Annotated in this window: 54 protein-coding genes and 1 pseudogene (2 of these 55 cut by a window edge); 28 read left to right on the forward strand and 27 right to left on the reverse strand. The window is 62.3% G+C overall.

Annotated features, from left to right (window positions below):
• Window positions 1-44: the start of a cytochrome d ubiquinol oxidase subunit II gene (cydB, locus tag CD58_RS24655; RefSeq protein ID WP_025215586.1), read on the reverse strand. Its footprint begins 964 nt before the window's first position; 44 of the gene's 1,008 nt are visible here — the first part of the coding sequence; its start codon is at window positions 42-44; its stop codon lies off the left edge, out of view.
• Between the two features lie 3 nt (window positions 45-47).
• Window positions 48-1,484, reverse strand: a complete 1,437-nt coding sequence (locus CD58_RS24660) for a cytochrome ubiquinol oxidase subunit I (RefSeq protein ID WP_025215587.1) — start codon at window positions 1,482-1,484, stop codon at window positions 48-50.
• A gap of 496 nt (window positions 1,485-1,980) precedes the next feature.
• Here CD58_RS24660 and CD58_RS24665 point away from each other — a divergent pair, with 496 nt between their 5' ends.
• Entirely contained in the window at window positions 1,981-3,219 is a 1,239-nt protein-coding gene (locus CD58_RS24665; protein ID WP_025215588.1) for an MFS transporter, read from the forward strand.
• Here the strand turns inward: CD58_RS24665 and CD58_RS24670 are convergent.
• From CD58_RS24670 to CD58_RS24680, 3 genes are read right to left on the reverse strand one after another with little or no spacing between them, the layout of a single operon-like run.
• Window positions 3,216-5,417, reverse strand: a complete 2,202-nt coding sequence (locus CD58_RS24670; protein WP_025215589.1) for a xanthine dehydrogenase family protein molybdopterin-binding subunit — start codon at window positions 5,415-5,417, stop codon at window positions 3,216-3,218. The genes CD58_RS24665 and CD58_RS24670 overlap by 4 nt on opposite strands.
• Window positions 5,417-6,418, reverse strand: a complete 1,002-nt coding sequence (locus CD58_RS24675) for an FAD binding domain-containing protein (protein ID WP_025215590.1) — start codon at window positions 6,416-6,418, stop codon at window positions 5,417-5,419. Before CD58_RS24675 ends, CD58_RS24670 begins: the two co-directional genes overlap by 1 nt.
• The gene (locus CD58_RS24680) at window positions 6,415-6,936 is read right to left on the reverse strand and encodes a (2Fe-2S)-binding protein (protein WP_025215591.1); all 522 of its coding nucleotides are present in this window, start codon (window positions 6,934-6,936) and stop codon (window positions 6,415-6,417) included. Before CD58_RS24680 ends, CD58_RS24675 begins: the two co-directional genes overlap by 4 nt.
• Before the next feature lie 203 nt (window positions 6,937-7,139).
• Between CD58_RS24680 and CD58_RS24685 the strand changes: the two genes are divergently transcribed.
• The gene (locus CD58_RS24685) at window positions 7,140-7,418 is read left to right on the forward strand and encodes a type II toxin-antitoxin system RelE/ParE family toxin (RefSeq protein ID WP_025215592.1); all 279 of its coding nucleotides are present in this window, start codon (window positions 7,140-7,142) and stop codon (window positions 7,416-7,418) included.
• 14 nt (window positions 7,419-7,432) lie between these two features.
• Window positions 7,433-7,720, forward strand: coding sequence for a HigA family addiction module antitoxin (locus CD58_RS24690; RefSeq protein ID WP_025215593.1), 288 nt, complete (start codon window positions 7,433-7,435; stop codon window positions 7,718-7,720).
• A 6-nt stretch (window positions 7,721-7,726) separates the two neighbouring features.
• Here CD58_RS24690 and CD58_RS24695 read toward each other — a convergent pair whose 3' ends face one another.
• Together CD58_RS24695 and CD58_RS24700 are read right to left on the reverse strand one after the other, a co-directional pair.
• Entirely contained in the window at window positions 7,727-8,293 is a 567-nt protein-coding gene (locus CD58_RS24695) for a DJ-1 family glyoxalase III (RefSeq protein WP_025215594.1), read from the reverse strand.
• A 78-nt stretch (window positions 8,294-8,371) separates the two neighbouring features.
• Window positions 8,372-8,827, reverse strand: coding sequence for a DUF4879 domain-containing protein (locus tag CD58_RS24700; RefSeq protein ID WP_025215595.1), 456 nt, complete (start codon window positions 8,825-8,827; stop codon window positions 8,372-8,374).
• A gap of 204 nt (window positions 8,828-9,031) precedes the next feature.
• Between CD58_RS24700 and CD58_RS24705 the strand changes: the two genes are divergently transcribed.
• The 4 genes from CD58_RS24705 to CD58_RS24720 all read left to right on the forward strand — a co-directional run bounded on the left by CD58_RS24705 (window position 9,032) and on the right by CD58_RS24720 (window position 12,971).
• The gene (locus CD58_RS24705) at window positions 9,032-10,327 is read left to right on the forward strand and encodes an NCS2 family permease (protein WP_025215596.1); all 1,296 of its coding nucleotides are present in this window, start codon (window positions 9,032-9,034) and stop codon (window positions 10,325-10,327) included.
• The gene (gene trmA, locus CD58_RS24710; protein ID WP_025215597.1) at window positions 10,324-11,403 is read left to right on the forward strand and encodes a tRNA (uridine(54)-C5)-methyltransferase TrmA; all 1,080 of its coding nucleotides are present in this window, start codon (window positions 10,324-10,326) and stop codon (window positions 11,401-11,403) included. Before CD58_RS24705 ends, trmA begins: the two co-directional genes overlap by 4 nt.
• 270 nt (window positions 11,404-11,673) lie before the next feature.
• Window positions 11,674-12,114, forward strand: coding sequence for a type II 3-dehydroquinate dehydratase (aroQ, locus tag CD58_RS24715; RefSeq protein WP_014340320.1), 441 nt, complete (start codon window positions 11,674-11,676; stop codon window positions 12,112-12,114).
• Window positions 12,114-12,971 carry a shikimate dehydrogenase gene (locus CD58_RS24720; RefSeq protein WP_025215598.1) on the forward strand — a complete coding sequence of 286 codons (858 nt, stop codon included), beginning with the start codon at window positions 12,114-12,116 and terminating at the stop codon, window positions 12,969-12,971. The genes aroQ and CD58_RS24720 overlap by 1 nt, the downstream gene beginning before the upstream one ends.
• A gap of 117 nt (window positions 12,972-13,088) precedes the next feature.
• Here the strand turns inward: CD58_RS24720 and CD58_RS24725 are convergent, their stop codons facing one another.
• From CD58_RS24725 to CD58_RS31150, 3 genes are all read right to left on the reverse strand, one after another.
• Window positions 13,089-13,766: a TetR/AcrR family transcriptional regulator gene (locus CD58_RS24725; RefSeq protein ID WP_025215599.1), complete on the reverse strand. Its 678-nt coding sequence runs from the start codon at window positions 13,764-13,766 to the stop codon at window positions 13,089-13,091.
• 103 nt (window positions 13,767-13,869) lie between these two features.
• On the reverse strand, window positions 13,870-15,771 hold the full coding sequence (gene quiC, locus CD58_RS24730; protein WP_025215600.1) for a 3-dehydroshikimate dehydratase QuiC: 1,902 nt from the start codon (window positions 15,769-15,771) through the stop codon (window positions 13,870-13,872).
• Window positions 15,772-15,894: 123 nt separating this feature from the next.
• A complete protein-coding gene (locus tag CD58_RS31150) occupies window positions 15,895-16,050 on the reverse strand; it encodes a hypothetical protein (protein ID WP_158482166.1) in 156 nt (51 codons plus the stop codon).
• Between the two features lie 3 nt (window positions 16,051-16,053).
• Between CD58_RS31150 and CD58_RS24735 the strand changes: the two genes are divergently transcribed.
• Entirely contained in the window at window positions 16,054-17,391 is a 1,338-nt protein-coding gene (locus tag CD58_RS24735; RefSeq protein ID WP_025215601.1) for an MFS transporter, read from the forward strand.
• A 168-nt stretch (window positions 17,392-17,559) separates the two neighbouring features.
• Here the strand turns inward: CD58_RS24735 and CD58_RS24740 are convergent, their stop codons facing one another.
• Window positions 17,560-18,438, reverse strand: a complete 879-nt coding sequence (locus CD58_RS24740; RefSeq protein ID WP_025215602.1) for a DMT family transporter — start codon at window positions 18,436-18,438, stop codon at window positions 17,560-17,562.
• 252 nt (window positions 18,439-18,690) lie between these two features.
• Between CD58_RS24740 and CD58_RS24745 the strand changes: the two genes are divergently transcribed.
• On the forward strand, window positions 18,691-19,575 hold the full coding sequence (locus CD58_RS24745) for a neutral zinc metallopeptidase (protein ID WP_025215603.1): 885 nt from the start codon (window positions 18,691-18,693) through the stop codon (window positions 19,573-19,575).
• Entirely contained in the window at window positions 19,576-20,523 is a 948-nt protein-coding gene (locus CD58_RS24750; protein ID WP_025215604.1) for a hypothetical protein, read from the forward strand.
• Window positions 20,524-20,666: 143 nt separating this feature from the next.
• On the opposite strand, the gene CD58_RS24755 is transcribed toward CD58_RS24750, so the two are convergent.
• From CD58_RS24755 to CD58_RS24765, 3 genes are all read right to left on the reverse strand, one after another.
• Window positions 20,667-21,260, reverse strand: coding sequence for an HAD family hydrolase (locus CD58_RS24755; RefSeq protein ID WP_025215605.1), 594 nt, complete (start codon window positions 21,258-21,260; stop codon window positions 20,667-20,669).
• Entirely contained in the window at window positions 21,257-22,126 is an 870-nt protein-coding gene (gene tesB / locus CD58_RS24760; protein ID WP_025215606.1) for an acyl-CoA thioesterase II, read from the reverse strand. Before tesB ends, CD58_RS24755 begins: the two co-directional genes overlap by 4 nt.
• Window positions 22,127-22,230: 104 nt before the next feature.
• Window positions 22,231-22,800 (reverse strand): GNAT family N-acetyltransferase, encoded by a 570-nt coding sequence (locus tag CD58_RS24765; RefSeq protein WP_025215607.1) that lies wholly within the window; start codon window positions 22,798-22,800, stop codon window positions 22,231-22,233.
• Between the two features lie 73 nt (window positions 22,801-22,873).
• On the opposite strand from CD58_RS24765, the gene CD58_RS24770 reads away from it, so the two are divergent.
• Together CD58_RS24770 and CD58_RS24775 are read left to right on the forward strand one after the other, a co-directional pair.
• Complete coding sequence (locus CD58_RS24770) at window positions 22,874-23,794, forward strand: histone deacetylase (protein ID WP_025215608.1); 921 nt, start codon at window positions 22,874-22,876, stop codon at window positions 23,792-23,794.
• Between the two features lie 281 nt (window positions 23,795-24,075).
• Window positions 24,076-25,317: a TIGR03862 family flavoprotein gene (locus CD58_RS24775; protein ID WP_025215609.1), complete on the forward strand. Its 1,242-nt coding sequence runs from the start codon at window positions 24,076-24,078 to the stop codon at window positions 25,315-25,317.
• Window positions 25,318-25,736: 419 nt separating this feature from the next.
• Here CD58_RS24775 and CD58_RS24780 read toward each other — a convergent pair whose 3' ends face one another.
• Entirely contained in the window at window positions 25,737-27,074 is a 1,338-nt protein-coding gene (locus CD58_RS24780) for a DEAD/DEAH box helicase (protein ID WP_025215610.1), read from the reverse strand.
• A 58-nt stretch (window positions 27,075-27,132) separates the two neighbouring features.
• Window positions 27,133-28,035 (reverse strand): drug/metabolite exporter YedA, encoded by a 903-nt coding sequence (gene yedA / locus CD58_RS24785; protein ID WP_025215611.1) that lies wholly within the window; start codon window positions 28,033-28,035, stop codon window positions 27,133-27,135.
• A 161-nt stretch (window positions 28,036-28,196) separates the two neighbouring features.
• On the opposite strand from yedA, the gene CD58_RS24790 reads away from it, so the two are divergent.
• Window positions 28,197-28,649, forward strand: coding sequence for an Lrp/AsnC family transcriptional regulator (locus CD58_RS24790; protein ID WP_025215612.1), 453 nt, complete (start codon window positions 28,197-28,199; stop codon window positions 28,647-28,649).
• Window positions 28,650-28,777: 128 nt separating this feature from the next.
• Here CD58_RS24790 and CD58_RS24795 read toward each other — a convergent pair whose 3' ends face one another.
• The 3 genes from CD58_RS24795 to CD58_RS24805 form a co-directional block, all read right to left on the reverse strand.
• Entirely contained in the window at window positions 28,778-29,389 is a 612-nt protein-coding gene (locus CD58_RS24795; RefSeq protein WP_025215613.1) for a PolC-type DNA polymerase III, read from the reverse strand.
• 22 nt (window positions 29,390-29,411) lie between these two features.
• A complete protein-coding gene (locus tag CD58_RS24800) occupies window positions 29,412-29,891 on the reverse strand; it encodes an NYN domain-containing protein (RefSeq protein WP_025215614.1) in 480 nt (159 codons plus the stop codon).
• 138 nt (window positions 29,892-30,029) lie between these two features.
• Window positions 30,030-30,797 (reverse strand): DUF2076 domain-containing protein, encoded by a 768-nt coding sequence (locus tag CD58_RS24805; RefSeq protein WP_025215615.1) that lies wholly within the window; start codon window positions 30,795-30,797, stop codon window positions 30,030-30,032.
• A 174-nt stretch (window positions 30,798-30,971) separates the two neighbouring features.
• Between CD58_RS24805 and CD58_RS24810 the strand changes: the two genes are divergently transcribed.
• Both CD58_RS24810 and CD58_RS24815 read left to right on the forward strand, forming a co-directional pair.
• Window positions 30,972-31,634, forward strand: coding sequence for a YciC family protein (locus CD58_RS24810; protein ID WP_025215616.1), 663 nt, complete (start codon window positions 30,972-30,974; stop codon window positions 31,632-31,634).
• Window positions 31,635-31,723: 89 nt separating this feature from the next.
• Window positions 31,724-32,803, forward strand: a complete 1,080-nt coding sequence (locus CD58_RS24815) for an endonuclease/exonuclease/phosphatase family protein (RefSeq protein WP_025215617.1) — start codon at window positions 31,724-31,726, stop codon at window positions 32,801-32,803.
• Window positions 32,804-32,935: 132 nt separating this feature from the next.
• Here the strand turns inward: CD58_RS24815 and hrpB are convergent, their stop codons facing one another.
• On the reverse strand, window positions 32,936-35,452 hold the full coding sequence (gene hrpB, locus CD58_RS24820) for an ATP-dependent helicase HrpB (RefSeq protein WP_025215618.1): 2,517 nt from the start codon (window positions 35,450-35,452) through the stop codon (window positions 32,936-32,938).
• Between the two features lie 95 nt (window positions 35,453-35,547).
• On the opposite strand from hrpB, the gene CD58_RS24825 reads away from it, so the two are divergent.
• Window positions 35,548-35,967, forward strand: coding sequence for a hypothetical protein (locus CD58_RS24825; RefSeq protein WP_025215619.1), 420 nt, complete (start codon window positions 35,548-35,550; stop codon window positions 35,965-35,967).
• Window positions 35,968-35,995: 28 nt separating this feature from the next.
• A complete protein-coding gene (locus CD58_RS24830) occupies window positions 35,996-36,889 on the forward strand; it encodes a cation diffusion facilitator family transporter (RefSeq protein ID WP_025215620.1) in 894 nt (297 codons plus the stop codon).
• A 135-nt stretch (window positions 36,890-37,024) separates the two neighbouring features.
• Here CD58_RS24830 and CD58_RS24835 read toward each other — a convergent pair whose 3' ends face one another.
• Window positions 37,025-38,038, reverse strand: coding sequence for a DUF6515 family protein (locus CD58_RS24835; protein WP_025215621.1), 1,014 nt, complete (start codon window positions 38,036-38,038; stop codon window positions 37,025-37,027).
• Window positions 38,039-38,453: 415 nt separating this feature from the next.
• On the opposite strand from CD58_RS24835, the gene CD58_RS24840 reads away from it, so the two are divergent.
• Window positions 38,454-38,933: an Lrp/AsnC family transcriptional regulator gene (locus CD58_RS24840; protein WP_025215622.1), complete on the forward strand. Its 480-nt coding sequence runs from the start codon at window positions 38,454-38,456 to the stop codon at window positions 38,931-38,933.
• A 482-nt stretch (window positions 38,934-39,415) separates the two neighbouring features.
• Window positions 39,416-39,625, forward strand: a complete 210-nt coding sequence (locus tag CD58_RS24845; RefSeq protein ID WP_025215623.1) for a DUF2788 domain-containing protein — start codon at window positions 39,416-39,418, stop codon at window positions 39,623-39,625.
• On the opposite strand, the gene CD58_RS24850 is transcribed toward CD58_RS24845, so the two are convergent.
• From CD58_RS24850 to CD58_RS24865, 4 genes are all read right to left on the reverse strand, one after another.
• Window positions 39,620-40,186: a pseudouridine synthase gene (locus CD58_RS24850; protein WP_162178175.1), complete on the reverse strand. Its 567-nt coding sequence runs from the start codon at window positions 40,184-40,186 to the stop codon at window positions 39,620-39,622. The genes CD58_RS24845 and CD58_RS24850 overlap by 6 nt on opposite strands.
• Window positions 40,187-40,324: 138 nt before the next feature.
• A complete protein-coding gene (gene amn / locus CD58_RS24855; RefSeq protein ID WP_162178176.1) occupies window positions 40,325-41,824 on the reverse strand; it encodes an AMP nucleosidase in 1,500 nt (499 codons plus the stop codon).
• Window positions 41,825-42,002: 178 nt separating this feature from the next.
• Window positions 42,003-43,652: an acyl-CoA dehydrogenase family protein gene (locus tag CD58_RS24860; protein ID WP_025215626.1), complete on the reverse strand. Its 1,650-nt coding sequence runs from the start codon at window positions 43,650-43,652 to the stop codon at window positions 42,003-42,005.
• Between the two features lie 72 nt (window positions 43,653-43,724).
• Window positions 43,725-46,109, reverse strand: a complete 2,385-nt coding sequence (locus CD58_RS24865; protein ID WP_025215627.1) for a hybrid sensor histidine kinase/response regulator — start codon at window positions 46,107-46,109, stop codon at window positions 43,725-43,727.
• 460 nt (window positions 46,110-46,569) lie between these two features.
• Between CD58_RS24865 and CD58_RS24870 the strand changes: the two are divergent.
• The 4 genes and pseudogenes from CD58_RS24870 (at window position 46,570) to CD58_RS24885 (ending at window position 50,093) form a co-directional block, all read left to right on the forward strand.
• Window positions 46,570-47,366, forward strand: a pseudogene (locus tag CD58_RS24870) (hydroxymethylpyrimidine/phosphomethylpyrimidine kinase).
• Window positions 47,367-47,383: 17 nt separating this feature from the next.
• Entirely contained in the window at window positions 47,384-48,010 is a 627-nt protein-coding gene (gene thiE / locus CD58_RS24875; protein ID WP_025215628.1) for a thiamine phosphate synthase, read from the forward strand.
• Between the two features lie 27 nt (window positions 48,011-48,037).
• Window positions 48,038-49,321 (forward strand): glutamate-1-semialdehyde 2,1-aminomutase, encoded by a 1,284-nt coding sequence (gene hemL / locus CD58_RS24880; RefSeq protein ID WP_025215629.1) that lies wholly within the window; start codon window positions 48,038-48,040, stop codon window positions 49,319-49,321.
• 217 nt (window positions 49,322-49,538) lie between these two features.
• The gene (locus CD58_RS24885) at window positions 49,539-50,093 is read left to right on the forward strand and encodes a tetratricopeptide repeat protein (protein WP_025215630.1); all 555 of its coding nucleotides are present in this window, start codon (window positions 49,539-49,541) and stop codon (window positions 50,091-50,093) included.
• A gap of 249 nt (window positions 50,094-50,342) precedes the next feature.
• Here the strand turns inward: CD58_RS24885 and CD58_RS24890 are convergent, their stop codons facing one another.
• Entirely contained in the window at window positions 50,343-50,672 is a 330-nt protein-coding gene (locus CD58_RS24890; protein ID WP_007894425.1) for a DUF1820 family protein, read from the reverse strand.
• Window positions 50,673-50,805: 133 nt separating this feature from the next.
• Between CD58_RS24890 and miaB the strand changes: the two genes are divergently transcribed.
• The 5 genes from miaB to lnt all read left to right on the forward strand — a co-directional run bounded on the left by miaB (window position 50,806) and on the right by lnt (window position 56,242).
• On the forward strand, window positions 50,806-52,134 hold the full coding sequence (miaB, locus tag CD58_RS24895; RefSeq protein WP_038436950.1) for a tRNA (N6-isopentenyl adenosine(37)-C2)-methylthiotransferase MiaB: 1,329 nt from the start codon (window positions 50,806-50,808) through the stop codon (window positions 52,132-52,134).
• 215 nt (window positions 52,135-52,349) lie between these two features.
• Window positions 52,350-53,360, forward strand: a complete 1,011-nt coding sequence (locus CD58_RS24900) for a PhoH family protein (protein ID WP_025215632.1) — start codon at window positions 52,350-52,352, stop codon at window positions 53,358-53,360.
• On the forward strand, window positions 53,353-53,811 hold the full coding sequence (gene ybeY / locus CD58_RS24905; RefSeq protein ID WP_025215633.1) for an rRNA maturation RNase YbeY: 459 nt from the start codon (window positions 53,353-53,355) through the stop codon (window positions 53,809-53,811). Before CD58_RS24900 ends, ybeY begins: the two co-directional genes overlap by 8 nt.
• A gap of 40 nt (window positions 53,812-53,851) precedes the next feature.
• The gene (locus tag CD58_RS24910) at window positions 53,852-54,691 is read left to right on the forward strand and encodes an HlyC/CorC family transporter (RefSeq protein ID WP_025215634.1); all 840 of its coding nucleotides are present in this window, start codon (window positions 53,852-53,854) and stop codon (window positions 54,689-54,691) included.
• Window positions 54,692-54,718: 27 nt separating this feature from the next.
• Window positions 54,719-56,242, forward strand: coding sequence for an apolipoprotein N-acyltransferase (gene lnt / locus CD58_RS24915; RefSeq protein WP_025215635.1), 1,524 nt, complete (start codon window positions 54,719-54,721; stop codon window positions 56,240-56,242).
• A 142-nt stretch (window positions 56,243-56,384) separates the two neighbouring features.
• Here the strand turns inward: lnt and CD58_RS24920 are convergent, their stop codons facing one another.
• Window positions 56,385-56,451, reverse strand: partial view of a YdcF family protein gene (locus CD58_RS24920; RefSeq protein ID WP_025215636.1) — the final stretch only. It continues 695 nt past the right edge of the window; 67 of the gene's 762 nt are visible here — the last part of the coding sequence; the start codon falls outside the window, past its right edge; its stop codon occupies window positions 56,385-56,387.

Here is a 56,451-nt window from a genome sequence, read left to right on the forward strand (position 1 = left end):
AAGATGATGACCACGGCCCAGATCAGCGGAAGATCAATACCCATGACTCAATTCCCCTTGTTCGAGCGGTCGGTTGTGTCCACGTCTTCGCCGTCATCGGCGGCCGACAATGGTCGCGCCGGCGTACGTTTCTGGCCTGGGCCTCCATCGCTCGGTTCGGCTTCGTGGGCCTCCGGCCCCTTGCGCACCAGGCGCATCATGTAGCTCAAGCCAGCCCCGAACAGCGCGAAATACACCACCACGAACAGCACCAGGGTGATACTCATCTGCGCAAAGCTGTGGCCGGACGAAGCATCGGCGGTGCGCATCAAGCCGTAGACCACCCACGGCTGGCGACCGATTTCAGTGGTGAACCAACCCGCCAGAATCGCGATCAGGCCGGACGGTCCCATCCACAGCACCATGTGCAGGAACGGTCGGGATTGGTAGATCCGATCCTTGCGCCGCAGCAGCAGGCTGCACAGGCCGGTGAAAATCATCAGCAGCCCCAGCCCGACCATGACCCGGAACGACCAGAACACGATGGTTGAATTGGGTCGATCCTCAGGTGGAAACTCCTTGAGGGCCGGCACCTGTTTGTCCAGGCTATGGGTCAGGATCAGGCTCCCCAGATATGGGATTTCCACGGCGAACTTGGTCTTCTCGGCCTGCATGTCCGGCCAGCCGAACAGAATCAGCGGGGTTGGCTCATTGCCGACGTTCTCCCAGTGACCTTCGATGGCCGCGATCTTCGCCGGCTGATGCTTGAGGGTGTTGAGTCCGTGGAAGTCGCCGATGACGGCCTGTATCGGCGCCACCAGCAACGCCATCCACATCGCCATCGACAGCATCCGGCGGATGGCCGGCGTATCGCGACCGCGCAGCAAATGCCAGGCCGCCGACGAACCAACGAAGAAGGCCGTGGCGACAAAGGCCGCCGTGGACATGTGCAGCAGGCGATAAGGGAACGAGGGGTTGAACACCACCGCCAGCCAGTCCACCGGAATCACCCGGCCATCAATGATTTCGTAGCCTTGCGGGGTCTGCATCCAGCTGTTGGAAGACAGGATCCAGAAGGTCGAGATCAGCGTACCGATCGCCACCATCACTGTGGAAAAGAAGTGCAGGCCACGGCCAACGCGATTCCAGCCAAACAGCATCACGCCCAGGAAGCCCGCCTCGAGGAAGAAAGCCGTGAGCACTTCATAGGTCAGCAGCGGCCCGGTCACCGCACCGGCGAAGTCCGAGAAGCGGCTCCAGTTGGTACCGAACTGATAGGCCATGACCAACCCGGACACCACGCCCATGCCGAAGTTGACGGCAAATATCTTCGACCAGAAGTGGTACAGGTCGCGGTAGGTGTCATCGCGGGTCTTGAGCCACAAGCCTTCGAGCACCGCCAGGTAACTCGCCAGGCCAATGGTGATGGCCGGGAACAGGATGTGGAACGAGATCGTGAATGCAAACTGGATTCGGGCGAGATCGAGCGCCTCCAAACCGAACATAAGTCTTCCTCTGTCAGGTAAAACCGGCTGCGGGCGGGGCCTGCATCACAGCCTTCCAGGGATATGGAGTGCGATGCTTTTCAAATCGTTCTTTTTTAAAACCGTCACAACGCAGGACTCTGGCCGGATGGCCGCCAAGCCATCACCCCGGTAGGTGTTGACCTGGATCAAGCAATGTTCAAAGAGTAGTCGCATTATTGCCGATGAACGGCGTGGTCTTTTGTCGCGTGACAGGTTGTCTCAGGTCGATCCATAACGTTCCAGAGTACCCAATACCCGTGGCGAGGGAGCTTGCTCCCGCTCGGTTGCGCAGCGACCGCAAAATCCTGGGGCTGCTTCGCAACCCAGCGGGAGCAAGCTCCCTCGCCACAGTTGTCCGCCATGCCCCTGGGCTACATTGAAGTAGATGTTTGGCTAACTATTTTTTCCGACAGACGTAATTTCCAGTTACAGCTCGGCGATAATCTCGTGGCCTTCCTCTCCGGACCCGTCCTAGATGCCCAGCCAAGCGCCGCTGCTGCTCCGCCACCATCGTCCCTTCATCGCCTTCTGGCTGGCCCGGATATTCACCGCCAGTGGTTTCCAGATGCTCACCGTGGCCATCGGCTGGAATCTCTATCAACTGACCGGCAATGTATTGGACCTGGGTCTTGTCGGGTTGGTGGAGTTCGCCCCGCGCGTACTGTTCATGCTCCATACCGGGCACGTGGCCGACCGCTATGACCGGCGCAAGGTCGCGGCCATCTGCCAATCATTACAGGCGATGATTGCCCTGGCGCTGGTGATCGGCAGCGCCACTGACAATGTCACGCGGGAAATGATCTTCATCCTCGCTTTCCTACTGGGCGCCGCCCGCTCCTTCGAAATGCCCACCACCCAGGCGCTGCTGCCGAGCATCGTGCCCGCCGCGCTGTTTCCCCGGGCCGTAGCCGCCGCACAGTCGGCCCAGCAGTCCGCCACCATCGTCGCCCCCGCCCTCGGCGGCTTGCTCTACGCCTTCGGCAGCGTCTGGGTTTATGGGCCGACGGTGCTGCTCTACCTCATCGCCTGTTGCCTGATGCTCAACCTGCCCGCCCGGCAGACACCGCTGAACAAAGGCAAGGCAACGCTGGATTCATTGCTGGCCGGGATTCGCTTCATTCGCAGCCGCCCGGACATTCTCGGGGCGATCTCCCTGGACCTGTTCGCCGTGCTGCTGGGCGGCGCGACGGCGCTGCTGCCGGTGTTCGCCAAAGATATTTTGCTTACCGGCCCCTGGGGCCTGGGTCTGTTGCGCTCGGCGCCAGCGGTCGGGGCCTTGCTGATGTCGCTGTGGCTGGCGCGGTTTGCCGTGGAGCGCAAGGTGGGTCGGGTGATGTTCACCGCCGTGGGGGTGTTCGGCGTCGCCACCATTGCGTTCGGCCTCTCCACCTCGTTCTGGTTTTCCTTGGCGGTGCTGGTGGTGCTGGGGGCGGCGGACATGATCAGCATGGTCATCCGCGCCTCCTTCGTGCAGTTGGAAACGCCGGATGAAATGCGCGGCCGGGTCAGCGCGGTGAACGGACTGTTCATCGGCGCTTCGAACCAGTTGGGCGAGTTCGAGTCCGGCCTCACCGCCCATTGGTTCGGCACCGTGCCGGCAGTGGTCATGGGCGGCGTCGGCACGCTGCTGGTGACCGGGGCCTGGATCAAACTGTTCCCGACCCTGGCCAACCGCGACCGAATGCACGAACCGGCGGAAGAAGCGAAAGCCTAGAGCAACTTATCGAGGGTGATGGGGAACTCCCGCACCCGTTTGCCGGTGGCATGGTAAATCGCATTGGCCACCGCCGCCGCCACACCGACGATACCGATCTCACCCACGCCCTTGGACCCAAGGGCGTTGACGATCTCGTCGTGTTCCTCGACGAAAACCACGTCAATGTCACCGATGTCGGCATTCACCGGCACGTGGTACTCGGCCAGGCTGTGGTTCATGTGGCGGCCCAACGCATGGTCGGTCAAGGTTTCTTCATGCAGGGCCATGCCAACGCCCCAGACCACGCCTCCCAGAATCTGGCTGCGCGCGGTTTTCGGGTTGATCACCCGCCCAGCGGCTATGGCGCTGACCACGCGATTGACCTTCACCGTACCCAGGTCTTCATCCACCCACACTTCGACGAACACCGCCGAATGCGTAGCGGTGGCGTAGGCCTGGCGTTTTGCGTCCGGTTCGGCGGTGACCTGGGCCTGCAACGGCGTCTCGCCGCTTTTTTGCGCCAACTCGGCCAAGGCAACGCTCGCCTCGCCCAACCGCAGCTGACCATCCATGAACACCACTTGTTCAAGGGTCGCGCCACTGAAGGCCGGGCAAGCCTGCCGGGCCACGGCCAGCAGTTTTTCCTTCAGCGCTTCACAAGCCTGCTGCACGGCGGTGCCTACGGACGAGACGGTGAACGAACCGCCCTGCAGCGGCGCGGTAGGCAATGACGAGTCGCCGAGTACGAAGGTGACGTTCTCAAGGGACACCCCGCAGGTCTCAGCCGCGATCTGGGTCATGACCGTATAAGTGCCGGTCCCGATGTCAGTGGTGGCACTGCTGACGGTCAGCTTGCCGTCCGTGTCCAACGAGGCTTTGGCGCTGGCCTTCTGTTGCATGGCTTCCCACACACCACCGGCCATGCCCCAACCCACCAATTGCCGGCCTTCACGCATGCTGCGTGGCTCCGGGTTGCGCTTGTCCCAGCCGAAACGTTGAGCCCCCTGGGCATAACATTCACGCAGTTCCTTGCTGGAATACGGCTTGCCTTCGTTCTCATTGCGTTCGGCGTAGTTGATCAACCGTAGTTGGACCGGATCGATCGCCAGGGCACAGGCCAGCTCATCCATGGCGCATTCCAGGCCGATCAACCCGAGGGCAGCGCCGGGGGCGCGCATGTCCAGCGGCGTGTAGACGTCCAGGGGCACCAGTTTGTAGGTCAATGTCACGTTGTCGCAGTGATAGAGCATGCCGCTCCACTCCACCACGTGCTCGGTGAAATCTTCGAAGCGCGACGTCTGGCCGACAGCAGTGTGGGCGACGGCCAGCAACCGCCCGTTGGCCGCCGCGCCCAATTGCACACGCTGGAAGGTGCGCGGGCGATAGCCGAAGGTAAACATCTGCTGGCGTGTCAGGCTGACCCGCACGGAGCGCTTGAGGGCCAGCGCGGCCATCACCGCCAAGGGTAGTTGATACTGGGGCCGCAGCCCGGAGCCGAAGGCGCCGCCAACAAACGCGGCAAACACGCGTACCTGCTCTTTCTCCAGCCCGAATACTTTTTGCACATAGGCCTGGCAGTTTTGCGTGCCTTGGGTCTTGTCGTGGATGTGCAGGCTGCCGTCGGGTTGAAACAGCACCGTGGAGGCGTGCGGCTCCATCGGGTTGTGATGTTCGATCGGTGTGCTGTAGGACACATCCACACTGAGCGCCGCGCTGGCGTACTCGCCCTGAAAATTCCCACGGGGCTTGGGCAGTTCGGCCGGTGCGGGATGGGCTTCGTTTTGCAGGATTGCCAGATCGGTCTGATGGTCCTGGGCTTCATATTCGATTTCAATGAGCGAACCGGCATAGCGAGCCAGTTCGAGGTTTTCCGCCACCACCAGGGCCAGCGGCTGGCCGCTGTAGAGGACCTGGTCGTTGTACAGCGGCCGGAACGGCGAACCGTCGGCGGCGTCGGCGTCCTGGTAGGGCTCATCGTAGCTGGCTATCCGGGGCCGGTTGGTATGATCAATCACCGCCACCACGCCGGGCAGCGCCAGCGCCCGCGAAGCATCGATGCGCAGCACACGGCCACGGGCGATCTTGCTGGAGACGACGCTGCCATGCAGCAAGCCGTCCTCGGGGTATTCACCGGCATAACGGGCCTGGCCCGTCACCTTGAGCAGGCCATCGACCCGATCGAGTGACTGCCCTATGGATTGGCTCGAAGCGTTCATCAGGCTTGTCCTCCCTGCGGTGCGGTACCCAACGCGGCATCGCTCAAGGCGCGGACAATCGCTCGACGCGCCAGTCTGACCTTGAAGCCGTTGTGTTCCAGCGGCTCGGCGTTTTGCAGCAGCGCATCGGCCGCAGCGGCGAAGGTTTCGCGGCTGACGGTCTGACCGTTCAGCCAGCTCTCCACGGCGCGGTCGCGCCAGGGTTTGTGAGCGACGCCGCCCAAGGCCAGGCGCGCCTGGCGAATCACCGGACCGTCCAGCTCCAGCGCCGCCGCCACCGACACCAGGGCAAAGGCGTAGGAGGCGCGGTCGCGAATCTTCAAGTAATGGCTGTGCTCGGCGAATCCCGGGGCCGGTAGCTCGATGGCAGTGACCAGCTCATCGTCGGCCAGTTGGTTATCCCGCTCCGGGGCATCGCCGGGCAGGCGATGAAAGTCGGCGAACTCGATGGTCCGCGCCCCACCCCGGCCCAGGACATGGACCACCGCTTCAAGGGCGGCCAGGGCCACGCACATGTCGGAGGGATGGGTGGCGACACATTGATCACTGGCGCCGAAAATCGCATGGATCCGGTTCAAGCCGTCCCGGGCCGGGCAACCGCTGCCCGGCCGGCGCTTGTTGCACGGTACGTTGGCATCGTAGAAGTAATAGCAGCGGGTGCGTTGCAGCAGATTGCCGCCGGTGCTGGCCATGTTGCGCAGTTGCGGCGAAGCGCCGGCCAGGATCGCCTGGGACAACAACGGATAACGCCGCTCGATCCACGGGTGCCAGGCCAGATCAGCATTGCTCACCAAGGCACCGATCATCACCCCGCCGGATGGGGTTTCGCTGAGGTCCGCCAGGGGCAGCCCGGTGATGTCGATCAAGTGCTCGGGGCGAGTGAGGTTTTCTTTCATCAAGTCCAGCAGGTTGGTGCCGCCGGCAATGAAGCGCGACACCGGGCTCGACAAATCGACGGCGGCCTGCACGGTCTCGGGCTTGCTGTATTGGAAGGGATTCATTGATCACCTCCCTGCTGGCAAAGTGGCAGGGCTTCTTCGATGGCATCGCGAATGTTGGTGTAGGCGCCGCAGCGGCACAGGTTGCCGCTCATCAACTCGCTGATCTGCCCACGGGTCTGCGCCCGGCCCTCGTTGGCCAAGCCCACCGCCGAACAAATCTGCCCCGGCGTGCAATAACCGCACTGGAACGCGTCGTGCTTGATGAAAGCCTGCTGCATGGGATGCAACTGGTCGTCGCTGGCCAAGCCTTCAACGGTGGTCAGCTCGGCGCCATCGCACATGACGGCCAGCGTCAGACAGGCATTGATCCGCTTGCCGTCACGCAGCACCGTGCAGGCGCCGCATTGGCCGTGGTCGCAGCCTTTCTTGCTGCCCACCAGGTCCAGTTGCTCGCGCAGCAGGTCGAGCAGCGTGGTCCAGGGCAACACCTGTAGTTCACGCACCTGGCCATTGAGTGTCAGACGGATCGGATGACGGACGAAGGACGCCTGCGTCGCTTCGGACAGGGTCGCGCTCATGGAACACCTCACGGTTGGTCGTACTCGCGGCGTTTTGGAAAACCGCCGTCATAAGGGGTACGACTTCAGGGTGGGGGTGAGCGTTCAAGGCAATTTCGAAGCACTGGAAAAGCCTTGTAAACCGCAGGATGCACAGATTCGCCGGGCATGTGCGGTATATAAATACCGCACCGAGTGTAATGTATCGCCTTACACTCGATTCCATGATTAAATCCTTCCAGCACAAAGGCCTCAGGATCTTTTATGAAACGGGTTCAACCCGTGGCGTCCGGACTGACCATGAGAAACGCCTGGCCCGTATGCTCCAGTTCATGGACAGGGCGCAGGTCCCAAACGACTTGGATATCCCCGGCTGGCGACTGCACCCGCTCAGGGGTGAATGGCGTGAATACTGGTCACTGAGCGTTTCAGGAAACTGGCGAATCATTTTTCGCTTCATCAGGTCCGACATCGAACTGGTCGATTATCTGGACTACCACTGACAGGAGGCTGGAAAATGCCCATGCACAATCCGCCACACCCTGGCCAAACGCTGCTGATGGATGTATTGCCCGAACTGGGCATCACCGTCACCGAACTGGCGCGGCACTTGGGTTTCGCACGGCCTCACCTCTCTCGGGTATTGCATGGCCATGCGCCTGTCAGCCCTGATCTGGCCGTACGCCTGGAGCGCGCCGGGATCGGCAAGGCGAGGGTCTGGCTAGGCGTCCAGACGGACTATGATTTGTGGCAAGCCGAGCAGCGCGAACAGCCCTTGATCGAACCCTTTCCACTGCACGCTTGATATCCGTCAGGCCAGCAACTCCGCCGCCACCACGCTCCTCACGCCCTTGCCACAGAGTTGCTCCACCAGCGTCAAGGCGAACGCCAGGGCAGCGGCCGAGCCTTGGGCGGTGATGCAGTTGCCGTCCACCACCACCGGCTGATCGACGAAGCTGCAACCGGACAACTGCTGGCTCACTGCGGGCAAGCAGGTCATGCGGCGCTGGCGCAGTACGCCAAACGCCTGTAGCGCCAGGGCCGGGGCTTCGGCAATGGCGGCGAAGAAACGTCCGGTGGCGGCCTGGTCCTTGATCAGTTGTTGCAGCGGCTGATGGTTTGCCAGGTGTTGGGCACCGATGATGCCGCCGGGCAGGACGATCAGGTCGAAATCCTGCACCAGCATGTCCACCAACATGCCATCGGCGGTCAGGCGCGTGCCGCGGGCACAGGTGAGCATCCGCCGCCCTTCGATGCTTGCCACCACCACTTCGATCTGCGCTCGCCGCAGCACGTCGATCAGGGTGACTGTCTGCAGGTCATCGACACCTTCGGCGACCGTAATCAGGGCTCGAGGCAGCTTGGTTCCAGGCATCATGGGCGCGCTCTCCGATGGGGTGGTTCCTGAAGCCTAGTCAGGTTTGCCGGGCTGCGTTCAGCTTGTCATGCCGACAGGTCACTTAATGTACAGCTGGGCCGACATCCGATTGCCCGGCGCATTGATCGAAATGTTGCTGAAGTTGAAGGTGCCTTCCTGCTTGCCCTTCAGATCGAAGATGTACAAATAGCCGACGATTTTGGTCTTGGCCGAACAATCGTTGAGATTGCCATTGCTGTACGCACACACCGGCGAGCGAGTGCCATCGACCTCGAAACCGTCCAGCGTGACATTGGGCTGACGACCGTAGCCAACCTCCAGCACGTAGACCTTGATACTCGGCCCACTGTGATCGCAACGGGTCTGTTCCTGCCCCGGCGCGATATCCTCGAAGCCACAGGCTGGCGATTCGACCTTGAGCACCTTGACCTCGCTCAAAGGCGGCGCCGACGCAGCATTGACGGCCTGCCCGGGCAACCACAAGCCCAGCGCGCAGCCCACTGCCGCCAGCCGTTTTTTATTCATGCGATACATAAAGACCTCCCGGAACCGCGCGCAGTATGGCCCACTTGGCGCGTTGGCAAAACATCGACGACGATCGCAGCCAGAGCGCCACGCTGCTGGTATGATGCGCGGCTTTTTCCGACCCACAGAAAATTCCCGGGCGCCGCTGGCGACCTGTGCTTTGCTGTTGAGGTCGATACATTCACGGCGCCCGGCGCGCCACGGGGAGCAGACATGCTGGAAAGGCTGTTTCAACTCAAGGCACACAACACCAACGTGCGGACCGAGATCCTGGCGGGCGTCACGACGTTCCTGGCCATGGCCTATATCCTGTTCGTCAACCCGAGCATCCTCGGCGAAACCGGCATGGACAAGGGCGCGGTGTTTGTCGCCACCTGCCTGGCGGCGGCCATTGGCTCCACGGTCATGGGCCTGATCGCCAACTACCCGATCGCCCTCGCCCCAGGCATGGGCCTGAACGCCTTCTTCACCTACACCGTGGTCCTGCACATGGGCCACACCTGGCAAGTGGCGCTGGGCGCGGTGTTCATTTCCGCCGTGCTGTTCTTCATGCTCTCGATCTTTCGCATCCGCGAGTGGATCATCAACAGCATCCCGCTGCCCCTGCGTTCGGCCATCGCGGCCGGTATCGGCCTGTTCCTGGCGTTGATCGCCCTCAATAACGCCGGCATCGTGGTGAAAAACCCGGCGACCATGGTCGGCCTCGGCGACTTGAAGCAACCGGCACCGATCCTCGCCACCCTCGGTTTCGTCCTGATCGTCGCCCTCGAAGCGCTGAAAGTGCGCGGCGCGGTGCTGATCGGCATCCTGGCGGTCACCCTTGTTTCGATCCTGATGGGTTTCACGCCGTTCGGCGGCGTGATGTCCATGCCGCCCTCCCTGGCCCCGACCTTCCTGCAACTGGACATCAAGGGCGCCCTGGACATCGGCCTGGTGAGCGTGATCTTCGCCTTCCTGTTCGTCGACCTGTTCGATAACTCCGGCACGTTGATCGGCGTCGCCAAGCGCGCCGGGCTGATGGGCAAGGACGGCCACATGCCGAAGATGGGCCGTGCGCTGATCGCCGACAGCACCGCCGCCATGGCCGGTTCGCTGCTGGGCACCTCCACCACCACCAGCTACATCGAATCGGCGGCGGGCGTCAGCGCTGGCGGCCGCACCGGCCTGACCGCCATCGTCGTGGCGATCCTGTTCCTGCTGGCGCTGTTCTTCTCGCCACTGGCCGCCAGCGTCCCGCCGTTCGCCACCGCACCGGCCTTGCTGTTCGTCGCCGTACTGATGACCTCGGGCCTGGCGGAAATCGACTGGGACGACATCACCGTCGCCGCCCCAGTGGTGGTCACCGCCCTGGCGATGCCGTTCACTTATTCCATCGCCAACGGCATCGCCTTCGGTTTCATTGCCTGGACCGCCATCAAACTGGTGTCGGGTCGTGGCCGTGAGCTGAACCCGGCGCTCGTCATCCTGTCGATTCTGTTCGTGATCAAGTTGGGGTGGTTCAACGCATGACTTTTGATTCCCAGGCCTACGCCGCGCAGCTCCAGGACAAGGTCACCCGCTTGCGTGACCTGCTGGCCCCGTTCGATGCACCGGAACCTGCGGTGTTCGACTCACCGCTGGAGCACTTTCGCCTGCGGGCCGAATTCCGCCTGTGGCGCGAGGCCGGCGAGCGGCATTACGCGATGTTCTCCCAGGACGACAAGCGCACGCCGATCCTCATCGAGGAGTTCCCCATTGCCAGCCTGCGCATCAATCAGTTGATGCCGCAACTCAAGGCCGCCTGGCAGGCCAGCGCGCCCCTGAGCCACAAGCTGTTCCAGGTGGAGTTCCTGACTACCCTGGCCGGCGACGCAATGATCACCCTGTGTTATCACCGTCCGCTGGATGAGCACTGGCACGCAGCGGCCTCGAAACTGGCGAACGACTTTGGCGTGAGCATCATTGGCCGCTCCAAGGGCAAGCGGGAAGTGATCGGCCACGACTACGTGGTGGAGAAACTCGACGTCGGCGGCCGCACCTTCAGCTACCGCCAGCCCGAAGGCGCCTTCACCCAGCCCAACGGCACGGTGAACCAGAAGATGCTCAACTGGGCCTACGATGCGCTGGGCGATCGCAGCGACGATCTGCTGGAGCTGTACTGCGGTAATGGCAACTTCACCCTGCCCCTGGCCACCCGCGTGCGCAAAGTGCTGGCCACCGAAATCAGCAAGACCTCGGTAAACGCCGCGCTGAGCAACCTCAGCGAAAACGCGGTGGATAACGTGACGCTGGTGCGCCTGTCGGCCGAAGAACTGACCGAAGCCCTGAACGAAGTCCGCCCGTTCCGCCGCTTGCATGGCATCGATCTGAAAAGCTACGAATTCGGTAGCGTCTTCGTCGATCCGCCCCGCGCCGGCATGGACCCGGACACCTGCGAGCTGACCCGGCGCTTCGAGAACATCCTGTACATCTCGTGTAACCCGGAAACCCTCGCCGCCAACATCGCGCAACTGCACGACACCCACCGCATCACGCGCTGCGCGTTGTTCGATCAATTTCCTTGGACCCATCACATGGAATCCGGGGTGTTGTTGACTCGGCGGTAAGCCCAGTCCCCCCGTGGCGAGGGAGCTTGCTCCCGCTGGGCTGCGCAGCAGCCCCAAGCTTTTGCGGTTGCTGCGCAACCGAGCGGGAGCAAGCTCCCTCGCCACAGTTTCCGTCTCCAAATTACCGACCTCTGAAGACCATGTTCGATCATCGAACACTTAATGGCCAATGGCGTCGGCTTTATTTGACCAAATTAACCATCTAGTACAATTTATCTCCAGCGGCCGAAACCTGGTCGATGCCAACAATAAAAATGTGGAGAAATTGCGATGCCTCCGATCGTTCTGGTGCTCAACGGCCCGAACCTGAACCTGCTCGGCACCCGTGAGCCGGCGACCTACGGCCACGAAACCCTGGCTGATATTTCGGCACTGTGCGGCCGCGCCGCTGAAGAGTTCGGCCTGGCGGTAGAGTTTCGCCAGACCAACCAGGAAGGCGAATTGCTGGACTGGGTGCATGGCGCCCGAGGCCGATGTGCCGGTATCGTCATCAACCCGGCGGCCTGGACCCACACCTCGGTGGCGATCCGCGATGCCCTGGTGGCCAGCGAAGTCCCGGTGATCGAAGTTCACCTGTCCAACGTCCACGCCCGGGAAACGTTCCGCCACCACTCCTTCGTCTCCTCCGTCGCCATCGGCGTGATGTGTGGGTTTGGCAGCCATGGTTATCGCTTGGCCCTTGAACATTTCAGTCAACGGTTGAAGGGTTGATGAGCATGCCGAATATCACTGTGCTGGCCGGCCTGATCGGCGCGGGCATCCAGGCGTCGCGCACGCCGGCGCTGCATGAGCGTGAAGGCGATGCCCAAGGCATGCGTTACCTCTATCGGCTGATCGACCTCGATGCGCTGAAACTCGACAGCGGCGCCTTGCCCGATTTGCTGAAGGCCGCCGAACGCATGAACTTCACCGGCCTGAACATCACCTTCCCCTGCAAGCAGGCGATCATCCCGCTGCTCGACGAGCTGTCGCCCGAGGCCCGGGGCATCGGCGCGGTGAATACCGTGGTGCTCAAGGATGGCAAACGCATCGGCCACAACACCGACTGCCTGGGGTTCGCCGAAGGTTTTCGCCGCGGCCTGGGCGATGTTGCACGCCAGCGCGTGGTGCAGATGGGCGCCGGTGGCGCCGGCGCGGCGGTTGCCCATGCCCTATTGGCTGAAGGCGTACAGACGCTGAGTATTTTTGACGTCGAGGTCAGCCGTGCCGAGGCCTTGGCCAACAACCTGAATCAACACTTCGGCGCTGGCCGTGCCCGAGCCGGGCATGACCTGCCCGCTGCCATGGCCGAGGCGAACGGCCTGGTGAACACCACGCCCATGGGCATGGCGAAACTGCCGGGCATGCCGGTGCCGGTCGAGCTGTTGCACGGTCAATTGTGGGTCGCGGAAATCGTCTACTTCCCCTTGGAAACCGAACTGCTGCGCAACGCCCGCGCCCTTGGCTGCCGTACGCTGGATGGCGGCAACATGGCGGTGTTCCAGGCGGTGAAGGCGTTCGAACTGTTCAGTGGCGTCGCGCCGGATGCACAGCGGATGCTGGAGCATTTCCAGAGCATGAATCACTGAGACCTGAAGCATCCCCTGTGGGAGCGGGCTTGCTCGCGAATGCGGTGTGTCAGTAAGCAAATGTGTGACTGACACACCGCATTCGCGAGCAAGCCCGCTCCCACATTAGATTCAGAGTCAGGCCTGCAGATACCGCAGTACCGACTCACAGACCATCTCCCGATGCCGCTGCTTGATCGCTTCGTCCGACAGGTCGATCTGAAAGATCTCACCGAACGTCTGGCGGTTGGACACGCGGTAAAAACAGAAGGAACTGATCAGCAAGTGCACATCCAGCGGTTGCAGATCGGGACGGAACACGCCCTCCTCGGCGCCTCGACGCAGGATCACGCCCAGGGAATCGAGGATGGTGTTGGTCATCGCCTTGATCGCGCCTGACTGTTTCACGTACTCGGCATTGTGGATGTTCTCGATGCAGACGATGCGCACGAAATCCACATTGCGGTCGTGGTGGTCGAAGGTGAACTCCACCAGGCGCCGGATCGCGTCGACCGGGGCCAGCTCCGCCAGGTGCAGGCGGCTCTCGGTATTGCGGATATCACCGTAGAGTTTCTCCAGCACCTCGACGTACAACTGCTCCTTGCTGCCGAAGTAGTAATAAATCATGCGCTTGGAGGTGTGGATGCGTTCGGCGATGGCGTCGACCCGGGCGCCGGACAGGCCCTGCTGGACGAACTCGACGATGGCTTCCTGAAGAATGTTCTCCCGGGTTTTCTCCGGGTTGTTCTTGCGACTCTTGCGCGGCGCGACGACAGGTTCGTCGAGGGCTGCGGAAAGCTCTGGATTCATAGTCATTGCGGGGCTCACGGCCATCACTGCACAGGTGGGCGATTATGGGCCGCACCGTGCAGTGAAGGAAGCCACGGCGTTGCCCTTTACCGCGGCGGTTACGATTTGCCTACAACTTGGCGTGGCGCAAGCCACCACTGCGGGACTTGGCCATCGCCGCCAGCCGCACCGCGACGTTGGCCGCGCCGTAACCGGCGTAACCGTTCTTGCGCTGAATGATCTCAAAGAAAAACCGCCCCTCGAACGGCTCGGTGTAGACGTGAAACAACTCGCCGCCCTGGGCGTCACGGTCGTACAACACGTTGAAATACGCCAGCTCGCTGAGAAACTCATCATCGAAATCGAACCGCGCCGCCAAGTCGTCGTAATAGTTGAGCGGAATGTCCAGCAACGGCACGCCCGCCTCTTTGGCATGACTGACCTGGGCGAAGATGTCATCGCAATCGAAAGCGATGTGATGCACCCCCGAACCGCGATAACTCGACAATGCATGTGAGATCGCGGTGTTGCGGTTCTCGGAAATGTTCAGCGGCAAGCGGATCGAACTGCAGCGGCTGCGCAGGGCCCGGCTTTTGACCAGGCCATAGGGATCGGGCAACACCACTTCGTCGTCGGCTTCGAAGTCCAGCAGGCTCTTGTAGAACAGCACCCAACTGTCGAGGCTGTCAGCCGGCAGCGCCATCGCCATGTGGTCGATGCGCTTGAGCCCCGCGCCAATGACAGCACCGGGTTGCAGGTTGAAATCGGTGCCATAGACGTCGGCCTCCTGGTCCACCAGGTAGATCAGACTGCCATCGGGGGCGCGCACCGCCGCCAGCTCCAACTCATTGGGACCCACCAAGCCGCGATAGGGCTGGCCCTTGTAGGCCACGGCCCGCTCCAGGGCGCTGGCGCTGTCCTTGACCCGCACGGCGGTGGCGCACAACGAGGGCCCATGGGCTTCGAAAAAGCTGTGGGCAAAAGAATACGGTTCACAGTTGAGGATCAGGTTGATATCGCCCTGGCGCAGCAGGCTCACGTTCTTGGAGCGATGCTGGCCGGCCTTGACGAATCCCAGCCGCTCCAGCCAATGGGACAGTTTGGCGCCGAGATTATCGTCCACGGCGAACTCGAGGAACTCGATGCCGTTGTATTCACTGGCCGGTGGCGTGGCGAAGAGGATATCGGCGTTGCTGACGGGCGTGGCTTCTTCAGCCAGGCGCTGGCGGGTCTTCTCCTCCAGGTACAGCAACGAGCGCAGGCCGTCGGCGGCATTGGCCCGTGGTGGCGCGGCGCGAAAGCCGTCGTTGAAGATTTCCAGCGACAGCGGCCCGGTGTAGCCGCTTTTGATGATCGGCGCCAAAAAACCCGGCAAATCGAATTCGCCCTGGCCCGGGAAACAACGGAAATGCCGGCTCCACTCCAGGACATCCATCGCCAGGAGCGGCGCGTCAGCCATTTGCACGAAGAAAATCTTCTCGCCCGGGATCTCGGCAATCGCACTCGGATCACCCTTGAGGGACAAGGTGTGGAAACTGTCGAGCAACACCCCGAGGCTTGGGTGATCGGCCTGGCGCACGATGTTCCAGACCTGTTGATAAGTATTCACGTGCCGACCCCAGGCCAACGCCTCGTAGCCGATGCGCAAGCCCCGCGCCCCGGCCCGTTCGGCCAGCAGGCGCAGGTCATCGATCAGGATCTGCTCGTCGCCAACGCTGTCGGCCGAGGCATTGCTGCACACCAACACCAGGTCGGTCCCCAACTCCTGCATCAGGTCGAACTTGCGCTCCGCCCGTTCCAGATTGCGCGCCAGGCGATCACGGCGGCAACCTTCGAAGTCACGAAACGGCTGGAACAACGTGATGGCAATGCCCAGGTCGGCGCACATCTGCCTGATTTCCCGAGGGCTGCCATCGTAATACAGAAGGTCGTTCTCGAAGATCTCTACCCCGTCGAAACCGGCGGCGGCAATGGCCTCGAGTTTTTCCGGCAGGGTACCGCTCAAGGAAACGGTGGCAATGGAACGCTGCATGACGTCGGCTCCCGGGACAGGCAGCGGCTACAAAAGGTGCGCCGCTTTTGAAAGTGCTTTTAAAAGAGTGAGCCGATTATTGAGCTGCCGGTTTCTTTGAGCAATTTAATATGTACCACTTGGTTAGTTTTTTGGGCGATTATCGAACAAAATGCCAAATGCTGAATTGACGATTTTTTGCTCACTGCGCACCATCGCTTCCACATTGACGCCGACCCGAGCCGCCGGCATCAATGGAAAGACCCAGACCAACCATAAGAATTTCAAAAACGGGTACACGCTATGATTCCTTCCCAAAGTTCCCCCATGGCCCCAGTGGCGGGTGCCGCGTCCGGCGGCATCGGCGACAAGATCCGCGGCGCCATGGCCGTGGGCAAGACCCGTTGGGGCATGCTCGCCCTGGTGTTTTTCGCCACCACCCTGAACTACATAGACCGCGCCGCCCTCGGCGTGATGCAGCCGATCCTCGCCAAGGAAATGAGCTGGACGGCGATGGACTACGCCAACATCAACTTCTGGTTCCAGGTCGGCTATGCCGTTGGCTTCGTGTTGCAGGGCCGGTTGATCGACCGGATCGGCGTCAAGCGCGTGTTCTTCTGTGCCGTGCTGCTCTGGAGCCTGGCGACCGGCGCCCATGGCCTGGCCACTTCGGCGGTGGGGTTCATGGTCTGCCGCTTCATCCTCGGCCTGACCGAAGCTGCCAACTATCCAGCCTGTGTGAAGACCACACGGCTGTGGTTCCCGGCCGGTGAACGGGCCGTGGCCACGGGCATTTTCAACGCCGGGACCAACGTCGGCGCGATGTTCACGCCTATGCTGCTGCCACTGGTCCTGCACGTGTGGGGCTGGCAGGCTGCGTTCCTGTGCATGGCTGCGCTGGGCGGGATCTGGCTGCTGTTCTGGGGCCTGAAATACTTCAACCCGGAAGACCATCCCAGCGTCAAACAATCGGAACTCGACTACATCCAGGCCCAGGAAGAACCGGATCAGGTCCGCGTGCCCTTCTCCCGGATCCTGCGCATGCGCGGCACCTGGGCCTTCGCGTTGGCCTACTCGATCACCGCCCCCGTGTTCTGGTTTTACCTCTATTGGCTACCGCCGTTCCTGAACCAGCAATACAACCTGGGCATCAACGTGACCCAGATGGGCATCCCGCTGATCATCATCTACCTCACTGCCGACTTCGGCAGCGTGGGCGGCGGGATCTTGTCTTCGTTCCTGATCGGACGCGGCCTCGATCCGATCAAGGCGCGCCTGGTGTCCATGTTGCTGTTCGCCTGCTGCATCATCGGCGTGATCATGGCCGCCGGCGCAAGCAACCTGTGGATGGCGGTGTTTGCCATTTCCCTGGCCATCGGCGCGCACCAGGCCTGGACCGCCAACATCTGGAGCCTGGTGATGGACTACACGCCTAAATACATGATGAGCACGGTGTTCGGTTTCGGCGGCATGTGCGCGGCCATCGGCGGGATGTTCATGACCCAGTTGGTGGGCCACATCCTAACGATCACCAACAACAACTACACCGTGTTGTTCACCTTGATCCCGGCGATGTACTTCATTGCCCTGACCTGGCTGTACTTCATGGCACCGCGCAAGGTGCCGACGCTGGAAAGCTGATACGGCTGGGGATGACCTGTGGCGAGGGAGCTTGCTCCCGCTCGATTGCGCAGCAATCGCAAAAAAGCGAGGGCCGCTTCGCGGCCCAGCGGGAGCAAGCTCCCTCGCCACAGAGGGCTGTGCCAGCCACTGGGGAGTGTGCTGGCCATCAAGGGTTCTGTGTGGCGATTACTTGCGCCGCTGCTGCCAAGCCGCCGCCAACCCGCTCAAGCAGATCAGGGCGATGCCGACCACGGTGGTCAGCGTCGGCGTATGGCTGAAAAACAACCAGCCCAGCAGCCCGGCAAACACGATCTGGCAGTACCCGAACGGCGCGAGCAGCGCCGGGGCGGCAAAGCGGAAGGCTTGGGTCAGCATCAAGTGCGCAGTCATCCCACAGGCGCCCAGCGCCAGCATCATCACCCCATGCACCAGGCTCGGCACTTGCCAGAAGAACGGCACCAGTGCGCTCATCACCAAGGTGTTGCACAGGCCGGCGAAGAAATTGCTGGTGGTCGGGCTGTCGATCTCACTGAGCTTGCGCGTGAGCAACTGGTAGAAGCAGAAAAACAGCGCTGAACAGAATGGCAACAACACCGCCGGGGTGAACAGATCGCCACCGGGATGGACGATGATCAACACCCCGATAAAACCGAAGATCACCGCGATCCATTGACCGCGCGTCACGTGTTCACCCAGCAACGGCACCGACAACGCGGTCACCAGCACGGGCGCGAGGAAGTTGACCGCCGTCGCCTCCGCCAATGGGATGAACATCAACGCGGTGGTGAAAAACAGACTGGTACCCAGCAGGCACAACGCCCGGGCCAGCTGCCACAACGGGCGCTTGGTACGCAGGACCCGCAACCCAGAACGGGGCAGGAAAATACCCGCCATCAGCAATGTGTGCACCACGTAACGTGCCCAGACCACCATGATGATCGGATAAAAACCCGACAGATATTTGGACAACGCGTCATGACTGGAGAACAGGAACGTTGCGACCAGAATAAGCACGATGCCCTTGAAAGCCTGATTGACGCCTGAGAGCGGTGTGCTGACGGTCATGAGGGGAAACCTGCGTTGCTTGATGTAGGGGCCGTGACGCACCTTGCAGTTGTTGGGCCAGCGAGCATACCGATAAGTTCTGAATCCGAAGTGTAATGAAAACTCCGCAGCCAGGCAGGATTGGCTCACCGCTGAACCAAAACCTGCGTCCGTTGCCTGACAGCTCAAGCGCGGCGCGCACCTTGGGCGCCTAAAAGCTAGACTCACCGCCACAGCAGTCATTTTTAGCAGGTCATTCAGAGGACTTCCCACATGTTATGGAAAAAAGGTCGCCGCAGTGACAACGTGGTGGACGCCCGCGGTGACGGTGGGGGCGGCGGTGGGATGCGCTTCGGCGGCGGCAAGGGCTTGAGCCTGACGGCCATCGTCCTGATCGTCGGCATTGGCTGGATCACTGGCCAGGACCCGATGCAGATTCTCGGGCAACTGGCCGGGCAGATGGACCAGTCTGCACCCACGTCCTCGCAAACCCGCCAGGCGCCACCGGCCAACGATGAACAGGCCGAGTTCGTGCGCTCGATCCTTGGCGACACCGAAGACACCTGGGGCCAGGTTTTCCAGCAGGCCGGTCGCCAGTACCAGCAGCCGAAACTGGTACTGTTCAGTGGTCGGGTCAACTCGGCCTGCGGCCTGGCGTCCTCGGCAACCGGCCCGTTCTATTGCCCGGCCGACCGCCAGGTGTATCTGGACATGAGTTTCTTCAAGGAAATGTCCCAGCGCTTCTCGGCCGCCGGAGACTTCGCCCAGGCCTACGTCATCGCCCATGAAGTCGGGCACCATGTGCAGACCCTGCTGGGTGTGTCGGCGAAAATCCAAGAGGCTCGTCAGCAAGGCCGGCAGATGGAAGGTGACGGTGGCTTGCTGGTCCGCCAGGAATTACAGGCCGATTGCCTGGCCGGGGTCTGGGCCAACCATGCGCAGAAACGCCTGAACTGGCTGGAGCCGGGGGACATCGAGGAAGCCTTGAACGCCGCCAATGCCATCGGTGACGACCGCTTGCAGCAACAAGGCCAAGGCCGCGTGGTGCCGGATTCCTTTACCCACGGCACCTCGGCGCAGCGGGTGCGCTGGTTCAAGACCGGCTTCGCCCAGGGCCAGGTCAGCCAATGCGACACCTTTGCGGCGAAAACCCTGTAAATGAAGTGGAGCGCGTTGATCGGGCTGCTGCTGTGCTGCGCCGTTGTCCAGGCCGATGAACACGGCGTGGACGTGGTCGCGCAGGGACGATTGCAGTTCAAGGGTGGCGCCATGGCCGTCGATGTCGGCCCGCCCCCTGCGTCCATCCAGCGCGTACTGATCATCCTTCATGGTCGGCGGCGCAATGCCGACACCTACCTGCACAGCGCCGAAAAAGCCGCTGAGCAGGCCGGACAACTGGCCACGACCCTGATCATCGCCCCGCAGTTTCTCAACGAACAGGACGTGGTCCGGCATCAATTGCCCAACGACCTCCTGCGCTGGCATGGTAACGACTGGATGGGCGGTGGTTTATCCACAGGGCCGAATCCGATCAGTTCCTTTCAGGTACTCGACGACATCGTTGCCCGAGTCAGTGACCGACAGCAGTTCCCCGACGTGAAAGAGATCGTCATCGCGGGTCATTCCGGCGGCGCCCAAGTGGTGCAGCGCTATGCCCTGCTCGCCCACGGCCAATACCGGATCAGCCCGCGCTTTGTCATTGCCAATCCGTCGTCCTATGCCTATTTCGATGCACAACGGCCCATGGCCTTCGACCCTGCCAGTTGCCCCGGCTTCGATCAGTGGAAGTACGGCCTGCAGAACCTCCCCGCCTATGCCGCCGGGCAAACGCCCGCTCAGTTGGAAGAAAACTACGTCCGACGCGACATCGTCTATTTGCTTGGGCAACAAGACATCGACCCGGAGCATCCGGCGCTGGATAAAGGTTGCGAAGCGCAGACCCAGGGGGCGTATCGATTACTGCGCGGGCATTTCTTTTTCGACTACCTGACGCGGCGTCATCCCGTGGGGTTGAATCAGCGGCTGATCGAGGTGCCGGGAGTCGGGCATAACGGCAATGGGATGCTGACTTCGCCTGAGGGGTTGAAGGTGTTGTTTAGGCAGTAAGTTTTGTGTCGACTGGGAAGGCCCTTTCGCGAGCAAGCTCGCTCCCACAGGGGTGGTCTATCGGCTACAAAATCTGTGTTCACCAGAAATCCACTGTGGGAGCGAGCTTGCTCGCGATAGCGGCCAGCCAGCCGATATCCATCTCAAGCCAAAAGCATCCGCCGCAACTCAACACAATCGCGCGCGTGCCAATCCGTCAGCTCCGGCCACGGATTGTCCGGCAGGTTCACCAGCACCGTCCGCGCCCCCGCCGCCCGGCCACAGTCCAGGTCGAAGCGGTAGTCCCCCACCATCACCATCGTCCCAGGCGCGACGTTCCACGCTTCGGCCAGCTTCAACAGGCCACCGGGATGCGGCTTGGGCGGTGCTTCGTCGCGGCCCAGTACATCCGCCACGGCAAAACAGTCCGCCAGGCCGATGGCTTCGAGGGTCACATGGGCCAGTTCCCGGGCGTTACGCGTCAGGATGCCCAGGCGATCACCCCGCCCGGCCAGTTCGCGCACCAATTCGACCGCCCCCGGCGCGGGCTGGGAGCCCAGCGCCAAGTCCCGCTCGTGCTCCAGCAGCCAGGCGTGTTTGGCGGCGGCCTCATCAGCCGGCAACGCCGCCAGGTGGGTCAGGATGTCGTCTTCGGCGGGAATCGCCAGGGCCACGCGGATCGCCGCGAAATCATGCACGGCGATGGTCAGCGTGCCATCCATGTCGAATACCCAGTGCCGTACTTCGGACAGACTCATGCCCAATCCTTGCGGTGACGGATAAGCCCTTCCTGGGTGACCGAGGCCACCAGTTGCCCGGCACGGTTGAACACGCTGCCACGGGAGAACCCACGGGAATTGCCGGCCCACGGGCTGTCCATGGCGTAGAGCAGCCAATCATCGGCGCGCAGGTCGGCATGGAACCACAAGGCGTGATCGAGGCTGGCGACTTGCATGTCTTTGTGCCACACCGATTTGCCGTGGGGCAGCAGCGAAGTGGTCAGCAGGCCGAAGTCCGACGCATAGGCCAGCAGGTATTTGTGCAAGGCCGGCGAGTCCGCCAGGGCACCATCGGCGCGGAACCACACGTACTTGACCGGATCGGCCGGTTGCGGGTTGTAAGGGTCTTTTTCGGTGACCGGGCGCACCTCGATCGGCTTGGGGCACAACAGTTTTTCACGCATGTGCTCGGGCAGCAGGTGCGCCCGCTGTTGAGTCAACTCCAGCTCGGACGGCAGGTTCTCCGGCCCGACGACTTGCGGCATGGTGCTCTGATGTTCAAAGCCTTCTTCGTCGTACTGGAATGACGCACTGCAGGTGAAAATCGGATGGCCCTTCTGGATCGCCGTCACTCGACGGGTGCTGAAACTGCCACCGTCACGCACCCGGTCCACCTGGTAGACCACCGGCAACGCCGCATCACCGGGACGCAGGAAATAACCGTGCATCGAGTGCACATGGCGCGCCTCTTCCACGGTCTGGCTGGCCGCCGACAGTGACTGCCCCAACACCTGACCGCCGAACAATTGGCGGAACCCCAGGTCCTGGCTGCGACCGCGAAACAGGTTCTCTTCGATCGGTTCCAGGGTCAGCAGGTCGACCAGATCTTCCAACACATGGCTCATTCAGACTTTCCTCACACAGCGCAACACCGCGCAGCCTGTGCTGCGGCGGTGGATCGATTGTTGGCCCGGGCCATTGTCGCGGGCATTGTAAACGTCCGTGTCGGCTAACCGTGCAGGGTCTGTAGCCACTGCTCACGGTTGATGCGATAGAGCACATGGTGACGCAATGGATGACCGACTGCGAGTGTTGGGTGTTCGAAGTCGTCAGCCGGGTCATGCTGCATGCCGATGGCCTGCATGACTTTTTGCGACGGCAGGTTATCGACGGCGGTGAACGCCACCACTTCATCCAGCAACAATTGGTCGAAGGCACAACGCAGGGCGGTCCACGCCGCTTCGCTGGCATACCCCAGCCCCCAGTGCTCCCGGGCCAGGCGCCAGCCGATCTCGATGGCCGGCGTGAAAGGCGCATCGAACCCGACCACGCCCAGCCCGGTAAAGCCAATGAAGGCCCCGGTATCCTTGCGTTCCAGGGCCCACAGGCCAAAACCATGCTCGGCGAAATGCCCACGCACGCGACCGATCAGGGCGGCGCTTTCCAGACGGCTCAGGCGCGCCGGGAAATAACGCATCACCTGCGGGTCTGCGCACATGGCGGCAAATTCCGGCAAGTCATCATCGCGCCACTGCCGCAAAAGCAGCCGCGCGCTTTCCAGTTCCAGTATCGGCTCCATTTTCACTCCCCTTCCATGCCCCAGAGTCTACATCGCTGGTAGGATCCGTCACTCACTCGCCACTGAAAACACCATGCCGCTACCGCTGATCTATCACGAAGACTACAGTCCCGACTTCCCGGCGGAGCACCGCTTCCCCATGGATAAATTTCGCCTGTTGCGCGATCACCTGGTGGACAGCGGCCTGACCCGCGACGCCGACCTGCTGCGCCCGTCGCTGTGTCCCCCGGACATCCTCGCCCTGGCCCACGACCGCGCTTATATCGAACGCTACATGGGCGGCGAGTTGTCTCGTGAAGACCAACGGCGACTCGGCCTGCCCTGGAGCGAAGCCCTGGCCCGCCGAACGGTACGCGCTGTGGGCGGCTCGCTACTGGCGGCCGAACAGGCCCTCGAGCACGGACTGGCCTGTCATTTGGCCGGCGGCACCCATCACGCCCATTACGACCACCCGGCCGGGTTTTGCATCTTCAATGACCTGGCGGTGATCAGCCGGTATTTCCTGGCCAGCGGCCGAGTCTCCCGGGTGCTTATTTTCGACTGCGATGTGCATCAGGGCGACGGTACCGCCCGAATACTCCATGACACTCCCGACGCCGTGACAGTTTCCTTGCACTGCGAAAAGAATTTTCCTGCACGCAAGGCCCAAAGCGATTGGGACATTCCCCTGCCGATGGGCATGGAAGACGGCGCTTATCTGAAGGTGGTGGATGATGCGCTCAACTACCTGTTGCCGCTCTACCAGCCCGACCTGGTGCTATACGACGCCGGTGTCGATGTACACAAGGACGACGCCCTCGGTTATCTGAAACTGACCGACGCAGGTCTTGCCGCCCGGGACGAAAGCGTCATGCGCCATTGCCTGGGGCGCGACATCCCGGTGGTCAGCGTGATCGGCGGCGGCTACAGCAAGGACCGCCAGGCCCTGGCCCGCCGCCACGGGATCTTGCACCACAGCGCACAAAAGGTCTGGGCGTCATCAGGTTGTCATTGAAAGCTGGGTGCGTTACCCACAATGCCTGTGGAGCGGCCTGTGGATAACCTTAGTGAAATGGCCTACAGGCTATGTCCCTTATAGCTTGCGAACGCTTGGCTATTTTTTGATCACACCTCTCAAGAACACCGCATACAAGTGTGGGAGCGGGCTTGCTCGCGAAAGCGGTGTATCAGCTACATGGATATCCGACTGTCACACCGCCTTCGCGAGCAAGCCCGCTCCCACAGGGGTCTGTGCTGATAGAATGCGCGGCTTATTCCCCAGCCTCACCAATTGCCATGACCCAAGCCACCCAATCCTACACACCAAACATCGCCATCATCGGCGGCGGCCCCGCCGGCCTGATGGCGGCCGAGGTGTTGAGCCAGGCCGGGATCCAGGTCGACCTGTACGACGGTATGCCGTCAGTGGGCAGGAAATTTCTGCTGGCCGGTGTCGGTGGCATGAACATCACCCACTCGGAAGCTTACCCAGCGTTCCTGTCCCGCTACGCCGAACGCGCGCCGAACCTCGCTCCGCTGCTGCGAGCCTTCGGGGCCGATGAGTTGTGCACATGGATTCACGGACTGGGCATCGACACCTTTGTCGGCAGCTCCGGACGGGTATTTCCCACCGACATGAAAGCCGCCCCGCTGCTGCGCGCCTGGCTCAAACGCCTGCGCGATGCGGGCGTGACGATTCACACCCGCCATCGCTGGCTTGGCTGGAACCCCGACGGCAGCCTGAGGATCGCGTCACCGGAGGGGGAGAAAACCCTGCGGCCCGACGCGACGCTGCTGGCGCTGGGCGGCGGCAGCTGGTCACGGCTGGGCTCCGATGGCGCCTGGATGTTGCCGCTGGAACAGCGCGGTGTCGTCCTTGCGCCCTTGCAGCCGAGCAATTGCGGATTCGAAGTGCGGGCCTGGAGCGATTTGATGGTCAGCAAATTCGCCGGCGCCCCGCTGAAAAACATCGCCATCGGTTTGAACGACGATGTCCCGCGCCTCGGCGAATGCGTGATCACCGCCACCGGCATCGAAGGCAGCCTGATCTATGCCCTGTCGGCGCCGATTCGCGAAGCGATCAACCAGCATGGCAGCGCGACCATTCATCTGGACCTGCTGCCGGGCCGACCTGTGGATAAAATCCAGCAAGCCCTGAGCAAGCCTCGCGGTTCACGCTCGATGGCCAAGCACTTGCACAGCCAGCTGGGGATCGACGGGGTCAAGGCCGCGTTGCTGCGCGAACTCACGCCTGCCGATGGCTTTGCTGACCCGGCGCGCCTGGCCCAGGCGATCAAGGCCTTGCCATTGCCCCTGGTGAAAACCCGCCCACTGGATGAAGCCATCAGCAGTGCCGGTGGCGTGACATTCGAAGCCCTGGACGAACGCCTGATGCTCAAGCAGATACCCGGCGTGTTCTGCGCCGGGGAAATGCTCGACTGGGAAGCGCCGACCGGCGGCTACTTGCTGACGGCTTGCTTTGCCAGCGGCCGGGCAGCGGGGCTAGGGATGGTGGAGTGGCTACAGCGCAAGGGTTGAAGACCGAGGCGCGCCTATCGCGAGCAAGCTCGCTCCCACATTGATCGCAATCCTTCTGACAGAACCCGGTCAAACTGTGGGAGCGAGCTTGCTCGCGATAGCGATTTATCAGACCCAGCAGGTCATCAAGGCTTGCGCTTACGCGGCCCGGTATTGAACACCGGCACTTTTCGCACCGGCTCCCACATTGATCGCAATCCTTCAGGCAGAACCCGGTCAAACTGTGGGAGCGAGCTTGCTCGCGATAGCGATTTATCAGACCCAGCAGGTCATCAAGGCTTGCGCTTACGCGGCCCGGTATTGAACACCGGCACTTTTCGCACCGGCTCCCACATTGATCGCAATCCTTCTGACAGAACCCGGTCAAACTGTGGGAGCGAGCTTGCTCGCGATAGCGATTTATCAGACCCAGCAGGTCATCAAGGCTTGCGCTTACGCGGCCCGGTATTGAATACCGGCACTTTTCGCACCGGCTTGACCGAAGGCTCCACCGGCGCCGAATCGCCGCTGTCCACCCACTTGCCCAGGTTACGCTTGCCGCCACCGCCCGAGGTTTTCGGTTTCTTCGGCTTTTTCGGCTTCTTGATGACTTGGCCGCTGGCATCGGTGTCCGGCACGCGGTGCTCAGGCTCGAAGTCTTGTTCCATCTGGCGAGGCAACGTCTGACGGGTCAGCGTCTCGATGGCTGACAGCAAATTCACTTCATCGGCGCAGACCAGGGAAATCGCCTGCCCTGTAGCGCCCGCCCGGCCGGTACGGCCGATGCGGTGGATGTAGTCCTCGGCGACGATCGGCAGGTCGAAATTCACCACCAGCGGCAAATCTTCGATATCCAGCCCGCGGGCGGCGACGTCGGTGGCCACCAGAATCTGCACTTCGCTGGCCTTGAAACGGTCCAGCGCCCGCTGCCGGGTGGCTTGGGGTTTGTCGCCGTGGATGCCGTCGGCGTTGATGCCCAGGCCCTGGAGTTTTTCCACCAGCGCATCGACGCCATTGCGGGTCTTGGCGAACACCAGCACTTGCTTCCACTTGTGCTTGCGCATCAGGTGCACGAACAATTCCGGCTTGCGCTTCTTGTCCACCGTCACCACCCACTGCTTGACGGTGTTGGCGGCCACATTGCGCGGGCTTACTTCAATGCTCAGCGGATCGTTGAGCATCTGCCCGGCCAGCAGGCGGATCGCGTCGGAGAACGTTGCCGAGAACAGCAAGGTCTGGCGCTTTTTCGGCAAGGCCTTGTAGATGTTCGCCAGCTCTTCGGAGAAACCCAAATCGAGCATCCGGTCAGCTTCGTCCAGCACCAGGGTTTGCAACTGGTTGAACTTCAGCGCGTTCTGCCGGAACAGATCAAGCAAGCGCCCCGGCGTGGCGACCAACAGATCGACGCCTTTGCGCAGCTTCATCATCTGCGGGTTGATGCTGACGCCGCCGTACACCGCATACGTGCTCAATGGCAGGTTTTGCGCGTACTGACGCACGCTTTCATGAACCTGCTCGGCCAGCTCACGGGTTGGCACCAGAATCAGCGCCCGCACCGAGTTGGCAGTGACCTTCGGCCCTTCGGTGGTCAGCAACTGCAACAGCGGCACGGCGAAACCGGCGGTCTTGCCGGTACCGGTCTGGGCCGCCGCCATCAGGTCGCGACCGGCCAACACCGCCGGCATGGCTTGGGCCTGCACCGGGGTCGGGGTCTGGTAACCGAGCGACTCGAGGGCGCGCAGCAAGGGTTCGATCAGGCCAAGGGTGGCGAAAGTCATGGAAATACCGTAGGAAAAATCAGCGCAAGGTGTGCAATGCGCGGCAGTTTACCCTAAATCAGGATACGGCCGGCGCAGGCTTGGGTTTGCGCCACTGGGGCAAGCCGATCAGCACCACTGCACTGATGATCACCAGCATCGCCAAGGCCTCCTCGATGCCAATGGTTTCACCGGCAAACACGATCCCCAGCAACACCGCCACCGCCGGGTTGACGTAGGCATAACTGGTGGCCGCCGCCGGACGCACGTGCTTGAGCAGGTACATGTAGGCGTTGAAGGCGATGATCGAACCAAAAAAAGTCAGGTAGGCCAAGGCAAGCCAACCTTCGAGCGGCGGTATGGCAACCAGGTGTTCGCCACTGGCCACACTGCCAATCAACAGCACCACGCCGCCCACCAGCATTTCCACGGCACTGGCCATCGCCCCCGCCGGCAACGGCAGGTGCTTGCTCAGCACCGAACCAAAAGCCCAGGACGCCGCCGCGAAGACCAGCAAGGTCGCGCCCAGCGGGCTCGATTGCAGGTTGGAGCCCAGGTTGAGCATGGCGATGCCGATCAACCCCAGCACAATCCCCGCCCATTCCAGACGCGTATTACGCGCGCCCCAGAAATATCCGCAAAGCAGGGTAAACAAAGGCACCGTCGCCACGGCCAGCGCCGCCACCCCGGAGGCCACACCGGTGTGCTCGGCAACACTGACCGCGCCGTTGCCGAAGCTGAGCAACAACACGCCGATGATGGCCCCAGCCTTCCACTGCGCCCAGGTCGGCGCCGGCGCCCCGCGCCAGCGCAGGAAACCGTACATCAGCGACCCGGCAATCACAAAACGAATCCCGGCCAACAGCAGCGGCGGCCAATGCTCCACGCCAATGCGAATCACCAGGTAGGTCGAGCCCCAGATGACGTACAAGGCAAAAAAGGCAGCGATCAATGGCAGAGGAAAACGGCGTGTGCCCGGCATGGTCAGCTCGAAGTCAGGACAATGAGAGACGCTATTCTAGAAAGGCGACAGGCGGAAAATAAGTTACAAAACCTGTTTATCCAACCCATACACTTTTCAAAACATGGAGATTGGCGCTATAAACCGTGCTTTCGAAAGTCCCGTCACTTGGAAGCCAATCCATGGATAAATACGACCGCATGCTGCTCGCCGCCCTGCTGGAGAACGGTCGTGCGTCCTACGCCGAACTGGCCCGTAAAGTGAACCTGTCAGCCCCGGCCGTGGCCGAGCGGGTCAGCAAGCTGGAGGCCAGCGGCGTGATCACCGGCTACCAGGCGAAAGTCGACATGGCGAAAATCGGCCTGCCGGTGCAGTGCGTGATCGAACTGCGAATGAACCAGCACGGTAACCAAAAGACCTACGACGAGCTGTGCAAGATCCCACAGCTGACCGAGTGCCATCGGGTGACGGGTGATCCCTGCGTGATCATGCAAGCGGCGGTCGGCTCGATGCCGGAGCTGGAAGAACTGATCAACCGCATCGCCAAGTTCGGCTTCAGCAAGACCTCGATCGTGCTGTCCAGCGCCATTGAAAAGCGCGTGCCGTTGGGGCAGTTGGAGGGGAATGGCAAATAAGGATCAAACACTGACCAACCTGTGTGGGAGCGGGCTTGCTCGCGAATGCGGTGTGTCAGTCGCACATTTACCTACTGACGCACCGCATTCGCGAGCAAGCCCGCTCCCACAAGGGTTCTGTGGTGTTTTCAGAACCCACGATGCCGCTTGAGATGCTCATTGATCTTCGCCGCCGGCACTTTCTGCAGACTGCACAGCAGGTCATGGGACAACTCCCGCAACCCATGCTTTTGCCGCAGCTCCGAGGCCAGGTGCGCGGTGAGGTTGGCGGCCATTTCGGCATCGGCCATGGCTCGGTGAGCCTGGCCGGTGTGGGGCAAACCGGCGAACGCGTTGAGCGTGCCAAGCTTGTGGTTCGGCGCCGCCGGCATCAAGCGTCGGGCCAGCAACAGTGAACAGGCAAAGTTCTGCAAGCGGGTGCGTTTGATTCGCCCCAGTTCAAAATCCCAGAACTTCTGGTCGAACGCGGCGTTGTGGGCCAGCAGCGGCGTGATGCCGACGAACTCGTTGACCTCGTTCATTACCTTTTCCGCCGACGGCGCGCCGCGCAGCATGGCGTTGCTGATGCCGGTCAGTTGCTCGATGAACGCAGGCACGCGCACACCGGCATTCATCAGGCTCTGGTAGCGCTCGACGATCCGGCCCTGTTCGAGGATCACCACGGCAATTTCGGTGGCTCGGCAACTGCTGCTTGGCGTGATGCCGGTGGTTTCAAAGTCGATGACTGCGATGCGTTCCAAACCGGTCTGAACTCCCTGGAAATCAATTCTTGAGCAGCAACGCGCCTTCGATCGGCACGTAGCGGCTGGCGGCGCGGATCAGCGAGTTGGCGGTCAGCCCCGGCACGCCATAAGCCACGGCCTGCACGCCATGCTTGTTGATGATGCGCTCGAGCAGCATGTCGAAATCGCCGTCACCAGAAGCCAGCACCACTTCGTCGACGTGGTCGGCGGCGTCCATGATGTCCAGCGTGATACCCACGTCCCAGTCGCCCTTGGCCGAGCCGTCACTGCGCTGGATGTAGGGCTTGAGCTTCACGACGAAACCCAGGTTGCGCAGGATCTGCTGGAATTGCTGTTGCTTGCTGTCGCCGCGATCGATCGCATAGGCATAGGCCTCGACGATCTGCCCTTGCTTGCTGATATCGGCCCACAACGCCGCGTAGTTGAAATGGCAGCCATAGGCCTGGCGAACGGTGTAATAGAGGTTCTGGACATCGGCGAACACTGCGATTTTTTTCACCGCGTTTCCTCTTGGATGCACAAGCGCGCAGGCGGGACCGGGCCACCAGGCCCGAAAAGTCGCCCAGTATGCCAGCCCAGAGGATTGTTCCGCGAATAATCGGCCCGAGGCGCCAGGGCGCCCCGGACGAATGGTGGGTCAGACGAAGGAATCGTCGTCGCCAAAGAAGGACGAATCGTCGCTGTAGTCCGCGTCGCTGAAACCGCCCTGGTCGCTGCCATAGGCATCGTTGTCGGCCACACGCTGATCATCGCCCCAGCCGTTGTCGCTGCTATTCGCGGTGTCATTGACCGGTTGCGCCGGCTCTTCCTTGATGACCTCGACGATCTCCTGCGGTTGCTGACTGCTGTGGAACAGGCTGCTGATGCCCTGGGCCAACATCACGCCACCGGCCACGCCGGCTGCGGTTTTCAGAGCTCCGCCGAGGAAACTGCTCGCTGCCGGTGCCTGCTGCTGCGGCGCGCCATAGTTGCCGGGAGGTGCACCAAAGCCCTGCTGGGCCGGGGCATTAAAGGCTGGCCGTGCCGGTTCGCGCCAGCCACCGCCGCCGGATGCCGGGGTGCTGGGGGCGGACGCCGGCCGTGAATCACGGGTGCCGCCACCGAAAATACTCGAAAGGAAACCACCGCCACCGCTGGGCGCCGAGGCTGGGTTGCGGGCCTGTTGCAGCTCGGCCTGCAATTGCTCGACTTGCTGGGCGAGCTGTTTATTCTGCTCGTCGAGGCGTTTGATCGCGGCCTCTTGCACCAGAATCGCCTGGGCCATGAAATAGCCCGCCGCGGGCTGGCTGGTCATATGTTCCTTGATCCGCGCCTCGGCCTGGGCGTCGCGCGGGGCTGAGTCCTTTTCGGCCTGTTGCAGCCGTGAAAACAGTCCATCGATCAGGGTTTGTTCTTCGCTATTCATGGCGACCTCATCAGATTGCCGGGTAGACATCATTCCGGTCCTGAAGACCGGTGCCACCCAGTAATGGGGCTTGCCGGAAAGGTTTCAACGGTCTTTACCTTATGTTTACGTTTGCTTGTGCGGGCACCTGATCGGTTAAAGTGTCGGACCGCTTTTGAATTGCGATACCGACTCATGAATCCGTTTGACGTGCTGCGCGACTCTTTGTATTTCTTCAAGCGACATCTGAGCCGGATCGCCCAACTGTGCCTGCCGCTGGTGATACTCGAGGCCGTGTTGCAGCAAGGATTGGACAGCGCCATCGGCCCCGAAGGCTTTCCCGGCTACAGCTTGATCGTCGGGCTGCTGGTGTATCCGCTTTATACCGTCGCGTTGATTTTGTTTCTCGACGCCCGCAGTCGCGGTGAGTCGCCGCCCGCCCGCGACCTGCTTGCCACGGCCCTCACCCTGTGGCCACGCTTTGCGTTGCTGACCGCCCTGAACACGCTGCTGATCCTGGTGGGCATTTCGCTGTATTTCCTGCCGGGGCTGTGGTTGATGGTGGCCTTGGGCTTCAGTGAATACCTGCTGGTATTGAGGGGCCTGACGCCACTGGCCGCGATGAAGGAAAGCCTGCGCATGACCCGCGGCAATTTCTGGCGGATCCTGTTGTGCATTCTCTGCGTGATGGGCCCGCTGTGGCTGCTCAAGGGCGCCAGCGTCTCGGTGTACCCGCCGCCGCAGAACCCCTTGCTCAGTTTGCTGATCGAAAGCATCCACAGCTTCTTGCAATTGTTCACCAGCGTGGTGTTGTTCCGGATGTTCATGCTGATCGCGGAAAAGCCTGACAGCCGCTAACGACACTGCGACGGGCGCGGGGCTTGGGCTTGAGAACCGCTCTCGGTTATGCTCGGGATCACTTTTACGTATCGCCCATAAGCCGAGCCATGACCCGTCTACTGCGCTACACCCTGCTGGGCCTGCTGTTGATCCTCTGCCTGGCTGCCCTGTCGATCTACAGCCTGACCTGGCGGCCACAAGCCAGGGAAGCATTGCCGGTCAGTTGCGCCGCCAACGCCGCGCCACTGACGCCCGGCCAGGCCTTGAAGGTGATGACCTGGAACGTGCAGTTCCTGGCCGGCAAGCGCTACGTGTTCTGGCACGACCTGGCCCAGGGCAACGACGAAAGCCCGACCCCGGAAGACATGGCCTTCAGCCTCGATGAAGTGGCGCGGGTCATTCGCGACGAACAACCGGACCTGGTGTTGCTCCAGGAACTGGACAACGGCGCCAAGGCCAGTGACTACCAGAACCAGCTCAAGCTGTTGCAGGAACGCCTGGCCGACCTTTATCCATGCAGCACCAGCGCCTTCGACTGGAAGGCCGATTTCATCCCCAAGCCACACATTTTCGGCAGCGTCGGCCGTCAACTGGCGACGCTGAGCCGCTACCGCATCGACCACGCCGAACGGGTACAACTGCCCGTGGCCGACGCCAACGTCATCAGCCGGCAGTTCCTGCCAAAAAATGCCTTGTTGGTGAGTTATCTGCCGCTAAGCGATGGCGGTCAGATGGCGGTGCTCAACACCCATCTGGAACGCGCCACTGAGCCGGATGAAACCCTGCCGAACCAGGTCACCGCCGTGGCCAAGGCCCTGGACAAACTCGAATCCGCCGGCACGCCCTGGCTGATTGGCGGCGACTTCAACCTGCTGCCCCTGGGCCAGTACCGGCGCCTGCCTTCCGAGCAACGCACGCCCTATTCCGCCGACAGCCCTCTGCACCTGCTGTGGGACAAATACCCGATGATCCCCACCAACAACGAGGCCAGCGGCGTCGACCGCGAACACTGGCTGACCCACTACCCGAACGACCCCGGCCTCAACGGCCCGGACCGCACCGTCGACTACCTGTTCTACAGCCCGCGAATCAAACGGGTCGAAGCCCAGGTAAGGCAGGACGATACCTTGCGCATCTCCGATCACTTGCCGGTGATTGCGCGGTTTTTGTTGCCGGTAGCGCCTTAATACGACTCACCGCAGAACAACTGTGGGAGCGGGCTTGCTCGCGAATGCGGTGGGTCAGTTACATAAATTATTGACTGACACTCCGCATTCGCGAGCAAGCCCGCTCCCACAAAGGTTTTGTGTCGGACCCGATTACTTACGCGGCTTGACCCGCGCCGTCGCCTCCGCCACCAGCGGATCATCCGGCCAGTAATGCTTGGGATAACGCCCCTTCAAATCCTTCTTCACCTCGGCATACGTGCTGCGCCAGAAGTTCGCCAAATCCTGGGTCACCTGCACCGGCCGGCGCGCCGGTGACAGCAGGTGCAGCTTGACCACCTGCCGCCCGCCAGCAATGCGCGGGGTGTCGGCCAGGCCGAAGAGTTCCTGCAAGCGCACCGCCAGGATCGGTGGATGCTCGCTGTAGTCCAGGCGAATCGACGAGCCCGAGGGCACACTCAAATGATGGGGTGCCTGTTCGTCCAGGCGTTGCGGCAACGGCCAGGGCAACAGGTTGTGGACGATGCTCGACAGGTCCAGGTTGGCGAAATGACTGAGGCGCGAAACGCGTCCCAGGTACGGCATCAACCAGTGTTCGAGGGTGTTCAGCAGCGCTGCGTCGCTGACGTCTGGCCATTCGCTCTCGCCCTTGGCGTCCAGCTCAAGCCGACGCAACAACGCCACCCGTGCCTGCCACTGCCGCAATTCCGGAGTCCAAGGCAGCAACTCCAGGCCTTTGCGTCGCACCAGGTTCACCAGCGCCTGGCTGCGGGCGGACTCGTCCAGGCCAGTCAGTGCCTCGCGGCTGAGGACCAGTTCGCCGACCTTGCGCTGGCGCTCGGCCCGCAGCACGCCTTCGCGCTCGTCCCAATCCAGTTGATCCACCACGCGGACTTGTTCGGCCAGTACCGAATCGAACAGCGCCGGGTCGAAATCCGTCGCCAGGTAGATCCGTTCTTCCCGCTGGCCCTGACGGCTGCCCAGGTCGGCGATCACCAGCCACGCTTGTTTCATCAGGCTGTCGGCCTCGGCAAACAACGCTGCACGCCCATTGGCGAGGCGATATTCCGCACCGCCGGGCCGGCGCTGCTGGGCGACGCGGTCCGGATAGGCCAACGCCAGCAACGCACCAAGCCAGCGCGGGTGATCGGGATCGGCGACGGCTTCCTGGGGCTTGCCCCGCAGGTAACCGCGATACTGCCGAGCCAATTGTCGCGCCCGCTGCACGCCGCCCTGGGCGCCCCGCGCCGCGCGTTCTTCGCCGGACAGCAACACCAAACGACTGTGCAAGTCCGCGCCCGCGCCCCTGAGAATATCGCGCTCGCCCAACAACGCCGCGACGTTGCACGCCATGTCCGCCAGCCCCAGCGCCTGACCGCGCAGCAGCAAATGGGCAATCCGCGGGTGGGCAGGCAGCTCGGCCATGGACTGGCCGTGGCGGGTCAATTGCTCGCCCTCCAGCGCGCCGAGGCGTTGCAACAGGTCTTGGGCCTGGGCATAAGCGGCGGCGGGCGGCACGTCGAGCCAGACCAATTGCTGCGGCGTCACGCCCCAGCGCCCCAGTTGCAGGGCCAAGCCGGCCAGGTCCGCCGAAAGAATTTCCGCGCTGCCGTAGGCGGCCAATTGTTCGTGCTGGTCTTCAGACCACAACCGATAACATACCCCTGGCTCCAGGCGCCCGGCTCGACCGGCCCGCTGCGTGGCACTGGCCCGGGAAATGCGCTGGGTGTCGAGACGGGTCATGCCGCTGCCCGGATCGAAACGCGGTACCCGGGCCAACCCGGCGTCGATCACCACCCGCACGCCGTTGATGGTCAGGCTGGTTTCGGCGATGTTGGTGGCCAGCACCACTTTGCGCTGACCGGGCGGCGCCGGGTCGATGGCGGCGCGTTGGGCCGCCAGATCCAGTTCGCCATGCAGCGGGCAGAGCAACACGTTGCCGCCCTCGCCCAAGGCATCGGCCAACTGCTGATGCACCCGACGGATCTCCGCTTGCCCGGGCAAGAACACCAACACGCTGCCGGTTTCGTCGTGCAGCGCGTCCAGCACGGTCTGCACCAGTCGCGGCTCGATGAATTCACCGGGCTGGAACGGCCGGCCCCAGCGCACCGTCACCGGAAACATACGCCCTTCGCTGCGCAGGATCGGCGCGTCGTCCAGCAACCCGGCCAGGCGCTCGCCTTCGAGGGTGGCGGACATCAGCAGGATCTTCAGCGGTTGGTCTTCGCGAAACAGCTCGCGGCCGTTGAGGCTCAAGGCCAGGGCCAGGTCGGCATCGAGGCTGCGTTCGTGGAACTCATCGAAAATCAGCAACCCCACCCCTTCCAGCGCCGGATCATCCTGCAAGCGGCGAGTGAGGATGCCTTCGGTGACCACTTCAATGCGCGTCTTGGGGCCGACCTTGCTGTCGAGGCGAATCCGGTAGCCCACCGTTTCACCGACCTTTTCCCCCAGCTCGCTAGCCAGCCGCTCGGCCGCCGCCCGCGCCGCCAGGCGTCGGGGTTCGAGCATCAGGATGGTCTGCCCGGTCAGCCAGGGCTCGTTCAACAGGGCCAAGGGAACGCGGGTGGTTTTACCGGCGCCGGGCGGTGCTTCGAGCACCGCTTCGTGGCGCGACGCCAAGGCTTGACGCAGGGCGGGTAAAACTTCATCAATCGGCAAAGAAATCATGCTGGCTCCAAAACAGAGGGCCGAGTATAACGGCGAACTGTTTAGCGTGGTCTGGACTCCAACCAGCAACGCCTTTATCTGCTCAGGAGATTGCTATGCGTATTCCCTTTCGCGTAATCGGCGGCGTCCTGGTCGCCACTCTGCTGACCCAGGTCAGCGCCTGTGGCTCGATCTTCTACCCGGACCGCCGTGGCCAGATCGACGGCAAGATCGACCCGGCGATTGCCGCGCTCGACGCCGTTGGCCTGCTGTTCTACATCATCCCCGGCCTGATCGCCTTCGCGGTGGACTTCGCCACCGGCGCTATTTACTTCGAGCCGGGCAAGACCGCCCAGATCGCCCCGGAGAAACTCAAGCCGGCCATCAACGCCGACGGCAGCGTCGATAACCACAAGCTGCAGGCGATCCTGGAAAGTGAACTGGGCCGCAGCTTCCCGCTGGACGACCCACGGTTGATCCAGCACAAGGGCAGCGCGCAGCAATTGGCGGCCCTTGGTCTGAAGCCTGCCGCATGACCCGAGCTACTGAAGGAACGACCGCGCCATGACCACCAGCACTGAACACGCTCGTCTACTGCGCCTGGCCACCCGGGCTTCGGTGGCCGTGGCGTTCACCCTGGTGGTCGCCAAGGCCCTGGCCTGGTGGCTAAGCGGCTCGGTCAGCATGCTCGCTGGCCTGACCGACTCGGCCCTGGACGGCGTTACGTCGCTGCTTAATCTGCTGGCGGTGCATTACGCATTGCGCCCCGCCGACGACGACCATCGCTATGGGCATGGCAAGGCCGAATCCCTGGCCGGCATGGCCCAGGCGTTGTTTATCGGTGGCAGTGCCGTATTGATTGCCTTGCAGGCGTTCGAGCGCTTGAAAAACCCGGTCCCGGTGGACGCGCCTTGGCTCAGCGTCGGGGTGATCGTGTTTTCCCTCGGGCTGACCCTGGCATTGTTGGCGTTGCAACATCGGGTCATCCGCGCCACCGGCTCCAACGCCGTACGCGCCGACTCGCTGCATTACCGTTCCGACCTGTTGCTCAACGGCAGCATCCTGGTCGCCCTGGTGCTGGCCGGGTTCGGCTGGTATCAACTCGACGCCTGGTTCGGCCTGGGGATCGCCGTGTACATCCTGTGGAGCGCGATCCAGATCGCCCGGGAAAGCTTCGCGGTATTGATGGATGAAGAACTGCCGCCCGACGTCAGCCAGCACATGCTGGAACTGGCCTGCGCCGTGCCGGGGGTCGTGGGCGCCCATGACCTGCGCACGCGGATTTCCGGCAACCACTGGTTCGTGCAACTGCACCTGGAGTTGCCGGGAGAATTGACCCTGTCAGTGGCCCACGGCATCAGCGACCAGGCCGCCGACGCGATCCATCGCGCTTACCCGAAGGCCGAAGTGCTGGTTCATGCCGATCCGCTGGAAGTGGTCAACGGCGCCAAGGTCTGATCCCCGAGGCCTGACACAGAACCTGTGGCGAGGGAGCTTGCTCCCGCTGGGCTGCGAAGCGGCCCCAAGATTTTGCGGTCGCTGCGCAACCGAGCGGGAGCAAGCTCCCTCGCCACCAAGGGGATCTGCGCTGAATCAATAAGTCACCTGATACCCACGGCTGCTCAAGCAACTGCCCTGGGCCTGGCGATAGGTTTGCACCACCTCCGGCGCCGGCGGGTAGGTGTAGCTGCGCGGATCGAAACCGCTCTGCTGCACCGCCCAGCGATAGCAATCGTACCCGTCCTGGTTGACCTGCTCGGGAGACTGGCCGTTGGCCGGATAAGCCACCACGTCGTAGCTGTTGGCTTGGGGCTGGGGTTGTGGGTTGGCCACCGGCGGCTCGACCACGACGTAATCCTGGGTGTTGGCTTCGTAGATGTAATAGGCGCCGGCGGCGAGAAAGAACAGCGAACTGCCGATCCACACTTCCCGAGCGTAATCCGGCAGATACCGGGTACGGATGCCTCGTGGTGGCGCGACCACCACATACCGTGGCCCTTGCGGGCGATACCAGTAGCCGCCGGAATAGAAATAGTCCTGGCCGCGATAAGGCACGCGATAGTTGCGATCCGGGAAACGGTCGATCACATAACCCGGGCGATATTGCGGCCCCGGGCCCCAGCCATTGCCATGACCGTCCGGACGGCCGGGCCAATGCTGTTCAGGGCGATTGTCATGGCTTGGACGAGGACCACCGTTCGGGTAGCCATCGTTGCGGCGTGGAATATCGCGGTAGTACCCCGGTTGCGGTTCCCGGGTCTGGTTCACGCTGTCGGGTCGGCCCTGGATCGGCAGATTGTTGCCCTGTTGCTGCGGTGGCCGACCATGCCCGTTGGGATCCTGGGGTGGACGCTCATACTGCTGGCCGCCACCCTGGTATTGAGGCTGAGGCCTGACCTCGAACTGGCGGCTGTTGTCGCCACGAATGATTTCATTGCTTTGCGGCCGTGGCTGTCCGGAATAGCCCTGGCCGTTGCCACCGCGCCCGTCCTGGCCACGACCACCGTCCGGGCCGCCACGGTTTTGCTGATCGTCGGCCATTCCCTGCGCACTGACACTTGCCCACAACAGACCAACACCTGCCAAACGCCAGATGCGCGACTTCATGTTATTCCTCACAACGGTTCAAGGCCTGATGATAAGACTCGGAAAAGCCCAGGCCGGTTCTGCAACAGGTTATCAGTCGCGGGGTTTATTTCGCAGGCATTAAAAAAGGGAGACCCGTCGGCCTCCCCTTGAGAATTTCGTCCGTGCTCGACGCTTTTGACGTCGGCTCACCTCACGCCGTCTTCTGGACAGTGTGCAGCTCGGGGGCCTGCCAGTACCGGTGGGTACTGCGACCGCAGCCGGCCTGATTGGGCGGGCCGCACTGGACTGTTTGTCCGAGCAGTGATCTTGGTGATAAGAATAAGCTTGGGGCGCCGACAGATGATTGCGAAGATTGCGGAAATAAACATCACTTGCGCAATTTTTAACCCAGGATAGATAATCTGCCGCAATTATCCAGATAAAGGCCCGACCGATGAGCAAACTCGACCGTTACGACCTGAGCATTCTGGCGGAATTGCAGCGCGACGCGCGCATCTCCAACCAGGAACTGGCCGAACGCATCGGCCTGTCGCCCTCCCCTTGCTCACGACGGGTCAAGCAATTGGAAGACGACGGCTACATCACGCGTCAGGTCGCCCTGCTCGACCGCAAGATGCTGGGCCTGAGCCTGACCGCCTACGTGCTGATCGGCATGGACCGCCACACCCCCGAACGTTTCGAAAACTTCGAAGCGGCCATCCGCAACCTGCCGCAGGTGCTGGAATGCAGCCTGGTGACCGGCATGGACGCGGATTACCAGCTCAAGGTGGTAGTGCCAGACATGGACCATTACCAAAAACTGCTGCTCGGGCACCTGACCCGGATCGACGGCGTGACCAGCGTGCGTTCGAGCTTTGTGCTGAACCAGGTGCTTAACAGCACCGAGTTGCCGTTGACTCACCTGCGCAGCTGAAGCCCCCATCGCGAGCAAGCTCGCTCCCACAGGGGGGCGGGGCGCTCATAGATATTGCGCTCGCCATAAATCCAATGTGGGAGCGAGCTTGCTCGCGATAGCGATGGTCCAGCCTGCATTGATGTCGGATGTGCCGACGCCTTCGCGGGCAAGCCCGCTCCCACAGGGGGCGGGGCGCTCACAGATATTGCGCTCGCCATAAATCCCTTGTGGGAGCGGGCTTGCTCGCGATAGCGATGGTCCAGCCTGCATTGATGTCGGATGTGCCGACGCCTTCGCGGGCAAGCCCGCTCCCACAGAGGGCGGGGCGCTCACAGATATTGCGCTCGCCATAAATCCCTTGTGGGAGCGGGCTTGCTCGCGAAAGCGTCAGCCCAGGCGATGAATAGCTGCGACACACCGCCGCAGGTCAATCCCCTGGCCTCTCCCCATGCCGTATACTCGCCGCGCCTTTCCAACCCCGCCCACGCCGGAGTGCCCCGATGGATCCTGCCATTTTCGAAGAGTGGATGATGACCGGCCTGGTCAGCATCCTGATTATTTTCATGGGTTTCATCGTCTGGGACCTGGCGAAGAAGTCCAAGGCCGGGCGTTTCGGTTCGTTCATTCTGTTTTTTGTGCTGGGGCTGGGCGTGGCGGCGTTCGTGATCAAGAGCGTGGTGATCGGCCTGATCGAGTCCGGGACGTTATAAGCGCGCCGGCACTTCCTTCCACTGGCCCTGATCGAGCCCTTCGAGGGTCCAGTCGCCGATCCTGACCCGCACCAGGCGCAGTGTCGGCAGGCCCACCGCGGCGGTCATGCGCCGTACCTGGCGGTTGCGTCCTTCGCGGATCACCAGTTCCAACCAACTCGTGGGCACGCTTTTACGAAAACGCACCGGCGGGTTACGCGGCCATAATTGCGGTTCGTCCAATTGGCGCGCCTCGGCCGGCAACGTCATGCCGTCGTTCAACTCCACCCCATCGCGCAAACGCTGCAACTGTTCGGCACTCGGCTCACCCTCTACTTGCACCCAATAGGTCTTGGCCAGCTTGTGCTTGGGGTCGGCGATACGCGCTTGCAGTTGTCCGTCGTTGGTCAGCAACAGCAAACCTTCGCTGTCGCGATCCAGCCGCCCGGCCGGGTAAATGCCCGGTACGTCGATAAAATCCTTGAGCGTCGCCCGCCCTTCGCCATCGCTGAATTGGGTCAGCACATCAAAGGGTTTGTTGAACAGGATCAGCTTCGGCTCGGCCGGCGGGGCCTTGGCCACACGGCGCGGAGCAGCGGCTTGAGGCTTCGCGCCAGGACGGCGGGAAGCGGGGCGTGGAGGACGGGGCATGGTGGCACGGCATCTAACGGTCAGGGCCGCTCATGCTAGTGGCCTGACCGCTAAATAACCACCGCCGTATCAGCGGAACGGCGGCTCGTCGAAGCTGCGCAACTTGCGCGAGTGCAACGAATTGAGCTCGGTGCGCAACAGGTCCAGCGCCGCGATGCCGATTTTCAGGTGCTGGTTGACCGCACGCTCATAGAACGCGTTGGCCGAACCCGGCAGCTTGATTTCGCTGTGCAGCGGCTTGTCCGAAACGCAAAGCAACGTGCCATAAGGCACCCGCAAGCGATAACCCTGGGCAGCGATGGTGCCGCTCTCCATGTCCACCGCCACGGCGCGGGACAGGTTGATCAACGGACGCTCCTGGGCCCAGCGCAATTCCCAGTTACGGTCGTCGTAGGTCAGCACGGTGCCGGTGCGCAGGCGTTTTTTCAGCTCGTCGCCCTTTTCGCCGGTGACGTTGGCCGCCGCCTGCTGCAAGGCCATCTGCACTTCGGCCAGGGCCGGAATCGGAATGTTCGGCGGCACCACGCGGTCAAGGATCCCGTCGCGGCGCATGTAGGCGTGGGCCAGCACGTAGTCACCAATGGTCTGGGACTGCCGCAGCCCGCCGCAGTGGCCGATCATCAGCCAGCAATGGGGCCGCAGCACGGCCAGGTGGTCGGTGATGTTCTTGGCGTTGGACGGGCCGACGCCGATGTTCACCAGGGTCACGCCATGACCATCGTTGGTCTGCAGGTGATAAGCCGGCATCTGGTAACGGTGCCAGACCACGCCGGCAGCGATGGCCGACGCTTCGCCATGGTCCATGTTCTTGTCGATGATCACATTGCCCGGCAGGACCATGCGCACAAAGCGCGGGTCGCTGCGCAACTGCTCCAGGCCATGGACGATGAACTGGTCGACATAGCGGTGATAGTTGGTCAGCAGGATCCACGGCTGCACATGGCGCCAGTCGCTGCCGGTGTAGTGCACCAATCGGCGCAGGGAGAAATCCACGCGGGCGGCGTCGAACAGCGCCAGGGGCAGCGGATCAGTGTTTTCCCAGTCGTAGAGGCCGTCGGCGATGCCATCGGTGGCGGCCGACAGGTCGGTGCTGGGGAACACCCGCGCCAGCACCGCTGCGGTCACACCGGAGCCGGCCAGTTCATCGCCCTGCTCCACCACGTACGGGTACGGAATGTTCTGCTCACTGACGCCCACTTCCACGGTGACGGTAAAGTCATGCATCAGTGGGACCAACTGCTCCAGCAGGTACTTACGGAACGCGGCGGGATGGGTGACGGTGACGCTGTAGGTACCTGGCAGCTGGACCTTGGCGTAAGCGCGGGTGGTTTGTGGGACTTCGCCGTGGCAGTGGTAGGTCAGGCGCAAGGCGGGATAGCGAAACAACGCCCGTTGCTCGGCATCCGGCTCGACGCGGTCCTTGAGGTAACGCATGAGCGCCTGGTTCAACGAGGTGGTCGCACGCTCGTGCAGGGCGGCCAGCCGATCCACGGCTTGCTCGGCGGTTTGAACAACAATAAACGCTTCGGTCACGATCAGCTTCCTGTGTTCTGACTTGCAGGCCTTCATCTTGCCTGCATCGCCGCCCGACGGGAACAGTGGCGTATTGGGTATTCTCGGAGTCATGAAAACCTGTGGGAGCGGGCTTGCCCGCGAAGGCGTCGGCACATACAGCCTCTTCGTCGACTGACACACCGCTTTCGCGAGCAAGCCCGCTCCCACAGGGTATGTGCCGACCTGCCTCCTCTTAAAAGCCGTGCGGGGTCGAGCGGGCGACAATCGCCTCGACATTCAACCCTCGAGGCAAGGCCCCGTACACCCGGCCTGCCGAGCCGAGGCGGCTGGCGATGAAGGCATCGCTGACGTCGTTGTTGCCCGCCTCCAGCAACAACTTGGCTTGCAGGCCGACGGCGATGTCTTCGGTCAATTGCCGGGCGCGGTACTGGATGTCATCGGTGTCCTTGAACGCTGCCTGCAACTGTTGGATGTGACCGGCCAGGCGCTTGTCGCCGTGGCCATCGCCCAGTTCGGCAAACAGCACTTCCAGGACCCCGGGCTCCTTGGACAGGGCCCGCAACACATCCAGGCACTGCACGTTGCCAGAGCCCTCCCACGTCGAGTTGACCGGTGCCTCCCGGTACAAGCGCGGCAGGATGCTGTCTTCGACGTAGCCAGCGCCGCCCATGCATTCGGCGGCTTCGTTGATCATCGCGGGGGCGCGCTTGCAGATCCAGTATTTGCCCACCGCCGTCACCAGTCGGGCGAACTTGGCTTCGTGCTCGTCACTCAAGTGGTCCAACGCCCGGCCCATGCGCAGGCTCAAGGCCAATGCCGACTCACTTTCCAGCGCCAGGTCGGCCAGGACGTTTTGCATCAGCGGCTGCTCGCTCAACAGCCTGCCACCGACCTTGCGGTGTGCGCAGTGATGACTGGCCTGGCTCAACGCCTGGCGCATCAACGCGCTGGAACCGACCATGCAATCGAACCGCGTCATGGCGACCATCTCGATGATCGTCGGCACGCCTCGCCCTTCTTCACCGATCATCCAGGCCAGGGCGCCGCGGAACTCGACTTCGCTGGAGGCGTTGGAGCAGTTGCCCAGCTTGTTCTTCAGCCGCTGGATGTAGAACTGATTGCGGGTGTCGTCCGGGCGATGGCGCGGCAGCAGGAAGCAGGTCAGGCCCTTGTCGGTCTGGGCCAGCGTAAGGAAAGCATCACACATCGGCGCCGAACAGAACCACTTGTGACCCACCAACTCATAGGCCTGGCCCGGGCCGCTGGCGCCTACCGGGTAGGCCTTGGTGGTGTTGGCCCGCACATCGGTGCCACCCTGTTTTTCGGTCATTGCCATGCCCAGGGTGACCCCGGCCTTGTGCGCCATGCCGACATTGCGCGGGTCGTATTCGGTGGCGAGCACCTTCGGCAGCCATTGCTCGGCCAGGTCCGGCTGCACGCGCAACGCCGGCACGCTGGCGAAGGTCATGGTCAGCGGACAGCCAGTGCCGGCTTCGGCCTGGCTATGCAAATAAGTCAGCGAGGCCCGGGCGACATGGGCGCCGGGTTGCGGATGCGCCCAAGGCAGACTGGGCAGGCCATGCTCGACGGCGGTGCGCATCAACTGGTGATAAGCGGGATGGAACTCCACCAGGTCGACACGGTGGCCGTAACGGTCATGGCTGGAGAATACCGGTTTGTTCTGGTTGGCCAGAAATCCAGCCTCCATCAGCGGCCCGCCGGCCAGCGCACCGTACTCATCGATCCGCGCCTGCGCCCAGCCAGCGCCGAAACGCTGCGACCACTGCTGCAGCGGCAGGTCGATGCGATACAGGTTGGCGCCATCCAGGGAGGGCGGCTGATTGGTGACATCGTGGGTTTCGGCGAACTGGTGCAGGTTCATGACGGGATTCCTCGGTCGGCCAGCAGGTTCAGTTAAGCACCGCCCCCAAGCCGAACAAAGTGTCATACCCGCCTAAATGTCGGCGCTTTCACCCTGTTTCGGACACAGCACCCGTCGCTGCAAAACCGCCTGCAATGCCTCGAATTTCACCGGTTTGCTCAGGTAATCAATCAAGGCGCCCGACGGGCAACGCTCCTGATCCAGGTTCGGACTGACCACCAGCACCGGCAAATCCTCACAACCGGACAACGTACGGATCTGGCAGCAGACCGACACGCCGTCCAACGGCGGCGACTGGCAATCGAGCAGCACCGCGTCAAAGCTGTCGCCCTGCAGCACATCCAAGGCGGCACGACCGCTGTCGACGGTGCGCACCCGGTAACCGAGCTTGAGCAACATGCCGCGCATCACCAGTTGATCGATGGTGCTGTCATCCGCCAACAGCACCGTGCAATCCTGGGGCAGGCGTGAGCCTTGGCGAGCACCGAACGAAAACGTCGCGGGGACTGCCGCGGGCAGCGCCATTTCAAACTCGACGTCCAGCTGAAAACGACTGCCGCGACCGGGCTCGGATGTGTGGGTCAGGCGCCCGCCCAGCAGCTCCACCAGTTGCCGACAGATCGCCAGGCCCACACCGAGACCGCCATATTCGCGGGTCATTGAACCGTCGAGCTGGAAGAAGCGCTGGTACAGGGTCGCCTCCCCAAGGTCGGTGAAACCGATACCGGTGTCGATCACGGCGAAAGACAACACCAGACGATCAAGCTCCGTCGGCTTGCCACAGACCCGCAACGCCAGGCCGCCCACCCGGGTGAACTTGATGGCGTTGTCCAGCAGGCATTCCAGGCATTGGGCCAGTTTGCCGCTATCGCCGAGCAGTCGGTCCGTCAGCCCCGGGGCCACTTCAACCTTGAAATCCAGCCCTTTGGCCGCGGCATTGGCCGCGAACTGCACCTGCAAGGCGTCAATCACACTGCGCAGGCTGAACGGCGCCGGATAGACCTTGAGCTTGCCGGCCTGCAATTCGGTGAGGGTGAGGATGCCGTTGACCATGCGCATCATGTCCCGCGCCGACCCGGCGGCGGTTTGTTGGTACTGAGTCAGCTCCTCGTCCATCTCGACGGTTTCCATCAACTCCAGGGAGCCGATCACGCCATTCATCGGCGTGCGCAGTTCATGGGTCAACGTGGCGAGGAATTCGTCCTTGAGCTTGTTGCCGTGGGCCAACTGCTGGTTGAGCACTTCGAGTTTCTGCCCGGCGTCGAACAGGGTCTGGGCCTGCTGCTCACGCAGGGCATTGATGCGGTCGGCCAGGGCCAGGGACAACAGCGCCACTTCGATGGCCGAGCCGATCTGGCTGGCGTACATGGTCAGGAAGATGTTCGGCAGATAGCCAAGCACCATCATCGTGTTGACGACGCCGCCCAGCAGAAAGGCCGACCAGGCGATGATGAAGTAACGCGCCACCCGCAGCCCGCGCCACCAGGCGAACAATCCGGCGGCAAAGATCACCACGGTGAACACCAGCGCCAGCGCTGTCGCCAGGCGCAGCGCCAGGGCGTAGCTGGTCATCAGCGACAAGCCGACCACCACTGCGCTGTAGGCGATCAGCGCCAGCAGCAGGCGGTCAAGCCAGCGACTGTGTTGCGCCGTTTGCAGGAAGCTGCGGGCGAACTGGCTGCCAAACAGGCCCGCACAGCCAATAAAGAACGGCGTCGCGGCGTTGGCCCACCAAGGATTGTCCGGCCAGAAATACTCCACCGCCGCGCCGTTGACCGACAACTGATACAGGCCGAACGAAGCGATATAGACGATGTAATAAAGGTAGCTGGTGTCCCGCACGCTCAAGTAGATGAACAGGTTGTAGACCAACATGCCCAGCAGCACGCCGTAGATGATCCCCAGCACATACAAGCGCAACGGCTGTTGTTCGAGATAAGCGGTGCTCGACCACAGCGTCAGCGGGGCCTGGATCGAACCCTGGCTTTGCAGGCGCAGGTACAGGGTCTGCTGCTGCTCAGGTTTGAAAGCCAGGCTGAACAGGTAGTTGTTCTGGCGAATTTCCCGACTGGCGAACGGCAAGGCATCGCCGGTCTGGCGAACCAGGCGATACGCCCCGGTGGCGTCGGGCAGATACAAGTCGAGGTGATCCAGCGGTGGATACGCCAATTCCAACAGCCAGGTGCGCTGGGCGTCCGGATTGCCGGGGCGGTAGTGCAAATCGACTTTCAGCCAGAACGCCGACCGCGAATAGCCGGCGTTCAGCGTGGCTTTGTCATGGGGTTTGAAACCGCCTGCGGCCGCCTGGGCGAGGACATCGTCGATGGAAGCAGTGCCGTTCGCGTCCTCGAACACTTGCAGCGCATGGCCCAAGGGCAGGCTTTGGGTGAATTCATCGAACTCAAGGGCGCTTGCCAAAGGGGGCAAGCACAGCAGCAATATCAGCAAATAGCGCATTTAAGCCCCAGCGTGGCCTGTCCGGTTGAGTCAGGAAGCCCCCCATTCCCTGAGTAGACGTAAAACCGGCATTACCTGTTATGAGTTGGATCCATCTCTAGCATAGCCGTTGATGGCCAATTTGCACCATTGAAATCTTTCCTACAGAAGGCTCTAGAACGGGCGTTCCAGCGCGAAGCGTTGAGATAGAGCTGTTGCTTTGGTCAGATTGCAATACAGCCTTGGAGCCAAGCTCAATTGTTTGACCAGGCACAGGGTTCTGTGGCGAGGGGATTTATCCCCGCTGGGGTGCGAAGCGCCCCCATTCAAATTGTCTGATATACCGAGGCGACAGTTACTGGGGCTGCTTCGCAGCCCAGCGGGGATAAATCCCCTCGCCACAAATAAATCCTGCCTGCAGATAGCCCCGTCACTACAGGCGTGCGCCGATCGAAAGGGTTTGGTGGTAAGCTCGCGCACCATGAATATCTACAGCTCTCGCCCCGTTGTCCTCTGTCTCTCCGGCCACGACCCCAGTGGCGGCGCCGGCTTGCAGGCAGATATCGAAGCCCTGCTCGCCCAGGGTTGCCATGCCGCCCGGCCGTTACCGCGTTGACCGTCCAAGACACGGTCAACGTCAGTGATTTTCGCGTGCTCGATCGGGAGTGGGTGCTGGCGCAAGCCAATGCCGTGCTCAACGATTCGCCGGTCGCGGCGGTCAAGCTGGGGATGCTCGGTTCGTTGGAAATGGTCGACACGGTGGTCGAACTGCTCCAGGCGCACCCACATCTGCCAATGGTCTGCGACCCGGTGTTGCGCGCCGGCGGTGGCGGGCGACTGGGCAAGGATGAAGTCGGCTACGCCATGCGCGAACGCCTGCTGCCCCTGGCCATCATCGCCACCCCAAACCTGCCTGAAGCGCGCATCCTCGCCGAACTGCCCGAGGGCAGCGCCGATGAATGCGCCGAAAAACTGCTGCCCTTCGTCAAACACCTGTTGATCACCGGTGGTCACGGCGACGAACATGAAGTCCATAATCGCCTATACAGCCGTGACGGTCGCCGCGAAACCTACACCTGCCAGCGTTTGCCCGGCAGCTACCACGGTTCCGGTTGCACCCTGGCCAGCGCCCTGGCCGGCCGACTGGCCCAGGGTGAACAGCTCGCCAGCGCGGTCAAGACCGCACTGGATTACACCTGGCGCACCCTGCGCGATGCCGAACAACTGGGCAAAGGCCAGTTCGTACCGCGTCGCCTGCCGCTGGATTTCTGTTCGTAACACCGGAGGCCTGTGGAATGAAATTACGTGGCCTTTATGCCATCACCGATAGCCAGTTGCTGACCGGCAAATTCCTCGCGTATGTCGAAGCGGCGCTGGAAGGTGGCGTTACCCTGCTGCAATACCGCGATAAAAGCAGCGACGAAGCCCGCCGCCTGCGCGAAGCCGAAGCGCTGCGGACCCTGTGCGAGCGCTACAAGACCCAGCTGATCATCAACGACGACGCCGAACTGGCCGCGCGCCTGGGCGTCGGCGTGCACCTGGGCCAGACCGACGGCCCATTGGCACCGGTGCGCGCACTGCTCGGGCGCCAGGCGATCATCGGTTCCACCTGCCACGCCAGCCTGGCGCTGGCCGAGCAGGCCGCCGCCGAAGGGGCCAGCTACGTCGCGTTCGGGCGGTTCTTCAACTCCAACACCAAGCCCGGCGCACCCAGCGCAAACCTTGAACTGCTCGAACAGGCCCGCCTCAAACTTCATGTGCCGATTTGCGCCATCGGCGGCATCACCCTGGAGAACGCCGCCCCACTGGTGGCCCACGGGGTCGACCTGCTGGCCGTGGTCCACGGCCTGTTCGGCGCCGACAGCACCGGGGAAGTGACGCGCCGCGCCCGCGCGTTCAACGACCTGCTGCAGATCAAATAGCCCATTTCCGCTTTCGAGAGCCCAACCATGTCCCGTTCTGAAACCCTGTTTGCCAACGCCCAGAAACACATCCCCGGCGGCGTGAACTCCCCCGTTCGTGCGTTCAAGAGCGTCGGCGGCACCCCGCTGTTCTTCAAGCACGCCGAAGGCGCGTACGTGACGGACGAAGACGACAAGCGCTATGTGGATTACGTCGGCTCGTGGGGCCCGATGATCCTGGGCCACAGCCATCCGGACGTGCTCGATGCGGTGCGCAAGCAGCTGGTACACGGCTTGTCCTACGGCGCCCCGACCGCGATGGAAACCGAGATGGCCGACCTGGTCTGCTCGATCGTGCCATCAATGGAGATGGTGCGCATGGTCAGCTCCGGCACCGAGGCGACCATGAGCGCGATCCGCCTGGCGCGCGGTTTCACCGGTCGCGACAGCATCATCAAGTTCGAAGGCTGCTACCACGGCCACTCCGACAGCCTGCTGGTCAAGGCCGGTTCCGGCGCCCTGACCCAGGGCGTGCCAAGCTCGGCCGGCGTGCCGGCGGCGTTCGCCAAACACACCCTGACCCTGCCATTCAACGACCTCGAAGAAGTCGAGAAGATGCTCGGCGAAGTCGGCCAGGAAGTGGCCTGCATCATCGTCGAGCCCGTGGCCGGCAACATGAACTGCGTACCGCCGGCACCGGGTTTCCTCGAAGGCCTGCGCAGCCTGTGCGACCAACACGGCGTGGTGTTGATCTTTGACGAAGTGATGACCGGTTTCCGCGTAGCCCTCGGCGGCGCCCAGGCCCACTACGGCGTCACGCCGGACCTGAGCACCTTCGGCAAGATCATCGGCGGCGGCATGCCGGTCGGTTGCTTCGGCGGCAAGCGCGCCATCATGGAATGCATCGCGCCACTCGGCCCGGTCTACCAGGCTGGCACTTTGTCGGGCAATCCGCTGGCCATGGCGGCCGGCCTGACCACCCTGCGCCTGATCAGCCGCCCGGGCTTCCACGCCGAGCTGACCGACTACACCACCCGCCTGCTCGACGGTTTGCAGGTCCGTGCCGACGCGGCCGGCATTCCATTCGTGACCACCCAGGCCGGCGGCATGTTCGGCCTGTACTTCAGTGGCGCCGATGACATCGTCACCTTCGAAGACGTGATGGCCAGCGACGCCGACCGCTTCAAGCGCTTCTTCCACCTGATGCTCGACGGCGGCGTGTACCTGGCGCCGAGTGCGTTCGAAGCCGGCTTCACGTCCATCGCCCATGGCGAGGCCGAGTTGAAGATCACCCTCGACGCGGCCGAGCGGGCTTTCGCTGCGCTGAAATAAGCCTGTGGATAACTGACGCTGGCTGACACCAGCGTCAGTGATAACCGACAAACTCTCGCTTTTTTCCTACATATTTAGCCTCGAAGCGGCCGCTGGCGTTCCCTCGCAGCAGAAAAACAAGTAAAGACTTTGTAAGGATGGCCCTGCTTATTTCATAATGCGCGCTTATTGGATCCCCCGGAGGGTCCGCGCGCCCCTCAGAGGTAAGTCGATTCCCATGAACCGCACCGGCCGCACCCTTGCCTTGGGCTGCCTGTTGCTCCTTCAACCCCTGCTCGCGAATGCACAGGCAGGCGGTAACTCGTTGTTGATCCCGGCGCTGGGCCGTTGCACGCTCAATACCCAGCCACAAGATCTCGCATCGGCACTCGACGCCTGTCAAAAAGCGGCGGACGCGGGTGACGCACAAGCGCAATACGAGCTGGGTGAGTTCTATTACGAAGGCAAGGCGGCGCCGCGCGACCTCAAGCTGGCCCTCAACTACTTCGAAAAAGCCTCGCTGCAAGGCCATGCCCAGGCGCAATTCAAGCTCGGCGGCATGTTCTTTCATGGCGAAGGTGTCCCCGCCAACAATGTCCAGGCCTACATCGTCTTGAAGATGGCGGCGGTCAACGGCGCCGAAGATGCCCTGGACACCGCCGACGAAGTCGCCGAGCAAATGCCCCGCGATGAGTTGGAAGTTGCTACCCAGGTGCTGGGCCAGATCTTTCGCAAATACCTGATGGAATTGCAGAACGCCGACGGGCGTACGCCTTTTTCGCCGCTGCCCTGATTAATACTTTGGCCTTGAAGGCCTCATCGCGAGCAAGCTCGCTCCCACATGGGTTCTCTGTGCGCACAAGTTTGCGAGCATCGACAATCCAGTGTGGGAGCGAGCTTGCTCGCGATTGGGAGCGTGTGGCGAGGGAGCTTGCTCCCGCTGGGCTGCGCAGCGGCCCCAAGATTTTTAGGAGCGCTTCGCACTCCAGCGGGAGCAAGCTCCCTCGCCACAAAGGCTGTGCTTGACCTTATTCCGTGATGCCTACTTCTCAGGCATCGGCATCGGAAACGGCATCACATTGCCGACCGCGCCGCGGGCTTCGCTGATTTTCGGGGTGCCCAGGCGTTCGACTTCGTCGATGCGCACGATCGAATGCATCGGCACGAAACTGCGCACCACGCCTTCGAACTGCGCCTTGAGCTTTTCCTCGCTCGGATCAACGACCACTTGCGTGCGCTCGCCAAAGACGAATTCCTCCACTTCCAGGAAGCCCCACAGATCACTTTGATAGATCTGCTTGGCGTACATTTCGTACACCTGGCCCTGGTTAAGGAAAATCACCTTGTAGATTGGAGCTTCACGTTTGGTCATGGCTGGCGAAACACATCGGCGGGTAAAAATGAGGGCGCGAACTATAGCATAGCCACTGCTCGCGCAGCGGTAGGAACCCGGGGACTTGTTCCCTATAATGCGCGGTTCTTTGAATCACGTGATGATCCCGTCCATGGCCAAGAAGCTTTACATCGAAACCCACGGTTGCCAGATGAACGAGTACGACAGCTCGCGCATGGTCGATCTGCTGGGTGAACACCAGGCCCTGGAAGTGACCGCCCGCGCCGAAGACGCGGACGTGATCCTGCTCAACACCTGTTCGATCCGCGAACGCGCCCAGGACCGGGTGTACTCCCAACTGGGCCGCTGGCGCGAGCTGAAGCTGGCCAACCCGGACATGGTCATCGCCGTGGGCGGTTGCGTGGCCAGCCAGGAAGGCGCGGCCATTCGTGATCGCGCGCCGTACGTGGACGTGGTCTTCGGTCCGCAGACCTTGCACCGCCTGCCCGAGATGATCGACGCGGCGCGCAGCACCAAGCTGCCGCAAGTCGACGTGTCGTTCCCGGAAATCGAAAAATTCGACCACCTGCCCGAACCGCGCATCGACGGCCCGAGTGCCTATGTGTCGGTGATGGAAGGCTGCAGCAAGTACTGCACGTTCTGCGTGGTGCCCTACACCCGCGGCGAAGAAGTCAGCCGGCCGTTCGACGACGTGCTCGCCGAGATCATCCACCTGGCGGAACACGGCGTGCGTGAAGTGACCCTGCTGGGGCAGAACGTCAACGGCTATCGGGGCCTGACCCACGACGGGCGCCTGGCGGACCTGGCCGAGCTGATCCGCGTGGTGGCCGCGGTAGATGGCATCGACCGCATCCGCTACACCACTTCGCACCCGCTGGAGTTCTCCGACAGCCTGATCCAGGCCCACGCCGAGGTCCCCGAGCTGGTCAAGCACCTGCACCTGCCGGTGCAATCGGGTTCCGACCGGATCCTGGCGGCCATGAAACGCAACCACACGGCCCTGGAGTACAAATCCAAGCTGCGCAAATTGCGCGCGGCGGTGCCGGGGATCTGCATCAGCTCGGACTTTATCGTCGGTTTCCCAGGTGAAACCGAGAAAGACTTCCAGCAGACCATGAAGCTGATCGAAGACGTGGGCTTCGACTTCTCCTATTCCTTCGTCTACAGCCAGCGCCCCGGCACCCCGGCGGCTGACCTTGCCGACGAAACGTCCGAAGAAGTGAAAAAAGAACGGCTCAACGCCTTGCAACATCGCCTCAACCAGCAGGGTTTCGAGATCAGCCGACAAATGGTCGGCTCCGTCCAGCGGATTCTGGTGACCGATTACTCGAAAAAAGACCCGGGCGAGTTGCAAGGGCGGACCGAAAACAACCGCATCGTCAACTTCCGCTGCGACACCCCGGCCCTGATCGGCCAGTTCGCCGACGTGCACATCGACGCCGCGCAACCGCACTCGCTGCGCGGTTCGCTGATCCAGTAACCCCGTACTTCCTGTGGGAGCGAGCTTGCTCGCGATAGCGGTGTGACAGTCAATATCAATGTTGAATGTGAGGGCCCCATCGCGAGCAAGCTCGCTCCCACAAGGACCGCGTCAGGCCCTGCGATCAGATTCGCCCGTTTAAGAGCTTTCGCACCCAGCCTACTGGCGCTATCCTTGGATTCATCTTAATTGCCCCCGGGCGGCTAAAAACGACCTTGAACGCACCCATCGAACCACATCGCTTTATTCTCGAGCCCTTTGAGGCTCGCCGCTTCGCCAATCTGTGCGGGCAATTCGACGAGCACTTGCGCTTGATCGAACAGCGCCTGGCCATCGAGATCCGCAACCGCGGAAACCAGTTCGAACTGATCGGCGAACCCAAGCACACCACCTCCGCGGAAAACCTGCTGCGTCGTCTCTACCGGGAAACCAAGGGAAGCGAGCTGTCGCCGGACACCGTCCACCTGTTTTTGCAGGAATCGGCCGTCGAAGAACTCGACAACCACGCCCCGTCGGAACCTGCCGTGGCCCTGCGCACGAAAAAAGGCATGATTCGCCCGCGCGGCTTGAATCAGCAGCGCTACGTGAAGGAAATCCTGGGCAACGACATCAACTTCGGCATCGGCCCGGCCGGTACCGGCAAGACCTACCTGGCCGTGGCCTGCGCCGTCGATGCGCTGGAGCGCGAACAAGTCCGGCGCATCCTGCTGGTGCGCCCGGCGGTCGAAGCGGGTGAAAAACTCGGCTTCCTGCCTGGCGACCTGGCCCAGAAGATCGACCCGTACCTGCGCCCGCTCTATGACGCGTTGTACGAAATGCTCGGCTTCGAATACGTCGCCAAGCTGATCGAGCGCCAGGTCATCGAGGTCGCGCCGCTGGCCTATATGCGCGGTCGTACCCTGAACAACAGCTTCATCATCCTCGACGAAAGCCAGAACACTACCGTCGAGCAGATGAAAATGTTCCTGACCCGGATCGGCTTCGGCTCCACCGCGGTCATCACCGGTGACATTACCCAAGTCGACCTGCCTAAAGGCACTAAGTCCGGGCTGAACCATGTGATCCAGGTGCTCAAGGATGTCCCGGGCATCAGCTTCACGCATTTCATGCCCAAGGACGTTGTGCGCCATCCGTTGGTACAACGCATTGTCGAAGCCTACGAGCGCTTCGAGAATCGCGAGGCCGACGATGCGCCCGAAGGCAAAGGCAATCGCCACAATGCTTGAACTCGACCTGCAAGTGGCCTGCGAACACGCCGCCCCCAGCGAAGCCCAGTTCCGCCAATGGTGCGAACTGGCCCTGCGCCAGCGCAGCGCCGACTCGGAGTTGACGATCCGCCTGGTGGACGAGCCCGAAGGCCGCGAGCTGAACCACACCTGGCGGCAGAAGGACTACGCCACCAACGTGCTGTCGTTCCCTGCCGACGTGCCCGATGAACTGCTCGACATCCCCCTGCTGGGCGACCTGGTGATCTGCGTCCCGGTGGTGGAACGTGAAGCGGCCGAACAAGACAAGACCCCTGAGGCCCACTGGGCCCACCTGGTGATCCACGGCTGCTTGCATCTGCTCGGTTACGACCATATAGACGATGACGAAGCCGAAGAAATGGAAGCACTGGAACGAACGTTGCTTGCAGAGCTGGGTCATCCCGACCCCTACGCCGGCGACGAACACTGATACATCAACCTGTAACGATAAAGGATTCAGAGTAATCGCTATGAGCGAAGATCGATCGAGCAACGGGCAGAAGTCATGGCTGGGCAAGCTCACCCAGGCTTTTGCCCATGAGCCGAAAAACCGCCAGGAGCTGCTGGAGCTGCTGCGCGATGCACACCAGAACAAGTTGCTGGACAGCGAAGCGCTGGCCATCGTCGAAGGCGCCATCCAGGTCGCTGACCTGCAAGTACGGGACATCATGGTCCCGCGCTCGCAGATGGTCAGCATCAAGGCGACCCAGACCCCCCGTGAATTCCTGCCCGCCGTGGTCGACTCCGCTCACTCGCGCTACCCGGTCGTCGGCGAGAGCCATGACGATGTCATGGGCGTGCTGCTGGCCAAGGACCTGCTGCCGCTGATCCTTCAGGAAAACGGCGACAGCTTCAACATCAAGGATTTGCTGCGTCCGGCCACCTTCGTGCCCGAGTCCAAGCGCCTGAACGTGCTGCTGCGTGAATTCCGCGCCAACCACAATCACATGGCCATCGTCATCGACGAGTACGGCGGTGTCGCCGGGCTGGTCACCATTGAAGACGTACTCGAGCAGATCGTCGGCGACATCGAAGACGAGCACGACGTCGAGGAAGACAGCTACATCAAGCCCCTGCCCAGCGGCGACTTCCTGATCAAGGCCCTGACGCCCATCGAGAACTTCAACGAGTTCTTCGACAGCCAATTCTCCGACGATGAGTTCGACACCGTCGGCGGCCTGGTGATGAGCGCTTTCGGGCACCTGCCCAAGCGCAACGAAACCACGGAAATCGGCTCCTGGCGCTTCCGCATCCTGAATGCCGACAGCCGCCGGATTCATCTGCTGCGCCTGTCTCCCATTGCCCGATAAACCCTGCGAGACCCGCTAAGGACAAAAATGCGCTGGATAACCCGCCCCGGCTGGCCCGGTAACCTGCTGGCCGTGGTGGCCGGTGCGATCACCACCCTGGCCCTGGCGCCGTTCGACATCTGGCCGCTGGCGTTGCTGGCGGTCGGGTTGTTCTATGCCGGCTTGCGCGAGCTTTCGCCACGCCAGGCCCTGGGCCGTGGCTGGTGCTTCGGCTTTGGCCTGTTTGGCGCCGGCACCAGTTGGATCTACGTCAGCATTCACAACTTCGGCGGCGCCTCGGTGCTGCTCGCCGGGCTGTTGATGCTGCTGTTCGTCGCCGCCATCGCCTGGTTCTTCGCCCTGCCCGCCTGGTTGTGGGCGCGCTGGTTACGGCGTAACGAAGCGCCGCTGGCCGATGCCTTGGCCTTCGCTGCGCTGTGGCTGGGCCAGGAAGCCTTTCGGGGCTGGTTCCTCACCGGTTTCCCGTGGCTTTATTCCGGCTACAGCCAGCTCGACGGCCCGCTGGCCGGCCTCGCGCCGCTGGGCGGAATGTGGCTGATTTCCTTCACCCTGGCCCTGACCGCCGCGCTGCTGTACAACGCGCCCCGGTTGATCCGTACCGGACGCAAAGGCTTTATCGCGGCAGGCGTGGTGTTGCTGATCGGTCCATGGGTGGCCGGCATGGCGTTCAAGGGACATGCCTGGACCAGCCCTTCGGGCGACCCGCTGAGCGTCGCGGCGATCCAGGGCAACATCGAACAAAGCATGAAATGGGACCCGGACCAGCTCAACGCACAGTTGGCGCTGTACCGTGACATGAGCTTCGCATCCAAACGCGTCGATCTGCTGATCTGGCCGGAAACCGCGGTCCCGGTGCTCAAGGAGTCCGCCCAGGGCTACCTGGACATGATGGGCAGTTTCGCCGCCGAGCGGCATTCGGCGTTGATCACCGGTGTGCCGATTCGCCAACTGGTGCGCCATGAGAAGCGCTACTTCAACGGCATCACCGTGACCGGCGAAGGTGACGGCACCTACTTGAAGCAGAAACTCGTGCCCTTCGGCGAGTACGTACCGTTGCAAGACATTCTGCGTGGCCTGATCGCGTTCTTCGACCTGCCCATGTCGGACTTCGCCCGGGGCCCGGCCGACCAGCCTTTGCTGCAAGCCAAGGGTTACCAGATCGCGCCATTCATCTGTTATGAAGTGGTCTACCCGGAATTCGCCGCCAGCCTCTCGGCCCGTAGCGACCTGCTGCTGACCATCAGCAACGACACCTGGTTCGGCACTTCGATCGGCCCGTTGCAGCACCTGCAAATGGCGCAGATGCGCGCCCTGGAAGCCGGGCGCTGGATGATCCGCGCCACCAATAATGGCGTCACCGGCCTGATCAACCCCTTCGGCCAGATCACCGCACAGATCCCGCAATTCGAGCGTGGCATCCTGTATGGCGAAGTGGTGCCGATGCACGACCTGACGCCGTACCTGCAATGGCGGTCGTGGCCACTGCTTATCTTGTGTGTGTTGCTGCTGGGCTGGGCGTTGGTGGCGGGCAGGATGGCCAAGACGGTTTAAGGTCCTTTGGAAGCCCTTGTGGCGAGGGAGCTTGCTCCCGCTGGACTGCGAAGCAGGCCCTGTTTTTAGGGGGACCGCTTCGCGGCCCAGCGGGAGCAAGCTCCCTCGCCACAACTATGTTCAGCCCACACATTTTGTATGCTCAGCGATAGAACACCGAATACCCCACCAGCCCCGCCGCCTCATTCATCAACTGCCCGGACTGCCAG

Source organism: Pseudomonas brassicacearum, from assembly GCF_000585995.1.
Taxonomy (GTDB): Bacteria; Pseudomonadota; Gammaproteobacteria; order Pseudomonadales; family Pseudomonadaceae; genus Aquipseudomonas; species Aquipseudomonas brassicacearum_A.

Excerpts from the sequence above, each read along its gene's own strand:
- CD58_RS24660 (WP_025215587.1), bottom strand. The coding sequence starts at position 1,484 with ATGTTCGGTTTGGAGGCGCTCGATCTCGCCCGAATCCAGTTTGCATTC.
- CD58_RS24665 (WP_025215588.1), top strand. The coding sequence starts at position 1,981 with ATGCCCAGCCAAGCGCCGCTGCTGCTCCGCCACCATCGTCCCTTCATC.
- CD58_RS24670 (WP_025215589.1), bottom strand. The coding sequence starts at position 5,417 with ATGAACGCTTCGAGCCAATCCATAGGGCAGTCACTCGATCGGGTCGAT.
- CD58_RS24675 (WP_025215590.1), bottom strand. The coding sequence starts at position 6,418 with ATGAATCCCTTCCAATACAGCAAGCCCGAGACCGTGCAGGCCGCCGTC.
- CD58_RS24680 (WP_025215591.1), bottom strand. The coding sequence starts at position 6,936 with ATGAGCGCGACCCTGTCCGAAGCGACGCAGGCGTCCTTCGTCCGTCAT.
- CD58_RS24685 (WP_025215592.1), top strand. The coding sequence starts at position 7,140 with ATGATTAAATCCTTCCAGCACAAAGGCCTCAGGATCTTTTATGAAACG.
- CD58_RS24690 (WP_025215593.1), top strand. The coding sequence starts at position 7,433 with ATGCCCATGCACAATCCGCCACACCCTGGCCAAACGCTGCTGATGGAT.
- CD58_RS24695 (WP_025215594.1), bottom strand. The coding sequence starts at position 8,293 with ATGATGCCTGGAACCAAGCTGCCTCGAGCCCTGATTACGGTCGCCGAA.
- CD58_RS24700 (WP_025215595.1), bottom strand. The coding sequence starts at position 8,827 with ATGTATCGCATGAATAAAAAACGGCTGGCGGCAGTGGGCTGCGCGCTG.
- CD58_RS24705 (WP_025215596.1), top strand. The coding sequence starts at position 9,032 with ATGCTGGAAAGGCTGTTTCAACTCAAGGCACACAACACCAACGTGCGG.
- trmA (WP_025215597.1), top strand. The coding sequence starts at position 10,324 with ATGACTTTTGATTCCCAGGCCTACGCCGCGCAGCTCCAGGACAAGGTC.
- aroQ (WP_014340320.1), top strand. The coding sequence starts at position 11,674 with ATGCCTCCGATCGTTCTGGTGCTCAACGGCCCGAACCTGAACCTGCTC.
- CD58_RS24720 (WP_025215598.1), top strand. The coding sequence starts at position 12,114 with ATGAGCATGCCGAATATCACTGTGCTGGCCGGCCTGATCGGCGCGGGC.
- CD58_RS24725 (WP_025215599.1), bottom strand. The coding sequence starts at position 13,766 with ATGACTATGAATCCAGAGCTTTCCGCAGCCCTCGACGAACCTGTCGTC.
- quiC (WP_025215600.1), bottom strand. The coding sequence starts at position 15,771 with ATGCAGCGTTCCATTGCCACCGTTTCCTTGAGCGGTACCCTGCCGGAA.
- CD58_RS24735 (WP_025215601.1), top strand. The coding sequence starts at position 16,054 with ATGATTCCTTCCCAAAGTTCCCCCATGGCCCCAGTGGCGGGTGCCGCG.
- CD58_RS24740 (WP_025215602.1), bottom strand. The coding sequence starts at position 18,438 with ATGACCGTCAGCACACCGCTCTCAGGCGTCAATCAGGCTTTCAAGGGC.
- CD58_RS24745 (WP_025215603.1), top strand. The coding sequence starts at position 18,691 with ATGTTATGGAAAAAAGGTCGCCGCAGTGACAACGTGGTGGACGCCCGC.
- CD58_RS24750 (WP_025215604.1), top strand. The coding sequence starts at position 19,576 with ATGAAGTGGAGCGCGTTGATCGGGCTGCTGCTGTGCTGCGCCGTTGTC.
- CD58_RS24755 (WP_025215605.1), bottom strand. The coding sequence starts at position 21,260 with ATGAGTCTGTCCGAAGTACGGCACTGGGTATTCGACATGGATGGCACG.
- tesB (WP_025215606.1), bottom strand. The coding sequence starts at position 22,126 with ATGAGCCATGTGTTGGAAGATCTGGTCGACCTGCTGACCCTGGAACCG.
- CD58_RS24765 (WP_025215607.1), bottom strand. The coding sequence starts at position 22,800 with ATGGAGCCGATACTGGAACTGGAAAGCGCGCGGCTGCTTTTGCGGCAG.
- CD58_RS24770 (WP_025215608.1), top strand. The coding sequence starts at position 22,874 with ATGCCGCTACCGCTGATCTATCACGAAGACTACAGTCCCGACTTCCCG.
- CD58_RS24775 (WP_025215609.1), top strand. The coding sequence starts at position 24,076 with ATGACCCAAGCCACCCAATCCTACACACCAAACATCGCCATCATCGGC.
- CD58_RS24780 (WP_025215610.1), bottom strand. The coding sequence starts at position 27,074 with ATGACTTTCGCCACCCTTGGCCTGATCGAACCCTTGCTGCGCGCCCTC.
- yedA (WP_025215611.1), bottom strand. The coding sequence starts at position 28,035 with ATGCCGGGCACACGCCGTTTTCCTCTGCCATTGATCGCTGCCTTTTTT.
- CD58_RS24790 (WP_025215612.1), top strand. The coding sequence starts at position 28,197 with ATGGATAAATACGACCGCATGCTGCTCGCCGCCCTGCTGGAGAACGGT.
- CD58_RS24805 (WP_025215615.1), bottom strand. The coding sequence starts at position 30,797 with ATGAATAGCGAAGAACAAACCCTGATCGATGGACTGTTTTCACGGCTG.
- CD58_RS24810 (WP_025215616.1), top strand. The coding sequence starts at position 30,972 with ATGAATCCGTTTGACGTGCTGCGCGACTCTTTGTATTTCTTCAAGCGA.
- CD58_RS24815 (WP_025215617.1), top strand. The coding sequence starts at position 31,724 with ATGACCCGTCTACTGCGCTACACCCTGCTGGGCCTGCTGTTGATCCTC.
- hrpB (WP_025215618.1), bottom strand. The coding sequence starts at position 35,452 with ATGATTTCTTTGCCGATTGATGAAGTTTTACCCGCCCTGCGTCAAGCC.
- CD58_RS24825 (WP_025215619.1), top strand. The coding sequence starts at position 35,548 with ATGCGTATTCCCTTTCGCGTAATCGGCGGCGTCCTGGTCGCCACTCTG.
- CD58_RS24830 (WP_025215620.1), top strand. The coding sequence starts at position 35,996 with ATGACCACCAGCACTGAACACGCTCGTCTACTGCGCCTGGCCACCCGG.
- CD58_RS24835 (WP_025215621.1), bottom strand. The coding sequence starts at position 38,038 with ATGAAGTCGCGCATCTGGCGTTTGGCAGGTGTTGGTCTGTTGTGGGCA.
- CD58_RS24840 (WP_025215622.1), top strand. The coding sequence starts at position 38,454 with ATGAGCAAACTCGACCGTTACGACCTGAGCATTCTGGCGGAATTGCAG.
- CD58_RS24845 (WP_025215623.1), top strand. The coding sequence starts at position 39,416 with ATGGATCCTGCCATTTTCGAAGAGTGGATGATGACCGGCCTGGTCAGC.
- amn (WP_162178176.1), bottom strand. The coding sequence starts at position 41,824 with ATGAAGGCCTGCAAGTCAGAACACAGGAAGCTGATCGTGACCGAAGCG.
- CD58_RS24860 (WP_025215626.1), bottom strand. The coding sequence starts at position 43,652 with ATGAACCTGCACCAGTTCGCCGAAACCCACGATGTCACCAATCAGCCG.
- CD58_RS24865 (WP_025215627.1), bottom strand. The coding sequence starts at position 46,109 with ATGCGCTATTTGCTGATATTGCTGCTGTGCTTGCCCCCTTTGGCAAGC.
- thiE (WP_025215628.1), top strand. The coding sequence starts at position 47,384 with ATGAAATTACGTGGCCTTTATGCCATCACCGATAGCCAGTTGCTGACC.
- hemL (WP_025215629.1), top strand. The coding sequence starts at position 48,038 with ATGTCCCGTTCTGAAACCCTGTTTGCCAACGCCCAGAAACACATCCCC.
- CD58_RS24885 (WP_025215630.1), top strand. The coding sequence starts at position 49,539 with ATGAACCGCACCGGCCGCACCCTTGCCTTGGGCTGCCTGTTGCTCCTT.
- CD58_RS24890 (WP_007894425.1), bottom strand. The coding sequence starts at position 50,672 with ATGACCAAACGTGAAGCTCCAATCTACAAGGTGATTTTCCTTAACCAG.
- miaB (WP_038436950.1), top strand. The coding sequence starts at position 50,806 with ATGGCCAAGAAGCTTTACATCGAAACCCACGGTTGCCAGATGAACGAG.
- ybeY (WP_025215633.1), top strand. The coding sequence starts at position 53,353 with ATGCTTGAACTCGACCTGCAAGTGGCCTGCGAACACGCCGCCCCCAGC.
- CD58_RS24910 (WP_025215634.1), top strand. The coding sequence starts at position 53,852 with ATGAGCGAAGATCGATCGAGCAACGGGCAGAAGTCATGGCTGGGCAAG.
- lnt (WP_025215635.1), top strand. The coding sequence starts at position 54,719 with ATGCGCTGGATAACCCGCCCCGGCTGGCCCGGTAACCTGCTGGCCGTG.